The following is a 57,671-nucleotide window of genomic DNA, read 5'->3' as shown; positions in this document are numbered from 1 at the left end:
TCGTCAATGTCCATCACTTCGCGGGCGGTCATTTTAAGCCCCCCGCTGAAGTCATCAAAGCTGACCTGTCCGCTGACGATAAGTATGCGGTCTTTTTCCAGCAACTGCTGATATTTATCCAGAGCGTCGGTGAATAACATCACCTCCAGCCGCCCGGAACGGTCATCCAGCGTACAGATGCCGATACGATTGCCGCGCTTGGTGACCATAACCCTCGCGGCAATGACGAGCCCCGCAGCCGTGGTAATCTTACCACGTTCTGTCGGATGCATGTCTTTCAGCCGGTAGCCTCCGACATAGCGCTCAATTTCTTTAATGTACTGATTGATCGGGTGCCCGGTCAGGTACAGACCCAGGGTTTCGCGCTCGCCATCCAGCACCGTCTGTTCCGGCCACGGCTGACAGCTGGCATAGGACTGTTCGATCTGCTCCGGCTCTTCGGCCAGCACGCCGAACATATCAGCCTGACCAATGGCTTCGGCTTTTGAGTGCTGGTCGGCGGCCTTCAGGGCGTCGGCCAGCGAGTTCATCAGCGCCGCGCGATGCGGCCCGAGACGGTCAAACGCCCCGGACATAATCAGCTTTTCCAGCACCCGGCGGTTAAGCTTTTTGATATCGGTGCGGGCGCACAGGTCAAACAGCTCGCGGAAATAGCCGCCCTGATTACGAGCTTCGATGATGGCTTCAATCGGGCCTTCACCCACGCCTTTAATCGCGCCGATACCGTAAACGATCTCGCCATCGTCGTTGACGTGGAAATGGTACTGCCCGGAGTTGATGTCCGGCGGCAGGATTTTCAGCCCCATGCGCCAGCACTCGTCCACCAGCCCGACCACCTTCTCGGTGTTGTCCATATCGGCGGTCATTACCGCGGCCATAAACTCAGCCGGATAGTGCGCCTTCAGCCACAGCGTTTGATAGGAGACCAGCGCGTAGGCTGCGGAGTGTGACTTGTTGAACCCGTATCCGGCGAATTTTTCTACCAGATCGAAGATTTTCATCGCCAGTTCGCCGTCAACGCCGTTTTTCTTCGCCCCTTCTTCGAAGGTGCCGCGCTGCTTGGCCATCTCTTCCGGCTTTTTCTTACCCATCGCACGACGCAGCATGTCCGCGCCGCCCAGGGTGTAGCCAGAGAGCACCTGGGCAATCTGCATAACCTGTTCCTGATACAGGATGATGCCGTAGGTCGGCTCCAGTACCGGTTTCAGGCTTTCGTGCTGCCACTGCACATCCGGATAGGAGAGCTCTTCACGGCCGTGCTTACGGTCAATAAAGTTATCTACCATCCCTGACTGCAGCGGCCCCGGACGAAACAGCGCCACAAGGGCGATCATATCTTCGAAACAGTCAGGCTGCAGGCGCTTGATCAGATCTTTCATGCCGCGGGATTCAAGCTGGAAGACCGCCGTGGTCTCCGAGCGCTGCAGCATATCAAAGCTTTTCTTGTCATCGAGCGGGATCGCGGCGATATCAATCGGCTCCAGGCCCTGTTTGGCCCGGCGCGGGTTGATCATCTTCAGCGCCCAGTCGATGATGGTGAGCGTACGCAGGCCGAGGAAGTCAAACTTCACCAGACCCGCGTATTCCACGTCGTTCTTGTCGAACTGGGTGACCGGGTGCGAGCCGGTTTCGTCGCAGTAGAGCGGCGCAAAGTCGGTGATTTTAGTCGGGGCAATAACCACGCCACCGGCGTGTTTACCGGCGTTACGGGTGACCCCTTCCAGCTTGCGCGCCATGTCGATCAGCGCTTTGACCTCTTCATCCGCCTCGTAGATCTCCGGCAGCTGCGGTTCCGCTTCGAACGCTTTCGCCAGGGTCATGCCCGGATCGGGTGGCACCAGCTTCGAGATGCGATCGACAAAGCCGTACGGATGCCCCAGTACGCGGCCCACGTCGCGGATAACCGCTTTTGCCGCCATGGTACCAAAGGTAATGATCTGCGATACCGCGTCACGACCGTACATGTCCGCCACGTGTTCAATAACCTGGTCGCGTTTCTCCATACAGAAGTCAACGTCGAAGTCAGGCATCGAGACACGTTCCGGGTTCAGGAAGCGTTCGAACAGCAGGTCAAATTCCAGCGGATCGAGGTCGGTAATTTTCAGCGCATAGGCCACCAGCGAGCCGGCACCGGAACCACGGCCCGGTCCTACCGGCACGCCGTTATCCTTCGACCACTGGATAAACTCCATAACGATCAGGAAGTAGCCGGGGAACCCCATCTGGTTGATCACCTGGAGTTCAATATCCAGACGTTCATCATATTCCGGGCGCTTCTCGGCGCGAACGGCCGGATCCGGGAAGAGGAATTCAAGACGCTCTTCCAGACCCTCTTTCGATTTCATGACCAGGAAGTCTTCGGTGGTCATGTCGCCGGTCGGGAACTGCGGCAGGAAGTATTCGCCCAGACGGACGGTGACGTTACAGCGCTTCGCGATCTCTACGCTGTTCTCCAGCGCTTCCGGGATATCGGAAAACAGCTCGCACATCTCCTCTTCGCTGCGCATATATTGCTGCGGCGAATAGTTGCGCGGACGTTTCGGATCGTCGAGGGTAAAGCCATCGTGGATTGCGACGCGAATTTCATGGGCGTCAAAATCGTCGGCATTGATGAAGCGCACGTCGTTGGACGCCACAACGGGCAACCCTTGCTCCTCTGCAAGCGCCACCGCGGCGTGCAGATAGTTTTCTTCATCCGGACGGCCGGTGCGGATCAGCTCCAGATAGAAGCGATCCGGGAAGTACTCTTTATAAAAATCGACGCACTGCTCCACCAGCGCGGTGTTACCGCGCAGCAGGCATCTGCCGATGTCGCCCATCCGGCCACCGGAGATAAGCAGCAACCCTTCATTCAGCTCCGCCAGCCACTCGCGATCGATCCACGGGCCCTGCGGGCCGTAGCCGCGCTGATAGGCACGGGAGATCAGCAGCGTCAGGTTCTGGTAGCCGGTGTTATTCATCGCCAGGACGGTGATTTGCGTCATTTCATCGGCGAGCAGTTCGCTCTGAACGTGAAAATCGGCACCAATCACCGGTTTCATTCCTGCGCCATGCGCCGTTCCGTAGAACTTCACCAGACCGCACAGGTTAGTGAAGTCGGTGATCGCCAGCGCAGGCATGCCAAGCGCGGCCGCCTTTTTCACCAGCGGCCCGGTTTTCGCCAGCCCATCAATCATGGAATAGTCGCTGTGCACCCGCAGGTGTACGAAACGTGGTTCAGCCATCTTCAGATTCCGCGTTACTTATTGGCGTCTTGATTCAGGACATCAGTCCCAGTGCGCGTTTTACCGGTCCAAAACTGCGGCGGTGGTGCTCAGTTGCGCCGTGTTCTGCCAGTCTTTCCAGATGGAAAGGGGTAGGATACCCCTTATGCTGGGCAAAGCCATACAGGGGATAAGTGAGATCCAGCGCGGCCATTTCGGCATCGCGCGTGACTTTAGCGATGATCGAGGCGGCGCTGATTTCGGCTACCCGGCTGTCGCCCTTTACCACCGCCAACGACGGCATGGGCAGCGCCGGACAACGATTACCGTCAATCAGCACATACTCCGGCACCACGCTCAGCCCGGCTACGGCACGCTGCATCGCCAGCATAGTGGCATGCAGAATGTTCAGCTCGTCGATCTCATGCGGTTCCGCACGCCCAACGCTCCAGGACAGTGCTTTCTCTTTGATTTCATCGAATAACGCCAGGCGGCGCTTTTCGGATAATTTCTTCGAATCATTCAGACCGATTATCGGCCGGGCAGGATCGAGGATCACCGCGGCAGTCACTACTGCCCCCACCAGCGGGCCACGTCCTACTTCATCCACACCCGCCACCAGATGGGTGTGAGGGTAAACAAATTCCATCATTTCGCTAACTCCAGCACCGCGTCAGCTGCCTGCTCGTCGGCATTGCAGCGGATCTGCTGATGCAGTTCCCGGAATGTGTCATGCATTTCGTGGCTGGTTTTGCCGTCTGCCAGCAGCGGCAGCAGCGCAGCGGCTAAGGCCTGCGGCTCGCACTCATCCTGCAGCAGCTCTTTCACCAGCTCGCGGCGGGCAAGCAGGTTGGGCAGGGAGACGTAATCCGTTTTCACCAGCCGTTTTGCCAGCCAGAAGGTAAAGGGCTTCATACGATAGCCTACGACCATCGGGCATTTCGCCAGCATGCACTCCAGCGCAGCAGTGCCCGATGCCAGCAAGGCGGCATCGCTGGCCACCATCGCTTCACGACCTTTGCCATCTAAAAGATGAACATGCAAATCCGGGGCGACCTCTGCCTTAATGCGCTCAAACTGCTCGCGGCGTTTGGCATTTACCAGCGGCACGACCACTTCCAGGTCAGGGTAAGTCTGACGCAGGATTTGTGCGGTTTTCAGAAAATCAGCGCTGAGCATTTCCACTTCTGCACCCCGGCTCCCCGGCAGCAGGGCCAGACAGTGGGCGTCATGCGGAATGCCAAGCTGGTCACGTGCGGCATTTTTATCGGGATCAAGCGGCATGGCATCGGCCATGGTGTGACCGATAAAGCGGCACGGAACGTTGAATTTATCGTAAAACGCTTTTTCGAAAGGCAGGAAGGCCAGTACCAGATTCGTCGATCTGCCTATTTTGAAAACGCGTTTCTGTCGCCACGCCCAGACGGACGGACTGACATAGTGGATGGTTTTGATCCCCTGCTTTTTCAGATTACCTTCGAGGGTAATATTGAAATCAGGTGCATCAATACCCACAAACACATCGGGCTGAAGCTCGGTAAAACGACGCGTCAGATCGGCGCGGATATGCAGTAACCGGCGCAGGCGACCCAGCACCTCAACGATGCCCATCACCGCCAGCTCTTCCATTTCGTACCAGGCTTCACATCCTTCAGCCTGCATCAATGGACCGGCAACGCCGACAAAGCGCGCATTGGGAACGCGCGCTTTGAGCGCTCGAATCAGACCTGCACCAAGAATATCGCCGGAGGTTTCTCCGGCGACAAGGGCGATCGTAAGCGGGCGACTATCAACCATTAACGAATCAGACCACGAGTTGAGCGTGCGAAGAACTCCACGAACGCGTTCACCTCAGGATGCTGTTTCGCCAGTTCGGCAATTTCCGGCTTAGCCTCTTCCAGCGTTTTACCGTTACGGTACAACTGCTTGTAGGCGTTACGGATTGCCATAATCGCTTCACGGCTGAAACCGCGACGCTTAAGGCCTTCGATGTTAACGCCAAACGGCGTCGCATGGTTACCCTGCGCAATCACATACGGCGGGACGTCCTGCGCCACGCCGGAGCAGCCGCCGACCATCACGTGCGCACCAATGATGCAGAACTGATGGACTGCGGTCATGCCGCCAATGATGGCATGATCGTCAACTGATACGTGTCCCGCCAGCGTTGCATTGTTGGCGAGAATACAGCGGTTACCAACGGTACAGTCATGCGCGATGTGCGCGTTGACCATAAACAGGTTATCGCTGCCCACCTTCGTCAACTCACCACCCTGTACTGTGCCACGATGAATGGTGACGCTTTCGCGAATGCGGTTACGATCGCCAATTTCCACACGGGTTGGTTCGCCAGCATATTTCAGATCCTGGTTAACTTCACCGATGGAGGCGAACTGATAGATCACGTTGTCGCGGCCAATGGTCGTATGACCATTCACAACGACGTGAGATTTCAGTACGGTACCCTCACCAATTTCGACATGGGGTCCAACAATACAAAATGGACCAATGTGGACGTTAGCGCCGATAACGGCACCCTCTTCCACAATGGCGGTTGGATGAATAAAGGCGGTTTTATCAATCACGTATCAGGCCTCCCGGCTACGCGCACACATCATGGTAGCTTCGCAAACAACTTTGCCGTCAACCAGAGCTACGCCTTTGAAGCGAGTCAGGCCGCGACGCGTTTTTTCAAAAGTCACTTCCATGATCATCTGATCACCAGGCACAACCGGGCGCTTGAAGCGCGCTTCGTCGATACCTGCGAAGTAATACAGCTCACCCGGCTCCAGTTTACCAACGCTTTTAAACGCCAGAATACCGGTAGCCTGAGCCATCGCTTCCAGGATCAATACGCCCGGGAAGATAGGCTTCCCAGGGAAATGCCCCTGGAAGAATGGCTCGTTTACAGAAACATTTTTCACTGCGCGCAGAAAACGACCTTCTTCAAAATCCAGCACACGGTCTACCAGCAAAAACGGGTAGCGGTGCGGCAGAAGTTCTAAAATCTCTTCAATATGCAGAGTATGAGTGTCAGTAGTCAAAATACTCTTCCTGTCAAAATATCTGAATGGCAATAATAACACGGCCTGCCGGTTTATAAGAAAGCCGACAGGCCGGGAAGTGTGCGTTAAACGGGTGAACGCTTAGTCTTGTTGATCGATTTTGCGCTCAATGGCCTTGAGGCGCTTACTCATATCATCAATATTCATCACCAGGGCGGCAGTTTTACGCCACACCTTGTTAGGCTGCAACGGAATACCTGAGGAGTAGACACCCGGTTCGGTGATAGGACGCATAACCATGCCCATACCGGTAACCGTGACCTTGTCGCATATTTCCATATGCCCGTTAATTACGCTGGCACCGCCAATCATACAGTAACGGCCAATCTTCAGGCTGCCAGCCATAATAACGCCACCGGCAACCGCAGTATTGTCGCCAATCACAACGTTATGTGCAATCTGGCACTGGTTATCGATGATAACACCATTACCGATAATCGTATCATCAAGCGCACCACGGTCAATTGTCGTGCAGGCGCCGATTTCGACGCGATCACCGATGATCACCCGGCCAAGTTGCGGGATCTTAATCCAGTTACCACGATCGTTGGCATAACCGAAACCATCCGAACCGATGACGGTGCTGGACTGGATCAGGCAATTTTCGCCAATTTCGATCTCATGATAAACAGAGACATTGGCCCACAGGCGAGAGCCTGCACCAATTTTTGTTTTTTTACCGACGAAGCAACCGGCACCAATCACCACGTTATCGCCCAGCACCACGTCTGATTCGATAACCGCATTTGCACCAATTGATACGTTGTTACCCAGCTTCGCCGTCGGGTCAATCACCGCACTGGGTGCGATGTTTTGCGCCGGCTGCGGCGTGGTATCCAGAATTTGTGCCATACGGGCATACGTCAGGTAGGGGTTCTTCACTACCAGCGCAGCACCTGCGGCAAACGGCAAATCGTCCTGCGTCATGACGACAGCAGACGCCTGGCAAAGGGCCAGATGTTCACGGTACTTAGGGCTTACCATGAAGGTGATATTGCCTGCTTTAGCAGATTGCATGGACGCAACAGCGGTGATGACGATATCGCCATCACCGTGTAATTCTGCATCCAACTGCTGAGCTAAATCAGCGAGTCGAATTGAAGGCATTACTTATTTAACCTGTTTCAGGACATCGGCGGTGATGTCTTTAACATCGCTGCTGTTGAATGCAACGGCATTAGCATCAACAACCAGATCGATGCTCTGATCGGCAGCAACAGCTTTTACAGCGGACTGGATACGGGTAACCAGCTTGCCGCGTTCTTCGTTAGAACGACGCTGACGATCCTGCTCAAAAGCTTGCGCTTTCTGAGAGAAAGTCTGACGCTGAGCCATTACATCTTTTTCCAGCTTGCTGCGGTCGCTCGCTTTCATGGTAGAACCATCGCGTTGCAGACGCTGCATTTTGGATTGCAGATCGTTTTCCATACCCTGCAGTTCGCTTGCACGGCTTTTGAACTCGCCTTCCAGCTTGGCAGAAACACCGGTTTTCTGCGCAACCTGCTGGAACAAGTTACCCATATTGACGATTGCAATTTTGTCCGCTGCCTGAGCAGAAGTTGCCATCGCTAAACCGAGACCTGCAGCTAATAACCACTTTTTCACAATTAACTCCTTACCATCCCATTGGTACCCGAGGGTACCGTTCTTTGCGTGGCAAGGCGATCCTGCGATCGCCAGTTGTCAGCGCTACACTGCCAACGCATTCCGTTGCAACGGACAATTACCAGGTTTTACCAATGTTAAACTGGAACTGCTCCGCTTTGTCTCCCTCGTATTTCTTAAACGGCTGGGCGTAGGAGAAGACCAACGGCCCCAGCGGTGACATCCATTGTAGTGCGAGACCGGCAGACATACGAATATTGCTCGGATCGCTGTAGTCAGGAATGCCCGCAGCTCTCGTTTCAGCCGTATTCTGCCAGTTAGTATCCCATACGGTACCTGCATCCAGGAAGAACGAGGTACGTACGGAATTGGCATACTTATCGCTGATGAACGGCGTAGGAGTAATAAACTCCAGGCTGGCGACACCCATGGCGTTACCGCCCACTGCATCATCAGAGCTACATACTTCGCTAGAAGACGCCTTATCGCAGTTATCTTCGTCGTTGCCGCCGTAGTAGGCCGCTTTCGGACCAATGTTATTGGACTGGAAGCCACGTACGGTGCTGGAACCACCGGCGTAGAAGTTCTCATAGAATGGCAGTTCTTTGCCACCTAAGCCATCGCCGTAACCCCAACGCGTACGACCCAGAACCACCCATTTATGATCTTCGTCGATCGGGAAGTAGGACGCAGTATCCAGCGTAACCTTGTAGAACTCGTTATCCGAGCCCGGGATTGTCACTTTACCGTTCAGGTTGACGCGCGAACCTTCGGTCGGGAAGAAACCACGGTCGAGGCGGTTGTACGTCCAGCCATAGTTGAAGGTGAAGTCATCGGCGGCAAAGCCGTTGTCATCATTCGAGGTGCTGGCAGGCTCTCCGATAGAGTCCAGATAACGCCACATTGCCACCTGCGGCTGCATGTTGGACAGGTCGTTATGCACATAACCTAAGCCCGCACGCAGGGTGTTGTATTCGTTGATCGGGAATCCGAGCGTACCGTCTAAGCCGTAACTTTTGTTGGTATACGAAGACAGGTCCGCATCATCCGCTTTAAAGTCGTTATAGAAAATACGACCGCCCAGACTCACACCATCAACGGTGAAGTAAGGGTTTGTCACGGAGAGTTCAGAGTAAGTCTGGTAGTCGTTTTTGGTTCCGTTGATACCGACGGAGTAACCTGTACCTAACCAGTTATCCTGCTGTACGCCCACCTGGAAGCTGACGCCACTCTCTGTGCCGTAACCGACACCAAAGTTAAAGCTACCGGTGTTACGCTCTTTAACCTTGTAAACGACGTCGACCTGATCCGGTTTACCTGGAACACGCTGGGTGTCGGTATCAACCGTTTCGAAGTAGCCCAGACGGTTCAGACGCTCTTTACCCTGATCGACCAGGTCGCTGCCCAGCCAGGCCCCTTCCATCTGGCGCATTTCGCGGCGCAGTACGGCATCTTTGGAGGTATCGTTACCCTCAAAGCGGATCTTACGCACGTAGAAACGGTTGCCCGCATCGACGTTAACGTGGAGCTTAACGGTTTTATCCGTATCGTTGATTTCAGGCTGGGTCTGAACGCGCGGGTAAGCATAACCATAACGGCCGAGCAGCTTTTTAATGCCGTCTTCCATTTTGGTCACTTTCGAACCGCTATAGAGTTCACCCGGCTGCAATTTGGTCAGGCTTTCGATCTCAGCAGAGTGACCCGCCAGGTTGCCACTCACTTCAACACCTGAAAGCTTGTACTGATCGCCTTCGGTAATGTTGACCGTGATGTAGATACCCTTCTTGTCCGGCGTCAGGCTAACCTGAGTCGAGTCGATGTTGAAACGGGCATAACCACGGTCCAGATAGTAGCTGCGCAGGGTCTCGAGATCGCCCGCCAGTTTCTGTTTCTGGTATTTACGGTCGCCCACCACGTTCCACCACGGCACTTCGTCACGCAGCTGGAACGTTGAGATCAGTTCATCGGTGCTGAACGCGTGGTTACCCACGATGTTGATCTGCTGAATCTTCGCGGAAACACCTTCCTGGAAGACCAGTTTCAGATCGACACGGTTACGCGGCAGTGGCGTCACAACCGCTTTTACGCTCGCGCTGTATTTACCGACGCTGTAGTAGAAATCTTCCAGCCCTTTCTCGATATCAGACAGGGTGGTGCGATCCAGGGATTCGCCGACACGGACGCCAGAGGCCTCGAGGTTCTGCTTGAGCATATCGTCTTTCACCGACTTGTTGCCGGAGAAGGTGATGCTGGCAATTGTCGGACGCTCTTTTACCTGAACGAGCAGCGTATCACCATCGCGCAGAACGCGTACGTCCTCGAAGTTGCCGGTGGCAAACAGAGCGCGAATGGTATTACTAATGTCTTCATCATTAACCGTGTCGCCTGGGCGCACTGGCATACTGAGGAGGGCCGCACCAACGGCGACTCGCTGAAGGCCTTCGAAATGAATATCTCTCACTACGAACCCGTCAGCACCGTATACGGTCGCGCTGCTAAACAGCAGCGACGCTATGAGCAACTTTTTCATCGCCATCGTTATTATGCGTTCTTCCTAACACTCTCTTACAACCGAGAGAAATCATTGAAAAGTGCAAGCCCCATTAACAGCACCAGTAAAATCGAACCAATGCGATAACTAAAGTCTTGAACTCGCTCGGATACCGGCCCGCCTTTTAGCTTCTCTATCGCTAAAAACAGCAGATGACCCCCGTCTAAGACGGGAAGTGGGAACAGGTTGATTATCCCGAGGTTCACGCTAATGAGCGCCAAAAACATCAGATAGTAAATCACCCCGAACTCTGCTGACATCCCAGCCCCCTGAGCGATCGAGATCGGCCCACTGAGGTTGTTCAGTTTTACGTCACCGGTAATCAATTTACCCAGCATCTGCACGGTCAGCTTCATCAGTTGCCATGTTTTATCCGTGGCTTCAAGGATGGCGCTGAACGGCCCATACTGGCGTATTGTCTTGTACTCATCAGGCAGCGGGATCACTTTAGGCACCACGCCTGCGAACCCTTCAGCCTTACCGCCGCCCGGTTTGGTATCCGGAATCAACGTTAAGGAGAGCGGACTCCCCTGCCTTTCTATCTCCAGCGCCAGTGGCGTACCTGGGTTATCGCGCACCAGAGTAACAAAAGTCATCCATTGCGTTAAAGGCTGACCATCGACTTTAACGATCCTGTCGCCTGCTTGCAAACCTGCTTTACGCGCCGCTGAATCAGCCTGGACTTCTGCCAGCACCGGTTCAATCTGTGCGCCACGTGGCCGAATGCCTAATGCCGCAACGGGATCTTCTTTATCCGGCTCAAAGGTCCAGTGGCGTAAATCCAGAATTTTGTCCTGACGCTGGTCAGAACCGAAAGGCGACACGCTGACGGTCGTCTTCTCATCGCCAATTTTAGCCACCAGTTGCAACCGAACGGCATCCCAATCAGGGGTTTCGATACCATCAATTGCTTTAAGTTCCATGCCCGGATTAATTTGCGCGCTTGCCGCGATGGAGTTGGGCGTAATTTCACCAACAACCGGACGAACACCAGGGACACCGATGATAAACACCAGCCAGTAAGCAAAGATGGCGAAGATGAAGTTTGCAACCGGACCGGCAGCAATAATAGCGGCGCGCTGGCCAACCGTTTTGTTGTTGAACGCGTAGTGGCGCACTTCAGGCGCAACCGGCTCTACGCGTTCATCCAGCATTTTGACGTAGCCGCCTAAGGGGATAAGGGCAATAACAAATTCTGTGCCGTGGCGGTCGTTACGACGCCAGAGCGCTTTACCAAAGCCAATGGAAAAGCGCTCAACACGCACGCCACAGCGCCGAGCAACCCAGAAATGGCCAAATTCATGCACCGTGATTAGTACACCCAGTGCAACAATGAACGCCGCCAGATTCCAGAGAATGCTAAGCATAAAACCTTCCGTTAAATCGTCCCAAACACCAGTAAAAACAGGCAGGCAAACACGGGAACTGCTGCCGTCAGGCTGTCTATGCGATCCAGGATACCGCCGTGCCCTGGAATGAGATTGCCACTGTCTTTGATCCCTGCTTCACGCTTAAACATACTCTCGGTCAAATCACCCAGCACGGAAGCCAGCGCTGCAACGATTGAACAGACCAGTAATGTTGCCGGTGCGACCTCGAGGTTGGCCCATACACCATAACCCCAGGAGATAATCGCCGCCGTAAACAGACCGCCGATAAAGCCCTGCCAGGTTTTACCCGGGGAGACCTTCGGGGCCAGTTTATGTTTGCCAAACAGTTTACCAAACATATAGGCGCCAGAGTCAGCCCCCCAGACGAGAATCATGACATAGAGCAGCCATAACGCGCCGCTGTAAGGGTTGTCGTCGTAGTGCCAGGTACGGAGGGCAAGCATTCCCCAGAAGAAAGGAACGATGGTGAACAGCCCAAAACAGAGGCGCAACACTTTAGAGTTACGCCACAGCGAGGCAGAGCCCGGATAGAAAAGCACCAGCAGCAACGCTGCCAGCCACCATCCTAGCGAAAGCCAGAGCGAACCTGCAATGATCGGCTGATGAATATTGTGATGGTACTCTGGCAGCATAAAGAGCATCAGCGCCAGCATCAGGCCGCACAGCACCGCCAGCCATACCCGCTGGGAACGCGATGTAAAGCCGCTAAGCTGTCCCCATTCCCACGCCGCCAGCATGCAGACGACCAGTGTGACAATAGCAAATCCCACCGGAGGCAGTAAAAACAGCGCCGCGATGACAACAGGTATTAAAACAAACGCAGAAATCAGGCGATACTTCAGCAAAAGCTACCCCCATCAGGCGTTGTCGCCACCAGGCTCGGTACCACCGAAACGACGCTCTCGATTGGCAAAGGCATGCAGCGCACCTTCAAAGTCTTGTTCATCAAAATCGGGCCAAAGAACATCTGTAAAGTAAAGTTCGGCATAGGCAATTTGCCACAGCAAAAAGTTACTGATGCGATGTTCTCCCCCTGTCCTAATTACTAAATCCACGGGTGTCAGTTCACTCATGCAGATTTGCTTGCTCAGCGCCTCTTCATCAATCTGGTCCGGCCTTATGAGCCCTTCCTGAACCTGTTCAGCCAATTGCCGCACACCCTGGACAATATCCCAACGTCCGCCATAATTCGCCGCGATATTGAGCGTTAAGCCGGTGTTTTGCCCGGTTAATGCTTCCGCTTTACGAATACGTTCCTGCAGACGTGAGTTAAAACGACTGGTATCGCCGATAATCCGCAGGCGAACGTTGTGGCGGTGCAGGCTTTTTACTTCGCTGTCGAGCGCCCACACGAACAATTCCATCAACGCGCTAACTTCCTGCGCAGGTCGATTCCAGTTTTCACTGCTGAAAGCATAGAGCGTTAACGCGTCAATGCCGTTATTGGCGGCAAAAGAAACAGCGCGGCGCACAGATTTTGCCCCAGCTTTATGCCCAAAGGCTCGGATCTTCCCTTGTCTTTTCGCCCAGCGGCCATTGCCATCCATGATGATTGCTACATGACGACAGCCATGAGCTGGCAAGTTTTCGCTTATTGGTTGGTTCGCAGACAACATAACGCGTTTTTGGTCCCTGAAAGGATTTAACGGTACTCAGGAATACTGAAGCCTTTACGTAAAAAAGCCGTGTCATACCACGGCTTACCTGACCACGTAACGTCAACAACCCGCAATCAGGTGGCGCAGACTATATCACTGAAGCCCAACGCTAACAAATAGCATGACCACCTGCGGGTGGATTATCACCAGCTTGCGAGGTGCGTCACCGCTTTTTGCGCCGTGGCTCTGGCGTTCGCATCGACGGTCAATACGTCATCCACACTTTGCGGTTCGCGTAAATCCATCGCCTCAAGAACAGACAGGTTCAGCGCAGCGATATCCGTAAAGCGGATCCGATTATCGAGGAAAGCGGCGACAGCGATTTCGTTCGCCGCGTTGAGTGCGGTCGTTGCCGCCTGCCCCTGCTCGAAGGCTTCCATCGCCAGCTTCAGGCACGGATAGCGCTGATAATCAGGCGCGCTGAAGGTCAGCGCACTCAGTTTACAGAAATCGAGCGGCTTAACGCCTGAGAGCACGCGGTTTGGCCAGGCCATGGTATGGGCGATAGGCGTACGCATATCGGGTTCACCTAACTGTGCCATCACGCTGCCATCACGATAACGTACCATGGAGTGGATCACCGACTGCGGGTGAATCAACACTTCCATCTGCGCTGCCGAGGCGTTGAACAACCAGCGGGCTTCAATATATTCCAGACCTTTATTCATCATGGTGGCCGAATCAACGGAGATTTTACGCCCCATCGACCAGTTCGGGTGACGGCATGCCTGATCCGGGGTCATCGAGACCAGTTCAGACAGCGGTGTGTCACGGAACGGGCCACCAGACCCGGTAAGCAGGATAGAAGAGACGCCATTCTGCTCGAGATCAGCGTACCCCAGGTTCTCCTGAAACGGTTGCGGTAAACTCTGAAAAATCGCGTTATGTTCGCTATCTACCGGCAAAAGACGCGCGCCATTGCGCTTCACGGCATCCATAAACAGACGACCACAGGTCACAAGGGACTCTTTGTTTGCCAGCAAAACGGATTTTCCGGCATCGATGGCGGCAAGCGTCGGCAGCAGTCCCGCCGCACCCACGATAGCGGCCATTACCTGGTCGACGTCATCCAGCGCGGCCATTTCGCAGGCAGCCTTTGGCCCGCTTAACACCTCGGTGCGACTCCCCTTCTCCGCCAGCAACGCCTTAACCTGCCGGGCGCTCGCTTCATCATCCATCACCGCATAGCGCGGGGTAAACTCCAGACACTGTTCCACCATACGGTGAACATTTTTGCCTGCGACAAGGGCGGCCACCGCGTAGTGGTCTGGGTTATGGCGAACAACATCGAGAGTGCTGCAACCAATGGAGCCGGTCGAGCCAAGGAGAGTTAATTGCTTCATGAGATGCCCGGAATAGTGAACCAGAAAAGCAAAACGCCGCCAGCAAAGCCCAAAGGCCTTCTGTACGGCGTTTTATCAGATTACGACAGAAATCAGAACTGCATCAGCTCTGCTTCTTTTTCTGCCAGCGCCGCGTCAATTTTCTTGATAGCGGCATCAGTCAGTTTCTGAACGTCGTCCTGAGAACGGCGATCGTCGTCTTCGCTGATCTCTTTCTCTTTCAGCAGCGCCTTCACTTTATCGTTCGCGTCACGACGAACGTTACGCACGGAAACACGGCCCTGCTCGGCTTCGCCACGAACCACTTTGATCAGGTCTTTACGACGCTCTTCGGTCAGCGGTGGCAGCGGAACGCGAATATCGGTGCCTGCTGAGCTTGGGTTCAGACCCAGATCGGACGCCATGATCGCTTTCTCAACGGCCGGACCCATAGAGCGGTCAAACACGTTGATTTTCAGCGTACGGGTATCTTCAACCGTAACCTGCGCCAGCTGACGCAGCGGCGTTGGCGTACCGTAGTATTCCACGACGATGCCATCCAGCAGGCTTGGAGAAGCACGGCCAGTACGAATTTTGCTGATTTGGGTTTTGAACGCTTCTACACATTTGTCCATGCGTACTTCAGCATCTTTTCTGATGTCGTTAATCACGTTACGAATCCTTGAAAACTTGTCTCAGGCAGACTATCCGCCAGCACAGCTGCTACAGGTGTGCTAAGTATAGTCGCGTTTAATTCATGACAACGCCAAAGGCGCGTCCAGGTAAGATATCACTACAATGTAGAGCGGAATCTTACCTGTATTTATCGTCAACGGAAATTACTCCGTGATCAAAGTGCCTTCTTTTTCGCCCATAACAACGCGGCGCAGTGCGCCAGGCTTGTTCATGTTGAAGACACGAATCGGCAATTTGTGGTCGCGGGCCAGCGTAAAGGCGGCAAGATCCATCACTTTCAGCTCTTTATCCAGTACTTCGCTGTAGGTCAGCTGATCGTACATGGTTGCAGCAGGATCTTTTGCCGGATCGGCAGTAAACACGCCATCCACTTTGGTGGCTTTCAGTACCACATCGGCTTCGATTTCGATACCGCGCAGGCAGGCTGCGGAGTCGGTCGTAAAGAACGGATTACCCGTACCGGCGGAGAGGATCACCACGCGGTTATTGCGCAGCAGGCTGATCGCTTCGGCCCAGCTGTAGTTATCACATACGCCATTCAGCGGAATAGCGGACATCAGGCGCGCATTCACATAGGCACGATGCAGGGCATCACGCATTGCCAGGCCATTCATGACCGTTGCCAGCATACCCATGTGATCGCCCACAACGCGGTTCATGCCGGCTTTTGCCAGACCTGCGCCACGGAAAAGGTTACCACCGCCAATGACTACGCCAACCTGGATGCCCAGTTCAACCAGTTCTTTGATCTCCTGCGCCATGCGGTCAAGGATGCTTGCGTCAATACCGAAGCCTTCCGACCCCTGCAGCGCTTCGCCACTCAGCTTAAGCAGAATGCGTTTGTAAACGGGTTTTGCATTGGTAGCCATATTTCTTTCCTGGGACTGTCAACGATTAAGATGGGGGTTAATTCTGGCGACATGTTATATCGCAATTCAACACAGACTCTATAGGCGCCTGGCTGATTTACACAGACGTACACAAAAAGAAGCCGCCCTCAGGCGGCTTCTTTTCGCTGATTAAGACTGCTTGGACATTGCAGCAACTTCTGCTGCGAAGTCAGTCTCAACTTTCTCGATGCCTTCGCCCACTTCGAAGCGGATGAAGCCAGTTACGTCAGCGTTGTGCTCTTTCAGCAGCTGAGCAACAGTTTTGCTTGGATCCATAACGAATGGCTGGCCAGTCAGAGAAACTTCGCCGGTGAATTTCTTCATGCGGCCTTCAACCATTTTCTCTGCGATTTCTTTTGGCTTGCCAGACTGCATGGCGATGTCCAGCTGAACCTGGTACTCTTTTTCTACTACTTCAGCAGACACGTCTTCTGGCTTAACGAATTCTGGTTTGCTTGCAGCGATGTGCATTGCCAGCTGTTTAACCAGCTCTTCGTCAGCGCCTTTAGCAGCAACCAGAACACCGATACGTGCGCCGTGCTGGTATGAACCCAGAACATCGCCTTCCAGAGAAGAAACGCGACGGATGTTGATGTTCTCACCGATTTTAGCAACCAGAGCAACACGTTCTTCTTCGAACTGTGCTTTCAGAACTTCAACGTCAGTGATTTTGCCAGCAATAGCTGCGTCCAGAACTTTGTTAGCAAATGCCTGGAAACCGCCATCTTTAGCAACGAAGTCAGTCTGGCAGTTAACTTCCAGAATGATGCCGTAGGTGCCGTCGATCTTAGTGATGATCACGCCGTCAGCAGCAACGTTGCCTGCTTTTTTAGCTGCTTTGATCGCACCGGATTTACGCATGTTTTCGATTGCCAGCTCGATGTCGCCGTTCGCTTCAGTCAGCGCTTTTTTGCAATCCATCATGCCTGCGCCAGTACGCTCACGCAGCTCTTTTACCAGGGATGCGGTAATTTCAGCCATTCTTAAATCCTCGGGAGATGTGAACTGCCCGGCCAGCGGCCAAACAGTATAAATTGAAAAAAGGGGCCGATAATGGGCCCCTATTCATACACGGTACTAATAAGGGGTAGAACCTTATTATTCAGCTTCTACGAAGCTTTCTTCCGCCTGAGAAGCCAGATCCTGGGAACGGCCTTCACGAACGGTAGTAGCTACAGCGCTCAGGTACAGGCTAACAGCACGGATTGCATCGTCGTTACCCGGGATAACGAAGTCAACACCGTCCGGATCGGAGTTGGTATCAACGATTGCGAATACTGGGATACCCAGGTTGTTAGCTTCTTTGATTGCGATGTGCTCGTGGTCAGCATCGATTACGAACAGCGCGTCTGGCAGGCCGCCCATATCTTTGATACCGCCCAGGCTGTTTTCCAGCTTGTCCAGCTCACGAGTGCGCATCAGCGCTTCTTTTTTGGTCAGCTTTTCGAAAGTACCGTCCTGAGACTGGGTTTCCAGATCTTTCAGGCGCTTGATAGACTGACGAACGGTTTTCCAGTTAGTCAGCATACCGCCCAGCCAGCGATGGTTCACGAAGAACTGGTCGCAGCTGTTAGCAGCTTCTTTCACAGCTTCGCTTGCAGCGCGCTTAGTACCAACGAACAGAATCTTACCTTTACGGGAAGAGATCTTGTTCAGCTCAGCCAGGGCTTCGTTGAACATTGGTACAGTTTTCTCAAGGTTGATGATGTGAACTTTGTTACGTGCGCCGAAGATGAAAGGCTTCATTTTCGGGTTCCAGTAACGGGTCTGGTGACCGAAGTGAACACCAGCCTTGAGCATGTCGCGCATGGAAACAGTTGCCATGTTTTAAAACCTCTATTTAAAAGTTGGGGTTATGCCTCCACGTATCCCATATTACCGACCCCAAAGGGCACCCCGGAATATGTGCCGATACGTGTGTGTTGTTACACAAAGTGAGATTTGTCGCTCCCGTCCATCCTGTGTATCTGAAATGGATCGGAAGTCCGGCGCGCTTTATACCACAAAACGCTACCCGAAACCAACAATTGTTGGCCGTGTGTGCGGTAAAGGAATCTCAATTTGGCAGCATGTGCGCCAGACTGATACCATTGACAACACTTAGACTAGTATTGTCGAAAAAAACGACACTGATGGACAGATTACATGGCTATCTCTATTAAGACACCTGAAGAAATTGAAAAGATGCGCGTCGCCGGTCGTCTGGCCGCTGAAGTGCTGGAAATGATCGAGCCATTCGTTAAGCCTGGCGTCAGCACCGGCGAGCTGGATCGTATCTGTAACGACTATATCGTGAACGAGCAGCACGCGGTTTCCGCCTGCCTCGGCTATCACGGCTTCCCGAAATCCGTTTGCATCTCTATTAATGAAGTAGTCTGCCACGGCATTCCGGATGACGAAAAACTGCTGAAAGATGGCGACATCGTTAACATCGACGTGACCGTCATTAAAGATGAATACCACGGTGACACCTCTAAGATGTTCATCGTCGGTAAACCGACCATTCTGGGTGAGCGTCTGTGCAAAGTGACCCAGGAGAGCCTCTACCTGGCGCTGAAGATGGTTAAACCCGGCATTCGCCTGCGTACCCTTGGTGCGGCTATCCAGAAATTCGTTGAAGCCCAGGGCTTCTCTGTGGTGCGCGAATACTGCGGTCACGGCATTGGCCGTGTCTTCCACGAAGAGCCACAGGTTCTGCACTATGATGCCGATGACGGCGGCGTGGTGCTGCAGGCGGGCATGACCTTTACCATCGAGCCGATGGTCAACTCAGGTGATTACCGCATCCGTACCATGAAAGACGGCTGGACGGTGAAAACCAAAGACCGGAGCTTGTCTGCCCAGTACGAGCATACTATTGTGGTGACAGACAACGGCTGCGAAATTCTGACGTTACGCAAGGATGACACCATCCCGGCGATACTCTCGCAAGACGCATGATAAGAAGCCGGCAAATGCCGGCTTTTTTAATGGCTATCGTTTTTTCTTATGGGTGGCGCGCAATGAGTAACCTTTTACCCGAACAGTATGCCAATACGGCACTCCCCACCCTGCCTGGCCAGCCGGATAACCCCGGCGTCTGGCCCACGGCCGAGCTGACCTGCGCGGGCATCAAAGCGCATATCGACATTTTTCAGCGCTGGCTGGGTGACGCCTTTGACAGCGGGATCTCCGCCGAAGCGCTGATTGAAGCCCGCACGGAATTTATTGACCAGCTTCTGCAGCGTTTATGGATTGATTACGGTTTTGGTCAGTTAGGCGACGTGGCGCTGGTGGCCGTCGGCGGCTATGGCCGTGGCGAACTGCACCCGCTGTCGGATATCGACCTGCTGATCCTGAGTCGCAAAAAGCTGCCTGACGAACAGGCGCAAAAAATCGGCGAGCTGCTGACCCTGCTGTGGGACGTCAAGCTGGAGGTCGGCCACAGCGTGCGCACTCTGGAAGAGTGTCTGCTGGAGGGGCTGTCCGATCTCACCGTCGCCACTAACCTGATTGAATCACGCCTGCTGATCGGCGACGTCGCGCTGTTCCTCGAGCTGCAAAAGCACATCTTCAGCGACGGCTTCTGGCCGTCGGAGAAGTTCTTCGCCGCGAAGGTCGATGAGCAGCAGGTGCGCCACCAGCGCTACCACGGCACCAGCTACAACCTGGAGCCCGATATAAAAAGCAGCCCGGGCGGCCTGCGCGATATCCATACCCTGCAGTGGGTGGCCCGCCGCCATTTCGGCGCCACCTCGCTGGATGAGATGGTCGGCTTTGGTTTCCTCACCGAAGCGGAGCGCACCGAGCTGAATGAGTGTCTGCATCTGCTGTGGCGCATCCGTTTTGCGTTGCATCTGGAAGTGACCCGCTACGACAACCGCCTGCTGTTCGACCGTCAGTTAAGCGTCGCCCAGCGCCTGCACTACAGCGGTGAAGGCAACGAACCGGTTGAGCAGATGATGAAAGATTTCTTCCGCGTCACCCGCCGCGTGGGTGAGCTGAATCAGATGCTGTTACAGCTGTTTGATGAGGCCATCCTCGCCCTGACCGCCGATGAAAAACCGCGCCCGATTGATGATGAATTCCAGCTGCGCGGCGCGCTGATCGACCTGCGCGACGAGACGCTGTTTATCCGCAAACCGGAAGCGATCCTGCGGATGTTCTACGCCATGGTGCGTAACAGCTCCATTACCGGGATCTACTCCACCACCCTGCGCCATCTGCGCCACGCCCGCCGCCATCTTACTCAGCCGCTGTGCTACATCCCCGAGGCGCGCTCGCTGTTTCTGAGCATGCTGCGTCATCCGGGCGCGGTAAGACGCGGGCTGCTGCCGATGCACCGTCACAGCGTGCTCTGGGCCTATATGCCGCAGTGGTCGCATATTGTCGGTCAGATGCAGTTTGACCTTTTCCATGCCTATACCGTTGATGAACACACCATCCGCGTGATGCTGAAGCTGGAAAGTTTTGCTCAGGAGGAGGTGCGCAGCCGCCACCCGCTCTGCGTTGAGCTCTGGCCTCGCCTGACCAACCCGGAGCTGATCCTGATTGCCGCCCTGTTCCACGACATCGCCAAAGGGCGCGGCGGCGACCATTCGATCCTCGGCGCGGAAGACGTCCTGAAATTCGCCGAGCTACACGGGCTTAATTCACGTGAAACGCAGCTGGTGGCCTGGCTGGTTCGTCACCATCTGCTGATGTCCGTGACCGCCCAGCGTCGTGATATTCAGGATCCGGAAGTGATCAAGCAGTTCGCCGAAGCGGTGCAGACGGAGAACCGCCTGCGTTTCCTGGTCTGCCTGACGGTAGCCGACATCTGCGCCACCAACGAAACGCTGTGGAACAGCTGGAAGCAGAGCCTGCTGCGCGAGCTCTATTTCGCTACCGAAAAACAGCTGCGTCGCGGAATGCAGAGCACGCCGGACATGCGTGAGCGCGTGCGCCATCACCAGATGCAGGCTCTGGCGCTGTTGCGAATGGAGAATATTAAAGAGGAGGCGCTGCATCTGATTTGGGCCCGCTGTCGCGCCAACTATTTTGTCCGCCACAGTCCAAACCAGCTGGCCTGGCACGCGCGCCATCTGCTGCAGCATGACCTGACGAAGCCGCTGATCCTGCTGAGCCCGCAGGCGACCCGTGGTGGAACCGAGATCTTCATCTGGAGCCCCGACCGCCCTTACCTCTTCGCGGCGGTGTGTGCGGAACTCGACAGACGTAACCTTAGCGTGCACGACGCGCAGATCTTCACGACCCGCGACGGCATGGCGATGGATACCTTTATTGTACTGGAGCCGGACGGCAGCCCGCTGTCGGCCGACCGACACGAGCCCATTCGCTACGGACTAGAGCAGGCGATTACCCAGCGCAGCTGGCAGCCACCGCAGCCGCGTCGACAGCCGGCAAAACTGCGCCACTTTACCGTCGATACCGAGGTCAATTTCCTGCCGACCCATACCGACCGTAAATCGTTCCTGGAGCTGATCGCGCTCGACCAGCCAGGGCTCCTCGCCCGGGTCGGGCAGGTTTTTGCCGATCTGGGAATTTCGCTGCACGGCGCCAGAATTACAACCATTGGCGAGCGAGTAGAAGATTTATTTATAATCGCCACCGCCGACCGTCGTGGGCTTAATAATGCCCTGCAACAGGAAGTGCAACAACGGTTGACAGCAGCCCTCAATCCAAACGATAAAGGGTGATGTTTTTTTTTACCTGGAAAGAGTTGAACTATGCAGCAGTTACAGAACGTTATTGAGTCCGCTTTTGAGCGTCGCGCCGACATTACGCCGGCAAATGTAGACACCGTGACCCGTGAGGCGGTAAATCAGGTTATTTCTCTGCTTGATTCCGGCGCACTGCGTGTAGCGGAAAAAATCGACGGTCAGTGGGTCACTCATCAGTGGCTGAAGAAAGCGGTACTGCTCTCTTTCCGTATTAACGATAACCAGGTTATCGACGGTGCGGAAAGCCGCTACTTCGATAAAGTACCCATGAAATTCGCTGATTACGACGAAGCGCGTTTCCAGAAAGAAGGTTTCCGCGTGGTGCCACCGGCAGCTGTTCGTCAGGGTGCATTCATTGCCCGTAACACCGTGCTGATGCCATCTTACGTGAACATCGGTGCTTACGTTGACGAAGGTACCATGGTGGATACCTGGGCGACCGTAGGTTCCTGCGCGCAGATCGGCAAAAACGTCCACCTCTCCGGCGGCGTGGGTATCGGTGGTGTTCTTGAGCCGCTGCAGGCGAACCCAACCATCATCGAAGACAACTGCTTCATCGGCGCACGTTCCGAAGTGGTTGAAGGCGTGATCGTCGAAGAAGGCTCCGTGATCTCCATGGGCGTCTACATCGGCCAGAGCACCCGTATTTACGATCGTGAAACCGGTGAAGTGCATTACGGTCGCGTACCGGCGGGTTCCGTGGTGGTTTCCGGCAACCTGCCATCAAAAGATGGCAAATACAGCCTGTACTGTGCGGTAATCGTCAAAAAAGTCGATGCGAAAACCCGCGGCAAAGTGGGCATCAACGAACTGCTGCGTACCATCGATTAATCGGGTATAACAAAAAGCGGGGGCAACCCCGCTTTTTTTATATCTGAGGGTGGCGAAAATAGATTTTTTCGTGAATTATTCATGGGTTATGTTGAGATCAAGGGTACCGCTATGTACGATAATCTGAAAAGTCTGGGCATTACTAATCCTGATGAAATTGACCGTTACAGCCTCCGTCAGGAAGCCAATAACGATATCCTGAAAATCTATTTCCACAAGGATAAGGGCGAGTTCTTCGCCAAGAGCGTAAAGTTTAAGTACCCGCGCCAGCGTAAAACTGTCGTTGCCGATGGCATCGGTCAGGGTTACAAAGAGGTGCAGGAGATCAGCCCGAATCTGCGCTATGTGATTGATGAACTGGATCAGATTTGCCAGCGCGATCGCACTGAAGTGGATCTGAAACGTAAGATCCTTGATGACCTGCGTCATCTGGAAAGCGTCGTTGCCCACAAGATCACGGAAATCGAAGCGGATCTTGAGAAGCTGACCCGTAATAAGTAATTCCCGGTGCGGCATGATGCCCTCACCCCGGCCCTCTCCCACCGGGAGAGGGTGCAAACACTAAAAACGGCAACCTTGGGTTGCCGTTTTGCTTTTACCTTGGCCGGGTTAGGCGCAGCCGCCACCCGGCAAACAACGTCACCGCTGCTCGTCCAACTGCAACGCTACATACAGCAACAGCCGGTCGTCAAAATTCCCCAGATCCAGCCCCGTCAGCTCCGAAATGCGGTTCAGGCGGTACTCCAGCGTATTACGGTGGATAAAGAGCGCCTTCGACGTGGCCAGCGGCTGCACGTTATGACGGAACCACGCCTGCAGCGTGCGCCGCAGCAGGCCGTTGTTATCCATTGCCTTCAGCCGCACCAGCGGGCGCGCCAGTTCGTTGGCCTGCCAGCCGCCGCGCAGGCTGTCGAGCAGCACCGGCAGCATCAAATCCTGGTAAAAATAGCTGCGGTTTTCCGGCATACGCTGCTTGCCAACCATCATAGTCGTGCGGGCCGTACGCCACGAACGGGCAATGCTCCCCGGCCCGGTAAAGTAGTTGCCTAGCGCCACGCGAAAACGCAGCTGGCCGTTCTCTTTCATCCGCGCAATCAGCTGTTCCACGCGCCGACGATGATCTTCCGCATCCCAGCGGCCGAACTGGTTCAACGCCGGTTTCAGCACCACCATCTCGGTTAACGAGACGATCGCCACCAGGTTATTACGCTCCGGCGTGGCCAGCGCGTTCTGCAGCTGCTGCAACTCCACCATGGCACTGTCGACGCCCAGCTGGCCGCTGTCGACCTCGATCACCGCCACCACGCGGGGCTGATTGAGATCGATGCCCAGACGTTGCGCCCACTCTGTTAATGCCGGGGTATGCTCTTCCGCCTGGATCAGGTTCATCACCAGCTCTTCACGCAGGCGGCTGTCCTGCGCCAGCAAGTGCATCAGGCGGGACTGCTCCAGCATCATCTCTGCGGTCATGCAGACCAGCTCACCGTATTTGCGCAGGGATTCCGGCTCACCGGTCAGGCCAATAACCCCGACGATTTCCCCCTCCAGACGCAGCGGCAGGTTGATCCCCTGGCGCACGCCGTGAAGATGTCGCGCCACCGCGTCATCAATATCCACCACGCGCCCCTGGGAGAGCACCAGCAGCGCACCTTCGTGCAATTCCCCAATACGCTCGCGATCGCCGCTGCCAATGATCCGGCCGCGAGCGTCCATCACGTTGATATTGGTGTCAATGATGCGCATCGTTCGCGCCACGATATCCTGCGCCATTTTGGTATCAAGATGCCAGCCAGCCATGTCGCCCTCCTCTGAGCAGAGCTCAAGCATAAGGAAGATTAATCAGGGCCGCATTGTGCGAATGCACAAACTCACAGGGAGAAGTATGGACTTGTGGAAGGGTTCACAGAAAGGAAAGTAAAAGCCCCTGTTTCCAGGCAGAAACAGGGGCTGAACGGGTTACTGCATCAGCAGATAGAGAGAGGTGTCGCCACGCTGGATATTCAGCGCCAGCACCGACGGTTTGCTGTCGAGAATTTTGCGCAGTTCAGCGATGTTCTTAACCGGCTGCTGGTTAGCGCCGATAATCACATCCCCTTTCTTCAGGCCGATACGGGCAGCCGGGCTATTGGCTTTAACGTTGTCCACCGACACGCCTTTATCCTGGCCCTTGTTGCTCATATCCGCACCTTCGATACCGCTGAAGATGGTTCCGGCATCCACCTGGTTCTGGCTGCTCTGCTGCAGTTCCAGATTTACGGTTACCGGTTTACCTTCACGCAGCAGACCCAGGCTCACTTTGCTGCCGACCGGCATAGAGCCCACTTCAGCACGCAGTGCCGCGAAGCTGCTCACCGGTTTGCCGTTCAGGGTGGTGATCACGTCCCCGGCTTTGATCCCCGCTTTTGCCGCAGAGGAGTTTGGCATCACCTGGCTGACAAAGGCACCGCGCTGGGCATCAACCTTCATGGCTTTCGCCAGCTCGGAGTTCAGCTCGGTACCCAAAATTCCCAGCTCGCCGCGTTTAACCTGGCCAAACTCGACCATCTGCGCCGTCAGGTTTTTCACCATGTTGCTTGGGATGGCGAAGCCAATGCCGATGTTACCGCCGTCCGGGGCGAGGATCGCGGTGTTAATCCCGATCAGCTCGCCGTTGAGGTTCACCAGCGCGCCACCGGAGTTACCACGGTTAATCGCCGCATCCGTCTGGATAAAGTTTTCGTAGTTTTCCGCATTCAGACCGCTACGACCAAGGGCAGAAACGATACCGGAGGTCACCGTCTCACCCAGACCGAACGGGTTACCGATCGCCACGGTATAGTCGCCCACGCGCAGCGCGTCAGAGTCGGCGAGCTTAATCGCGGTCAGGTTTTTTGGATCCTGGATCTGAATCAGGGCAATATCAGAGCGCGGATCTTTCCCGACCATCTTGGCGTCGAGCTTACGCCCGTCGCTCAGCTGCACCTTAATGCTGGTGGCGTTATCCACCACGTGGTTGTTGGTGACAACATAGCCTTTGGCCGCATCAATGATCACGCCAGAACCCAGCGCCATAAATTTCTGCTGCTGGCCGCCGCCGTTGCCGCCGCCATCGCCCCCCTGACAGAATGGTGAGCTCTGGAACGGTGAACCGTCCTGGCAGAACGGCGAGTTATCGCCGAAGAACTGCTGGAAGTTACGTGGCATGCGTGGCGTGTTGACGGTGGTGCTGCCCTCGACATTGATACTGACCACCGATGGCATCACTTTTTCCAGCATCGGCGCCAGGCTTGGCATCTGCTGCGCAGTGGCTGCCGACGATCCGGTCTCCGCTGCGCTAGCAGACAGAGGAGACAACGCTAATCCTAAACTCAGAGCCAGTGCACTCATTGCTAAAGTGGTTTTTTTCATGTTTCTTAATCTCGATTTACAGGTCACGCACAATTGCTGTGTATATCAGATTCGTTTTGCTGCGCTTAGTTCCGGTATTAAGTTTCTGGAAAAAGTAAAAATTTATTGGCCGTCTTTACAAAACTCACCTTTATTCCACCGCCATCAACTTGCGGTATTCATCCCATGCATACAAGTCCGTCATTCCACTGATATAGTCCTGGATCAGGCGGCAGCGATAATAAAACTCCAGCACCGGCCAGTCCGTCTGCTGACGGTCTAATTTACCGATCGATTCCACATACGCCAGCCGGTGACGTGTTGAAAGTTTATGAAATAGCCGGGTTTCAATGGGAAAACGGCGTACCCGTTCTTTTTCTACCAGCTCGCTAAAGTCGTCCACGGATAATTGCAGCAGCGGACGGTAGATCTCCAGCAGGCCGGTTATTACCCGATAGCCCTGTAATTCCAGCTGCTCAACATCCGGATGACTGAACACATGCCGCATGGCGACATTCTTATACAGTTCAAGAAGTTGGCTGAATCCGCTGTCGTCTTCCAGCAGCGCATGGTTAAATTCACCGCGGTAAATCTGCTCGATGTTGTCTATAAAACGTTCAGCCGCATAGGGCACCAGTTTATTCAGGGTGTTGACGCGTAAATACATAAAGAACTGATCTTCAGTACTCCGACTCAGGGTGTTAGAGCGCGATTTCTCCCAGGCGTTTTCGACAACCTGCGAAAATAAAGACCCTTTTTCGTGGTTGCCCCAGGCATCATAAAGATGCTGATAAAGCCCCTCGACGCTGAATATTCTTTTTTCGACCGCATCTTCCAGATCGGCAACGCAATAGGAGATATCATCCGCCGCTTCCATAATCCAGGTTAATGGAAAACGACCATACTGCGGCAGGGAGAGTTCCTGACGAAGGCGCTCGATATAGCTTTCTTCAGAAAAATAATACCCCGGCTTTTTCATCAAATAATTGTGCGTCGCGGGGGGATCGCCCTGCCACCAGGCGGGACGGGTATATTTCAGAATGCACCCCACCTGCGCCCAGGTGAGGTTCATGCGCATCAGGGAGTGCACCAGCCGGATGCCCTGCGCGTTGCCCTCAAAATGACACAAATCCTGACGCACCTTGCGACGCAGCACGTTCAGCGCCTCTTCGCCCTCGCGCAGCCGCAGATCCTGCACCAGGCAACGATCGTCGCTCAGCGGCTGGCTGGCCGCATCGGCGGGATAAAGACGCTGGCGGAACCAGTCATTGATCGCCGCTTCACCAAAATGACCAAAAGGCGGATTGCCGATATCGTGCATCAGGCACGCCATCTCAACGATGCTTTCAAACGGCCCGGTCAGCTCGTCCAGTCCGTAGGTTTGCAGCAGGCGCTGCTCTTTCAGCCTGCTTAAAATCTCTTTTGCGATATAGCGGCCAACCTGCTGCACCTCCAGCGAGTGGGTGAGCCGGGTGCGCACGGCCGCGTTGCGTTCGAGTGGAAAGACCTGGGTTTTTTGCTGCAACCGACGGATTGCCGGAGAGTTAATGATGCGCCCGCGATCGCTTTCGAAGATCCGCAGGATCTCATGTTCGCTCTTGTTCCCCTGTGGGGAGCGGTAGCGACGGTGCCAGTTAATTTTGGTGCGAAAATCGATTGGTGCCATGTGCTCCCCCGCGTGAGAATGCGTTTCCCCTTAACCGCATGATAGACTATGCATCTTAACAAGGCACATCGCGAGTAAATCTATGAAAATCGGTATTATTGGAGCAATGGAAGAAGAAGTTACGCTGCTGCGTGACAAAATTGAGAACCGTCAGACCCTCTCTCTGGGCGGCTGTGAGATTTACACCGGCACGCTGAACGGTACTGAAGTTGCTCTGCTGAAATCAGGTATCGGTAAAGTTTCTGCCGCGCTGGGCGCGACCCTGCTGCTGGAACGCTGCAAGCCAGATCTGATCATTAACACCGGCTCTGCGGGCGGTCTCGCGCCAACCCTGAAAGTGGGCGACATCGTGGTTTCTGATGAAGCACGCTACCACGACGCCGATGTGACCGCCTTTGGTTACGAGTACGGCCAGCTGCCGGGCTGCCCGGCGGGCTTTAAAGCGGATGACAAACTGGTTGCCGCCGCAGAAAGCTGCATCGCCGAGCTGAACCTCAACGCCGTACGTGGCCTGATTGTCAGCGGTGATGCGTTTATTAACGGCTCCGTGAACCTGGCGAAAATCCGTCACAACTTCCCGCAGGCGATTGCCGTGGAAATGGAAGCCACCGCTATCGCTCACGTTTGTCATAACTTCAGCGTGCCTTTCGTGGTGGTTCGCGCCATCTCCGACGTGGCCGATCAGCAGTCTCACCTGAGCTTCGACGAGTTCCTCGTGGTTGCCGCCAAACAGTCCAGCCTGATGGTTGAGACGCTGGTACAGAAACTGGCGCGTGGCTAAGCCGCTCATCCGGGCGCTTGTTGCGCTGTTTCTGCTGACACCGGCGTGGCTTCTGGCCGCGCCGCGTGTTATTACCCTCTCTCCCGCCAATACCGAACTGGCGTTTGCCGCCGGGATCGTCCCCGTCGGGGTCAGCAGCTTTTCCGACTACCCTCCCGAAGCGGCTAAAATTGAACAGGTCGCCACCTGGCAAGGCATGAACGTTGAACGCATTGTCGCGCTTAAGCCCGATCTGGTGCTGGCCTGGCGCGGCGGCAATGCCGAACGACAGGTAAATCAGCTGGCCTCGCTGGGAATAAAAGTGCAATGGATCGATGCCACCAGCATTGAGCAGGTTGCGCAGGCCCTTCGCGATCTGGCCCCCTGGAGCCCGGAACCACAAAAAGCGCAACAGGCCGCGCAGCAGATGCTGACGGAGTATGCCGCCCTGAAGGCCACCTACGGCGCACTGCCGAAAAAGCGGGTGTTTATCCAGTTTGGCCAGCAACCCCTGTTCACTACCAGCAAAGGCTCTTTGCAACATCAGGTACTGGAACTCTGTGGTGGAGAAAATATCTTTGCTGCCAGCCGGGTGCCCTGGCCTCAGGTGAGCCGCGAGCAGGTTCTGGCGCGCCAGCCGCAGGCCATTGTTGTAGCCGGTTCCGCAGGCGATATTCCCAAAATAGAGCAGTACTGGAAAAGTCAGTTAAAAATACCGGTAATTGCCCTTAAGAGTGACTGGTTTGAGCGCGCGAGCCCGCGTATTATCCTCGCCGCAAAACAACTCTGCTCTGCGCTGTCGCAGAGCCACTAATTTTCTCGAGGATTACGATGCTCGTTTACTGGCTGGATATTCTTGGCACAGCCGTTTTTGCGATCTCCGGCGTTCTGCTGGCCGGTAAATTACGCATGGACCCGTTTGGCGTCCTGGTGTTGGGCGTGGTCACCGCCGTTGGTGGGGGAACCATCCGCGATATGGCCCTCGATCATGGCCCGGTATTCTGGGTCAAGGATCCCACCGACCTGGTGGTGGCGATGGTCACCTGCATGTTAACCATTATCCTGGTCCGCCAGCCGCGCCGCCTGCCGAAATGGCTGCTGCCGGTGCTGGATGCGGTGGGTCTCGCGGTGTTTGTCGGGATTGGGGTCAACAAGGCGTTTATGGCCGGAACCGGCCCGATGGTGGCGATCTGTATGGGGGTGGTCACCGGCGTGGGCGGCGGGATTATCCGCGATATTCTGGCGCGCGAAGTGCCGATGATCCTGCGAACGGAAATCTACGCCACGGCCTGTATTCTGGGCGGGATCGTCCACGCCACGGCCTGGTACACCTTTAATATTCCGCTGGAACAGGCGGCGATGCTGGGAATGGCGGTCACGCTGGCCATCAGGCTGGCGGCAATCCGCTGGCACCTGAAACTACCGACCTTCGCGCTGGACGAAAACGGGCGGTAATAAAAGCAAAACGGGAACCTCAAGGTTCCCGTTTTTAGTGTTTGCTCCCTCGGACTACAGGAGAGGGCACCCGGGCGCACCATCAGATGCTGAACGAAGAACCACACCCGCAGGTGCTTGTCGCGTTCGGGTTGGTGACCACAAAGCGCGAACCTTCCAGACCTTCGGTGTAATCAACAGAGCCACCCACCAGATACTGTAGGCTCATCGGGTCAACGACCAGCGCGACGCCCTGCTTCTCAATGGTCATGTCACCATCGTTAACCTGATCGTCAAAGGTGAATCCATACTGAAAGCCGCTGCAGCCGCCGCCGGTAATGTACACACGCAGTTTCAGCTCCGGGTTGTCTTCATCGGAAATCAGGTCTTTTACTTTTTTGGCTGCTGCTTCGGTAAACTGCAACGGCAGCGCTACGTCATCACTCATCTTATGCTCCCATGAATACTGCTAGTGGGTAAAAATCACCCAATTCTTGTTGTCATTATCTAATACCCTGGTAATTCATTCAAGTATTCTGCTTCGCCAGGGTACGGGCAAGAATGGTGGAGTATAGCGGTTTTCCGCCGAGGAACTGGGCTAATAGTGTGGCCCCCAGGCAGGTAATGATCATTGGCAAAATGAGCTGGTAATTGTCGGTCATCTCCAGCACCAGCACGATCCCGGTGAGCGGCGCGCGCAGCGACGCCGCCAGCAGCGCCCCCATTCCGGCGACGGCAAAGGTGCCAGCCTCAAGATGATATGCCGGGAAACCAGCGGCTGCAGCCATGCCAAAGGCCGTGCCCAGCAACGTGCCCAACGCCAGCATGGGGGCAAAAATGCCGCCGGGCGCGCCGGAGGAGAAGCAGAGTACGGTGGTGATGACCCTGGAGATGAACATAAACAGCAGCAGGCCGATGCTGAAGTTACCCGCAGCTGCAATGGGGATCAGCCCAAAGCCACCGCCTGCCGCGTTGGGTTCAATAAAGCCCAGCACACCGCACACGCCCCCCAGCAGGCCGCCCACCAGCACCCATCTGGTGGTGTTACCGCCGTGGATCCGCTGGAACATATCCTGTGCGCGAATAATAAGGGCATTAAACAGCGGGCCGACAATGCCAAAAATCATGCCAAGGACCAGATAGAGCCACAGCGTATTGACCGGCGCGTTGGTTAACTTACCGACCTCAATCACCGCCCCTTCGCCATTGAATAACCGAAAGACAATGCTCGACATAATCACGCCGGTAAAGACCGCTTTAATCGAGATCAGGTTATAGCGAAACTGCGCGCGCATCTCTTCGATGATAAACAGGATCCCCGCCAGCGGGGCATTGAACGCGGCGGAAAGGCCCGCGGCGGCACCGGTTGCCAGCAGCGTATGGCGTGCTTCAGCGCTGCGCATCCTGAACAGATCGCTGACCATACGGCCCACATTGCCGCCCAGCTGTACGGTCGGTCCTTCGCGCCCGAGTACCATCCCCGCTCCCAGCGTGCCCATCCCACCGATAAACTTAACCGGAAGGACGCGCCACCAGCGGACCGGGCGCAGCTCTTCGAGCGCCCCTTCTATCTCAGGGATCCCCGAGCCGCCCGCTTCCGGAGCGAATTTACGCACCAGAAAATACCCCACCATCGCGAACAGTGCTGATAAACCAAAGGCCAGGATCCACACCAGCCATTCACGATCTGCGTAACCCGCCACGGTGCCAATACGCCAGTTAAGGACGCCATTGACGGCCTTTTCGAACGCGACGCCCACCAGCCCCGCCAGCGTGCCAACAACCGCCGCGCCCAGTAAAATCGCCAGCGGTGTCTTGTCGCGGTTGAGCAGCCGACGGATGCTGATACGGTGTTGCGCACGCGCAAACTGTTGTTCTTCAAATGAGGGAGAATCTGCTTTCATTGCCTGTAATTTTTCGTCATACAAATCGCCGCAGGGAGTTTACCAGAGACCGCCCGGCCGTCTCTGGAAAATTACTTAACAATTGTTAATGGATTAATGGGGCAAAAATTTCATAACCTTCCACGAATAACTTAGAATAGTGGGCTTAATCATTTTATACGAGCCAGGAACCACGCCATGAGCAAGTCTGAAAACCTCTACAGTGCAGCCCGCGAGCTTATCCCTGGCGGTGTTAACTCCCCGGTCCGTGCCTTTACCGGCGTGGGCGGTACACCGCTGTTTATCGAACGTGCCGATGGCGCATATCTGTATGACGTGGATGGCAAAGCCTATATCGACTATGTCGGCTCATGGGGCCCGATGGTTTTAGGGCATAACCACCCGGCTATCCGTAATGCGGTGATCGAAGCGGCGGAGCGCGGCTTAAGCTTCGGCGCGCCGACCGAAATGGAAGTCAAAATGGCGGAGCTGGTGACTGAACTGGTGCCGACCATGGATATGGTACGTATGGTGAACTCCGGTACCGAAGCGACCATGAGCGCCATCCGTCTGGCGCGCGGCTTTACCGGCCGCGACAAAATCATCAAATTCGAAGGCTGCTACCACGGTCATGCCGACTGCCTGCTGGTGAAAGCCGGTTCCGGCGCGCTGACCCTCGGCCAGCCGAACTCCCCGGGCGTTCCGGCGGACTTCGCGAAGCACACCCTGACCTGCACCTATAACGATCTGGATTCCGTGCGTGCCGCCTTTGAGCAGTATCCACAGGAGATCGCCTGCATCATCGTTGAGCCGGTAGCGGGCAACATGAACTGCATTCCACCGCAGCCGGGCTTCCTGCAGGGCCTGCGTGCGCTGTGCGACGAGTTCGGCGCGCTGCTGATCATCGACGAAGTAATGACCGGCTTCCGCGTTGCACTGGCGGGCGCCCAGTCTTATTACGACGTGGTGCCTGATCTGACCTGTCTGGGCAAAATCATCGGCGGCGGTATGCCGGTGGGCGCCTTTGGCGGCCGCAGAGAGGTGATGGACGCGCTGGCCCCTACCGGTCCGGTTTACCAGGCAGGCACCTTGTCCGGTAACCCGATTGCCATGGCCGCCGGTTTCGCCTGTCTGACCGAAGTTGCCCAGCCGGGTATCCATACCACCCTGACCGAGCGCACCACCCAGCTGGCAAATGGCCTGCTGGACGCAGCCGAAGACGCGGGTATTCCGCTGGTGGTGAACCACGTCGGCGGCATGTTCGGCATCTTCTTCACCGAAGCCAAAACCGTAACCTGCTATCAGGATGTAGTGCAGTGCGACGTTGAACGCTTCAAGCGTTTCTTCCATCTGATGCTGGACGAGGGCGTTTACCTGGCACCGTCGGCGTTTGAGGCGGGCTTTATGTCAGTCGCGCACAGCGAAGAAGATATCAACAACACCATCGACGCGGCGCGTCGGGTGTTTGCGAAGCTTTGAGTTGTGATATGCCGGGTGGCGGCTTCGCCTTACCCGGCCTACGGTTCGAGGGTTTTGTAGGCCGGGTAAGGCGGAGCCGCCACCCGGCTTTTTTATCGGCTCTGTTTCCGCAGAAGATAGATAAAGTACGGCGCGCCGATAAAGGTGGATAACAGCCCTGCCGGGATCTGGTACGGGAACAGCACCATCCGTCCGCACCAGTCGGCTATCACCAGCATGATCCCCCCGATTAACGCCGACATCACAATGTGTGGCATCGTCCGACGGAAGCCCATCATCCGCGCGATATGCGGCGCCATCAGTCCGATAAAACTCAGCGGACCGATGGTCAGGGTCGCCGTTGCGGTCAGCGCCGCCGCCAGCAGCAGCAGGCCGATGCGCGAGGTGTTCAGCGCCATGCCCACCGAGCGGGCGGTATCGCCACCCAGCGGCAGCACCGTCAGCCAGCGACGGCATAACGGCACCAGCGCCAGCAGGACGATCATGGCTATCCCGGTGCTCACTACCTGCTCGGTCGTCGCGTTGTAGGTTGAACCCGAGATCCAGGTCAGGATCTGCGCCATGCGCGGATCGCCGCTGGCCTGCAACATCATCAGCAGCATGGTGAAGGCGGTGCTCAGCGCCATCCCCGCCAGCAGCATCCGGTGCGGCGAGAAGCCCCCGCGTCCGGCGGAGACGAGGATAATCAGCAGCGTCGCCGCAGCGCCAAGGCTGCCCGCAGGCATCAGCCAGCCGAAAGCATTGCCCGGCACAAAGAAGAGCATCAGCACCACGCCGAACGCCGCCCCGGAGCTGATCCCCAGCACTTCCGGGCTCGCCATCGGGTTACCGGTCAGGCGCTGAATGATGCAGCCCGCCACCGCCAGCATCACCCCGGCCATCAGGGCGGCAAAAATACGCGGTGTGCGCCACGGCAGAAGTTCATCGAGCATCGCCCCGCTCGCCCAGTGCCAGCCCTGCGCATCGCGGCCAAACGCCATCGCCGTTATCACCGCCAGCAACAGCACCGCGCCGCCCACCAGGGCAAACCACACCACGTGATGACGTTCGGCCTGCACTTTGTCACCCGCGTTCATCGCCGGGGCGCTCATGCTTCGCAAACGCGGCAGCAGCCACAGCAGCAGCGGCGCGCCAATCAGGGCGGTCACGGAACCGGTAGAGACTTCCATCCACACCCGGGTCAGCCAGAGGATCACCTGGTCAGAGAGCCAGAGGATCAGCGCCCCAATCAGCGGAGCCAACATCAGCCGGGAGAGCAAACGCCGCGCACCGAGCATTTTCGCCAGCAGCGGCGCGAAGAGGCCGATAAAGCCGATAATGCCCACGGCGTTCACCAGCAGGGCGCTGATGACAATCGCCAGGGTCAGCGCCGCCAGACGCGCCAGCGACAGCGCCAGCCCGAGGTTGCGCGCCACGCCATCGTCCAGCCCCATCAGAGTCAGCGGGCGCAGCAGCAGCAGGGTCAGCAGCACGCCGCCCAGCAGCTGCGGCCACAGGCGCTGGACGATACTCCAGTCGGTCTGCGTCAGGGTTCCGGTGCTCCAGAGGAACATGCTTTGCAGCTGGTCGTGATGGAAAATGACTAAAAGCTGGTTCACCGCCCCGCAGTAGAGACTCACCACCAGCCCGGCGAGGATCAGGGTGACCGGCGAGAGGCGTTTGCCCCAGGCCACGCCAAAGACGATCGCGCCTACCACGCAGGCGCCCACCAGGGCGGCGAACTGCGGTGCCAGCGCGCCCGGCAGCGTCCACAGGGTGATGATGGTCATCCCCAGTTGAGCGCCGGTTGCCACACCCAGGGTGGTCGGCTCCGCCAGCGGATTACGCAGCACCTGCTGGAACAGCACGCCCACCAGCCCAAGCCCTGCCCCCACCAGCAGCGAGATCGCCAGCCGTGGCAGCAGGCTGTAGTGGAACAGCATCTGTTGAATATTATCGATATCGGGGGCGACCAGCGCGGCGCCCCACTGCGTGCGCGGCAGGGCCAGATTGAGGTTCCACCAGGTTAAACCCAGCGCAACGGCCAGCAGCATCACTATGAATAGCGCCGGGTAAAGGGCGATCCGGGATCTCATGCCTGGCCTCCCAGCGCGTTGTCCAGCGTGCGGGCAAAGTGCATGGCCGACAGCGTCGCGCCGTAGAACCACACCGCCGGTACGCGCTTGACGCGCTGCTGGCGAACAAACGGCATCGCCTGCCACAGCGGCGTCGCCATCAGGGTCTGCATTTCGCGTTCATTGCCGTGATCGAAGCAGAGCACATCCACATCCTTAAACGCCGCCAGACGATCGATGCCAACGGCGGTACTACCCCAGAAGGTCATCTCCCCTTCCCAGGCGTTTTTAATTCCATAGCGATCCAGCACTTCCTGGAACAGGCAGTTATTGCCAAACACCAGCATATGGCGGGCATCGAGCAGAGTGACCATCAGCAGCGGGCGATCGCCGCGACCGGCAAAGCGCGGTTTGTAGCTGTCTATCACGCTGTCGAAGTGATCCAGATGCGAACGGGCCGCGCTTTCCAGATTCAGCAGCTGGGCCATCTCGCTTAACGATTTACGGGCATTGGTCAGCGGCTTTTTCCCGTCGCTGAAGGCAAAACCCCGTCCCGGCGCAATCCGCGCCAGCTTCTCTTCTGACGGACCATACCCGGCCGACCAGACCAGGTAAGAGGGTTTCATCTGGGTGAGCAGTTCGAGGTTGGGCTCGGTACGCAGGCCGATGTCGATAACCGACTCCGGCAGCCGCGGCTCGTTCACCCACAGGGTGTAGTTGGGAATATCGGCCACGCCATAGGGGGTAACGCCCAGCGCCAGCAGCAGCTCAACCGGGAGCCACTCGAGGGCCACAATGCGCTGTGGATCGATGGCGGCAGCCTGCGCGGCGTTCATTTTCCACAGCAGCGGCGAAAGGGCCATGGCCGTCAGCAGGCGGCGACGGCTAATCATAAAATCAGGCATCAATAGACAAAGCTCACCGGTGCCGCTCCGGCCGGATGCGGCAGAATACCCATTGGAATTCCGTAAATGGTTTCCAGCGTCTCGCTCTGCATCAGCTCATCCGGCGTGCCACGGGCGATCATCTCTCCGCCCCGCAGCGCCACCAGATAATCGCAGTAGCGCGCCGCCATGTTGATGTCATGCAGCACCGCAATCACGGTCAGGCCGCGCTGCTGGCTTAAGCGATGCACCAGCGCCAGCACGTCCACCTGATGGGCGATATCGAGGGCGGATGTGGGCTCATCCAGGAGTAAACAACGGCTGTCCTGCGCCACCAGCATGGCGATCCACGCCCGCTGGCGCTCGCCGCCGGACAGGCTATCCACCAGACGATGGGCCAGCGGTTTTAAGCCCACCAGCGCAATTGCCTCTTCCACTTTCTCGCGGTCGGCCACGCCAAAACGGCCCAGCGCGCCATGCCACGGATAGCGGCCAATCGCCACCAGTTCGCGGACGGTCATCCCTTCCGCCTGCGGCAGCTGCTGCGGCAGATAGGCCACCTTGCGGGCAAAGGCTTTGCTGTTCCAGCTCTCCAGCGGCTGTCCATCGAGCAGGATATCGCCTTCGGACGGCGGCTGATGGCGGCCCAGCATTTTCAGTAAGGTGGATTTGCCGGAGCCGTTATGACCGATAAGGCCGGTCACCTGGCCTGCGGGAAAGGTCAGCGAAAGCGGATGCAGCAGCGTACGTCCAGGAACGCGAAAGGAGACGCCATCAAGGGCAAAGGTGGTATCGGATTGCGGGTTGTTTTCCTGCATGTCAGCCAACTTAAGTAAAGAAAAGGGCACGAAAAACGTGCCCAAATTTAGAGATTAGAAGCGGAAGGTCGCAGTCGCGACAACCTGACGTTCAGCACCCCAGAAGCAGCCATAGGTGTTGAAGCAGCTGGCGACGTATTCACGATCCAGCAGGTTGTTCACGTGCAGCGCCACGTTCGAGCCCGCCATACCAACGCGCGCCAGGTCGTAACGCACCAGGGCATCCATCACCGCGTAGCTGCCGACCTTGAAGGAGTTCGCCGGATCGCCATAGCTGGAGCTGGAGAAGCGACCGCCGGTACCCAGCGTCAGGCCAGAGAGCGCGCCATCATAGAAGGTGTAGTCACCCCACAGGGAGGCCATGTGCTCAGGCACCTGTGCCGGCGTGTTGCCTTTGTAGTTGGTGTCGGTGGTGTACTCAACGTCGGTATAGGTATAGGAACCTACCACATTGACGCTGGCAGACAGCGCCGCTTTGGCTTCAATTTCCACACCGCGGGCGCGGATCTCGCCACCTTCAACCGAGAAGAACGAGCCCGCAGGATCGGCCATCAGGTTGTTGGTTTTGGTCAGCTGGTACAGCGCACCGGTCAGCACGATCGGACGATCGCTCGGTACATACTTTACGCCCACTTCGTACTGCTTGCCTTTTGAAGGGGCAAACGGCTTACCTTGTGCGTCGCTCTGGGAGGACGGCTCGAAGGATTCGCTGTAGCTGAAGTACGGGGTAACGCCGTTATCGAACAGGTAGTTAACGCCGCCACGCCAGGTAAACTGGTTGTCATCACGTGATGCCGTGGTGCTCGTGACGCGGTTGAGGGAGTCCTGCTCAGCCCAGTCATAACGGCCGCCCAGGGTAACCAGCACTTTATCCCACTGCGCCTGATCCTGAACGTAGAGACCGGTCTGTTTCTGCTTGTTCAGTACCTGATAGGCGCCTGACGGGCCAGGATGTGAACCGAAATCGAAGTCGCTACGATCAAGGTTATAGATATCAGATGGAGCTACGGAACCGGCATAGCCAAACCACGAGTCGATGTCATTACGCATGCGCATGAAATCAACGCCAGTCAGCAGAGTATGATCGAGAGAGCCCGTCGCGAACTTGCTCTGCAACTGCGTATCAACAGTGAAGTTTTCCAGCTTCTCGTTATCAATTACATACTGACGAGTCAGCGTGTGTCCCCACTGCGATTGAGGAACGCTCGCGCAAGGGCTGGATGCCGGGTTACTCGAATAGAGTGGATCGGAACACATGCCGTAGCCGTAGACGCTGTTTTGCGAGGTTTTATTCTGCGCAAAACGCAGGTTCTGACGCACGGTGAAGGTGTCGTTAAACTCGTGATCGAAGCTATACCCGACCATCTTCTGGTTACGGGAGTAGGTGTTGTTTTTTGCACCTTCGTTGAAGTCGGTCGACAGGCGATCGCCGTTTGGCAGCGGATCAACGGTACCCTCTTTCGGCAGCCAGCCGTAATAACCGGTCTCCGGCTCGTTCTGGAAATAGGAGAGGAAGGTGAAATTCGTTTTATCATCCGGACGCCAGGAGAAGGACGGCGCAATGGTGTAACGCTGCTCGCCCTTACCTTCCTGCTGCGAATTATTGGAACGCGCCAGTCCGGTCAGACGATAGGAGTAAACGCCGTCGTCATCCAGCGCGTCGCTGAAGTCAAAACCGGTCTGGAACAGGCTGTCAGTACCTACCTTGAACTGAACCTCTTTCAGCGGCTCGGTCAGCGGACGTTTGCTGACCATGTTCAGCAGGCCACCCGGGCTGCTTTTACCGTACAGAACGGAGGTCGGCCCGCGCATCACTTCCGCGCGTTCGATCATATAAGGGTCAATTACCGCGTCGTTGTAGAAGTTGCCCTGCATCTTCATACCGTCGAGGTAGTTGTTCTGGCTTTGGCCATCGGCCGCAAAGCCACGAATAATCAGGTAGTCATAAGTGTTAGACGCCCCACGCGTGCCGACGGCCACCCCAGGGGTGTAGCTCAGGGCTTCTTTTACCGAGCGTGGCTGGTGCAGGGCCATCTCTTCCGCGGTGACCACGGAGACCGACTGCGGAACCTTCTCAATGGAGGTATCCGTCTTAGTGCCGGTAGCAGACTGACGTGCTGCGATGGTCGCCGCCGGACCCCAGGCGCTCTCCTGTGGAGCAGGCGCTGCGGTAACGGTGATAGTTTCTTCTTTTTTAGGGGTTTCTGCAGCCTGAGCGTAAGCAGACATGCCGCTAACCGCTGTGGCTACAACAACTGCGATTTTACGCAGCGAAGATTGCATTGGCTGAGCAGTTTTAGAATGCGCCATTGGTATGTCTCTGATGAAAGCGTGAATGATAACGTAAACGAGAATTATTATTATGACCGCAGCATATTATGCGAAACATTCACGGCATAGCAAGTGATATGCCCCCCTACAGGAATTGAGGGTATAAGAATTAAACAATGGAAAATACAGGGTTAATAAACGGGGATGTTACTGTTGGTGGGATGTTTAATTGAGGTGAAAATTCCCTCTCCCGCAGGAGAGGGAAACAGTATTAATTACCGCCGAACATATCCTTGATCCAGCCGGCGACGCCGTCGCTGTCCTTCTTCTCATTCTGCTGCTGCGGCTGCTGCTGCTGCTGTTGCGGCTGTTGCTGCTGCTGAGGAGAAGACTGCTCAAACGGATTGCCCGTTGGCTGCGGCGCTGGCGCCTGGCACAGGGAGTCCGGATTGGTGGTCCAGACCGGCACGCTACGCATCCCGCCGCCACACACGAAGTTGCCCGACTGATCTACGCCCATATCCACGATATCTTCCGGTGGCGTCAGGGTCAGCGGAACCGGCGACTGGTTAGCCAGATAGCGCTGGTAAATCGACATCGCCCCGCTGGCACCGTACAGCTTCGTCGGCTGGTTGTTGTCGCGCCCTACCCAGGTGATCACCACTTCACGCCCGTCGATGCCCGCAAACCAGGTATCGACGTTGTTGTTGGTGGTCCCGGTTTTACCCGCCAGATGCAGGCCAGGATACTTCGCGCCAAGCTGACGCCCGGTGCCGCGCTGCACAACCTGCTGCATGGTCCAGAGCGTCATATAGGCCGCCTGCGCCGGTACAGCACGCTCCGCCTGTGGGAAGCTCTGGTACAGAGGGGTGCCGTCTTCTGCGATCACGGAACGCAGCGCAGAGAGCTGGGCACGGTTGCCGCCGCTGGCGATGGTCTGGAACGCCTGCGCCACTTCGATTGGCGTCAGGTTCAGGGCCCCCAGCAGCATGGCCGGAACCGGATGCAGCTGATCTTTCGGCACGCCCAGCTTCAGCCAGGTATCGGTGACCGCTGGCAGACCCAGCGCCATCCCGAGGTTAACCGTCGGCACGTTCATGGAACGCGTCAGGGCATCCACCAGCATCACCTGTCCGCTGTACTGCTTATCGTCGTTCTGCGGCGACCACACCTGGCCATTCGGCTGGCGCAGGGCAATCGGGGCATCGGCGATCCAGGTGTTCAGACGATACTGGTTCGGCTGGCTCAGGGCGGTGAGATAGGTCGCCGGTTTTGCCAGGGAGCCGATCGAACGGCGTGCCTGCATCGCGCGGTTGTAGCCCGCGAACTGCGGCTCCGCCCCGCCGACCATCGCCCGCACTTCGCCGGTGGTACGATCTACCACCACCATCGCGGTCTCCAGATCGCTCAGCTTGCGCTGTTTTTTCAGCGCCGGAATGCCTTCCACCGCCGCCTTCTCTGCGGCATCCTGCGCCACGGAGTCAAAGGTGGTGAAGATCTTCACGCCGGAGAGATCTTTAACTTTATCGCCCAGTTTGGTCTGCAGCTCCTGACGCACCATCTGCATAAAGGCAGGCTGCGGGGAGATCACGCCGCCGCGCGGCTGCACGCCTAACGGACGCGCGCTGAGCATGTCGTACAGCTCCTGGTCGATAACCTGCTGCTGTTGCAGCAGACGCAGCACCAGATTACGCCGCTCCAGCGCCAGTTTCGGATTGCGCCACGGGTTGTAGATGGACGCGCCCTTCACCATGCCCACCAGCAGCGCCTGCTGATCGAGGCTCAGCTCTTCCACCGGACGACCAAAGTAGTAGAGGCTCGCCAGCGGGAAGCCGCGGATCTCATTGTCGCCGCTCTGACCGAGGTAGACCTCGTTCATATACAGCTCAAGAATGCGGTCTTTGCTGTAGCGGGCATCCATCAGCACGGCCATGTACGCTTCGTTGGCCTTACGCCAGTAGGAGCGCTCGCTGGAGAGGAACAGGTTCTTCACCAGCTGCTGGGTCAGGGTACTTGCTCCCTGCACCGTCCGTCCGGCGGTCAGGTTCGCCAGCACCGCACGGCCAATGGAGTACAGGCTGACGCCGTCGTGCTCATAGAAGTGACGGTCTTCGGTCGCCAGCAGGGTATCCACCAGCAGATCCGGGAAGCCGTTACGCGCGACAAACAGGCGCTGCTCGCCGTTTGGCGAGGAGAGCATGGTGATCAGCCGCGGATCGAGACGGAAGAAACCGAACTGACGGTTGTTCTCCATGTTCTCGATGGTTTCCAGACGATCGCCGTCGAAGGTCAGACGCGCGCGCACCTGCCCCTCTTTGCTGTCCGGGAAGTCAAACGGACGGCGGATCATCTCAATGCTTTTCGCCTGCACCGTAAACTCGCCGGGACGGGTCATCTTCGTCACCTGGCGGTACTGGGTCGCCTCCAGCAGCTTGACCATCTCGTTCTTGCTGATGGACATATCCGGCTCAAGGTTAACCATCCGGCCATAGACCGCCGCAGGCAGCTGCCAGACTTTCCCGTCGATACGGCTGCGGATCTTCTGATCCAGATAGACGCCATAGATCGCCAGCAGGACGACGAAAACAATAAACAGCTTCAGCAGCAGCCAGAACCAGCCGCGCTTGCCACGAGGTTTACCCTTTTTGCCTTTCCCTTTACGTGGCGCAGGTGCGTCATCGTCATACTCATTGTCGACATCATCGTCGTACTCCTCATCTCTGAGGCGTCGACGCCCTGCCTTTTCTTTTGCCGGACGTGCAGGTCTTCCTTTACGTCCAATGGGCTCGCGGTCATTCCCCGCCATGCTTTCTCTCCGCAACTATCAGGCGCAAAGGCCCGATTCTCAGTTCTTCCCCCTGATGGAGGAAGAAGAAATCTCTCAAAATAAACCGTGTTTCTCCCTCTCCCTGTGGGAGAGGGCATCGCCGGGTGGCGCTGCGCTTACCCGGCCTACAAATACTACGAATACTTCTTCGTGCGCCGGGTGGGCGCAGTATTTGCCGGATCGTCCGGCCAGACATGTTTGGGATAACGCCCTTTCATCTCTTTTTGCACCTCGCGATAGCTCCCGGCCCAGAAAGCACCCAAATCGCGGGTGATCTGCAGCGGACGCTGGGCCGGTGACAGTAGCTCCAGCACCAGCGGCACCCGCCCCTGGGCAATGGCAGGCGTGGTCGCCTCGCCAAACATCTCCTGCATCCGTACCGCCAGCGCCGGAGGATTATCTTCATGATAACGAATGGCTATCCGGCTGCCGGTCGGCACAGTGTAATGCCCCGGAAGCTCGGTATCCAGACGTTGACGTAACGACCAGTCGGTTAAGTTCTGTAACGCCGCCTTCACATCCAGCGCTTTCAGCGCGCGCAGGGAGTGTACGCCACTCATTTGCGGCAGTAACCAGTTTTCCAGATCTGCCAGCAGCGAGGCATCGTCCACCGCGGGCCAGTCGTACTCCGGCAGCCACCTGGCCGCACAGTGTAAACGGATCCGGAACTGCTCCGCCTCCGGGGTCCAGTTCAGCACGCTGAGCCCTCTGTCGCGGATGCCGTTGAGCATCGCCTGATGCAGCTCCTCTTCCGAGGGCTTCGCCAGCGGTCTGACGTTCACCGTCAGGCGGCTAATCTGCGTGCGCCGCAGCGCCTTCAGGGTGCCCTGCGCCTCATCCCACTCCACGGTGTCGGACTGCTCCACCAGATCGGGGCAAGCACCGATCAGGGCATCGATATCCACGGCCAGGCCCAACAAAATGCGCGCGTCCGGCGACTGGCTGCCCTGCAGCAGCAGCGGGGCAATCAGCCACTCGTGACGGGTCATGGCGTCGTCGCTCTGCAGCATCGCCCCCATGCCGTTTGCCAGCTGGTAGCGGCCATCCAACCCGCGACGCCGGGCGATGCGGTCGGGAAACGCCTTCGCCAGCAGCGCGGGCACCCGGTCGCTGTCCGGCGCCCCGCCCCGGCTGTTCAGTCGCGAACTCAGCTGCCGGGCGCGCTGCTGCCACTCCGGCTGATTGCGGGAGAAGGCCTGGGCCAGATCGCTGCTGGCCCCGCGCGGCGGCTGTTCAAGGATAGCGGCCAGTTTTGCCGCCGTCGCAATATCATCCTCATCCGACGCGCTGGCCAGCATCGCCGCCAGCCGCGGATCGTTGCCGAGCTTCGCCATCTTCTGACCAAAGGCGGTAAGCTGCTCCCCGGCCAGCGCCCCAAGCTGGGTTAACAAACGACGGGCCGCCGCAAGGTTAGTCGCTGGCGGCAGATCCAGCCAGTTTAACTGCGACGGATCCCGGCAGCCCCACTGCAGCAGCTCCATCAGCAGGCCGCTGAGATCGCTTTGCATGATTTCAGCTGTACCCTGCGCCGCAGCGCGCTCAGCCTGCTCAAACGGCGTGAGATGCAGGCAGATGCCCGGCTCCAGTCGCCCGGCACGCCCGGCGCGCTGGGTCATCGACGCCTGGCTGACGCGCTGGGTCAGCAGGCGGGTCAGGCCGGTGCGAGGGTCGAAATTCGCCACCCGCTCCTGGGCGGAGTCCATCACCAGCCGGATGCCTTCGATGGTCAGGCTGGTTTCGGCGATATTGGTCGCCAGCACCACTTTGCGCTGTCCTGCCGGGGCGGGCAGGATCGCTTTACGCTGCTCGGCAAGCGACAGCGCGCCGTACAGCGGGCAGAGCACCACGTCATCGCCCACGCGACGCGCCAGCTGCTCCTGCACGCGCTGGATCTCAATCACGCCCGGTAAAAACAGCAGCAGCGAGCCCGGCTCCTGACGCAGCAGCTCGGCGGTCGCCACTGCCACCGCCTCGTCAAAGCGCAGCTGGGACGACAGCGACTGATAGCGGCGCTCCACCGGGAAGGTGCGGCCCTCAGAGATAAGGGTCGGCGCGTCCGGCAGCAGGCGCTGGAGCCGCTCGTTATCCAGCGTCGCGGACATGATCAGCAGCTTAAGATCGTCGCGCAGCCCCTGCTGAACGTCCAGCAGCAGCGCCAGGGCAAGATCCGCCTGCAGGCTGCGCTCGTGGAATTCATCGAGGATCACCAGCCCCACGCCGGTCAGCTCGGGATCGTGCTGCAGCATGCGGGTGAGGATCCCTTCGGTGACCACCTCCAGCCGGGTGTTCTCCCCGACGCAGGTTTCGGCCCGCATCCGGTAGCCAACCGTCTCCCCGGGCTTTTCGCCCAGCAGCTCCGCCAGACGCTGCGCCACGTTACGGGCCGCGATCCGGCGCGGTTCAAGCAGGATGATTTTGCCGTTGACCGACCCCCCGGCCAGAATTTGCAGCGGCAGCCACGTCGACTTCCCCGCACCGGTTGGCGCGTTCAGCAGAACCTGGGGGGCGTGTTGTAACGCGAGAAGGAGATCGGGAAGGACAGCAGCGACCGGCAACAAGGACACGAATGGCTCCAGAGGGTTAACTTTAGACGGCGTACATTGTAGCATCGCCACAATTCATTACCGAGTACCCCGTATGTCCGAGTCAAAAAGGTTGTTCTTTGCCATTGAAATGCCTGCCCCGATCCAGCGGCAGATCGTCCGCTGGCGCGCCGACCATTTTGCACCGGAAGCGGGCCGCCCGGTGGCTGCCGCCAACCTGCACCTGACGCTGGCGTTTTTAGGGGATGTCAGCCCTGAAAAGCAGCAGGCGCTGGCGGCGATGGCCGGACGCATCCGCCAGCCGGGATTTACCCTGACCCTGGACGATGCCGGACAGTGGTTGCGCTCCCGCGTGGTGTGGCTGGGAACCCGCCAGCCGCCGCGGGGGCTATTGCAGCTGGCCAACATGCTGCGGGCCCAGGCGGCGCGCAGTGGCTGCTATCAGAGCCCGCAGCCCTTTCATCCGCATATCACGTTACTGCGCGACGCCAGCCACGCCGTCGCCATTCCGCCGCCGGGCTTTCAGTGGACGTTTCCGGTGAAGGAATTTGTCCTCTATGAGAGCCGTTTTGCCGGCGGGCGCACGCGCTATACGCCGCTTCAGCGCTGGACGCTGACCGAATAACAAGGAATCTGCATGCAGTTTACCCCTGCCCTACAACCCGCCACGCTGGTGCAACGCTATAAACGTTTTCTGGCCGACGTGATAACGCCGGAAGGCGTTGCCCTGACCCTGCACTGCCCCAATACTGGGGCGATGACCGGCTGCGCCACGCCGGGCGACACGGTGTGGTACTCCACCTCCACCAATATCAAGCGCAAATACCCGTACACCTGGGAAATAACCCAGACCGCCGACGGAGAATATATTTGCGTGAATACGCTGCGGGCAAACCAGTTGGTCAAAGAAGCGATTAGTCTGGATTTAATTCCTGAGCTGTGCGGCTATAAGACCCTAAAAAGCGAAGTGAAATATGGCAGCGAAAGCAGCAGAATTGACTTTATGTTGCAGGCAGACGATCGCCCCGAGTGCTATATTGAAGTGAAATCAGTGACGTTAGCTGAAAAGGACAATGGCTATTTTCCGGACGCGGTGACGCTGCGAGGGCAGAAGCACCTCCGGGAGCTCATAAGTGTAGCGGCGGCGGGCAAACGCGCCGTGCTGTTGTTTGCGGTTTTACATAGCGCAATTGCACGCTTTTCACCTGCCCGCCATATTGACCCTAAGTACGCGCAACTGTTGAATGAGGCACAAAAGCAGGGGGTGGAGGTTTTGGCTTATAAAGCGGAACTTTCTGCCGATAATATGACTCTGAGATCCGCTCTTCCCGTCTCGTTATAAAGGGGGCTGAGCGTTGGCTAATAAGTATTCTGGTCGTGTGCGCAAATACGCTTTTCCTCACAGGCTTGTCAAGTGTTACGTTTAGATAATTGCCATCTGGAAAAGCATCTGCTATTTATAGCGGCCTGATTTTTCCCCCAACACGGGGATCGATAGTGCGTGTTAAGGAGAAGCAACATGCAAGAAGGGCAAAACCGTAAAACATCGTCCCTGAGTATTCTCGCCATCGCTGGGGTGGAGCCGTATCAAGAGAAGCCGGGCGAAGAGTATATGAACGAAGCCCAGCTGTCGCACTTCAAGCGAATTCTTGAAGCATGGCGTAATCAACTCAGGGATGAAGTCGATCGCACCGTTACACATATGCAGGACGAAGCGGCTAACTTCCCGGATCCGGTAGACCGTGCCGCCCAGGAAGAGGAGTTCAGCCTCGAACTGCGTAACCGTGACCGCGAACGCAAACTGATTAAGAAGATTGAGAAGACGCTGAAAAAAGTCGAAGACGAAGATTTCGGCTTCTGCGAGTCCTGCGGTGTCGAAATCGGCATTCGTCGTCTGGAAGCCCGTCCAACAGCCGACCTGTGCATCGACTGCAAAACGCTGGCAGAAATCCGCGAAAAACAGATGGCCGGTTAATTCCAGCCCTGTCATAACGCTATCACAGGCGGGAGTCCTCTCCCGCCTGATTACTTTCTGCGCTGTATAATTATGCCTGCTGACTATATTGGGCGCTTCGCGCCATCCCCTTCTGGCGAACTGCATTTTGGCTCGCTCATTGCCGCGCTTGGCAGCTATCTGCAAGCCCGTTCCCGACAGGGTATCTGGCGTGTGCGAATTGAAGATATCGACCCTCCTCGTGAAGTTCCCGGTGCAGCAGAGACTATTCTGCGTCAGCTGGAACATTACGGCCTGCACTGGGACGGTGACGTGCTGTGGCAGTCCCAACGGCACGACGCCTATCGCGAACGCCTTGCCTGGCTGCACGCCCAGGGTCTCTCGTATTACTGCACCTGTACCCGCGCCCGCATTCAGAGCGTCGGGGGCGTCTATGACGGCCACTGCCGCACGCTGCATCACGGCCCGGAAAACGCGGCGGTGAGAGTGGTGCAGGAGCATCCGGTGACCCGCTTTACCGATCGCCTACAGGGTGAACTCCACGCCGATGCGCGCCTGGCGGGAGAGGATTTTATTATCCACCGGCGGGACGGGCTGTTTGCCTATAACCTGGCGGTCGTGGTGGATGACCATTTCCAGGGGGTGACCGAAATTGTTCGCGGGGCGGATCTGATTGAACCTACCGTGCGGCAGATTTCGCTCTACCAGCTGTTTGGCTGGCCGGTTCCTGACTATATTCATCTGCCGCTGGTGGTGAATGAAAAAGGGATGAAACTCTCGAAACAGAATCATGCCCCCGCATTACCGACCGGCGATCCTCGCCCTGTTCTTATCAATGCTTTACAATTTCTAAACCAGGATGTAACAAATGAGTGGCAGGATCTGCGCACCGACGAATTGCTGGAAAAAGCGGTCTCCCGCTGGTCGCTAAATAGCGTGCCGAAAATCCAGCATTCTCAAATGCGTCTCGCTGAGCTATGATTAGCCGCTATTTTTTGTCCTGAATTCTGAAACACACACTACCGAGGTGTACTATTTTTACCCGAGTCGCTAATTTTTGCCGTAAGGTGCTGAGCCGCGATGAGAGCATGGCGGACGACGTCATTGTTCAAAATACGATGTCGGTTATTCCGCGCGAGCAGCATGCTATTTCCCGCAAAGATATCAGTGAAAACGCCCTGAAGGTCCTTTATCGTCTGAATAAAGCTGGCTATGAGGCGTATCTCGTTGGTGGCGGGGTGCGTGACTTACTGTTAGGCAAAAAGCCAAAAGATTTTGACGTGACCACCAGCGCCACGCCTGAGCAGGTGCGCAAATTATTCCGCAACTGCCGCCTGGTTGGCCGCCGCTTCCGTCTTGCCCACGTCATGTTTGGGCCTGAGATCATCGAAGTGGCCACCTTCCGTGGTCATCACGAAGGCACCCCATCAGACCGTACGACCTCTCAACAGGGTCAGAACGGCATGCTGCTGCGTGACAACATCTTTGGTTCTATCGAAGAAGATGCCCAGCGTCGCGATTTCACCATCAACAGCCTTTATTACAGTGTGGCTGACTTTACCGTCCGCGATTTCGTCGGTGGCGTACCGGATCTGAAAGCCGGCGTGATCCGCCTGATCGGCAACCCGGAGACGCGCTACCGTGAAGATCCGGTGCGTATGCTGCGTGCCGTGCGGTTCGCCGCCAAGCTGGATATGCGCATCAGCCCTGAGACCGCCGAGCCGATCCCGCGTCTGGCGACGCTGATCAACGATGTGCCTCCGGCGCGTCTGTTTGAAGAGGCGCTGAAGCTGCTGCAGGCGGGCCACGGCTTTGCCACCTACCAGCTGCTACGCGAATACAGCCTGTTCCAGCCCCTGTTCCCAACCATTACGCGCAACTTCACCGAACAAGGTGACAGCGCGATGGAACGTATCATTGACCAGGTGCTGAAGAATACCGATAACCGCATTCAGAACGATATGCGCGTTAATCCGGCGTTCCTCTTTGCGGCGATGTTCTGGTATCCGCTGCTGGAAACGGCGCAGAAGATTGCCCAGGAAAGCGGCCTTGCCTACTACGATGCCTTCGCGCTGGCCGCCAACGACGTGCTCGATGAAGCCTGCCGTTCGCTGGCGATCCCGAAACGCATTACCACGCTGGTACGTGATATCTGGCAGCTTCAGCTGCGGATGTCCCGTCGTCAGGGTAAACGCGCCTGGAAGTTAATGGAGCATCCAAAATTCCGCGCCGCTTACGATCTGATGGCCCTGCGTGCCGAAGCCGAAAACAACCGCGAGCTGCAGCTTCTGGTGCAGTGGTGGGGTGAATTCCAGGTTTCCGCCCCGCCGGCGCAGAAAGACATGCTCACCGACCTCGATGAAGAGCCAGCCCCGCGTCGTCGTCACCGTCGTCCACGCAAGCGCGCCCCACGTCGCGAAGGCGCGGCATGACGCTTGCGTATATTGCCATCGGCAGCAATCTGGCCTCTCCGCTGGAGCAGGTTAATGCTGCCGTCCAGGCGCTGGGCGACATCCCGCAGTCCCGCGTTGTCGCCCTCTCCGCATTTTATCGCACCCCTCCGCTGGGCCCGCAGGATCAGCCCGACTACCTGAACGCCGCCATCGCGCTGGAAACGAACCTTAGCGCCGACGCGCTGCTGGACAACACCCAGCGCATCGAGCTGCAGCAGGGGCGCGTACGTAAGGAAGAGCGCTGGGGACCGCGTACTCTGGATCTCGACATCATGCTGTTTGGCGATGCGTTGATTAACACCGAACGCCTGATTGTGCCGCATTACGACATGAAAAATCGCGGCTTTATGCTCTGGCCGCTGTTTGAAATTGCCCCCGATCTGCTCTTCCCCGACGGTGAAAGCCTCCGCGCCCTGCTGGCGCAGCTGAACGCCGAAAAACCTGCCCGCTGGTAACAGCAAATTTCTGTTTATTAACCACGAAATATTTGTGGTTAATCGGTTGCCTAAAATCATTGTTCCCTCGAATGTTACTGTTAGAATGCGCACAGATTCGCTTTGGGCTATCAGGAAACAGTATGAAACCAACCACCATCGCCACCTTGCAGAAATGCAAGCAGGACAAGCAGCGCTTCGCCACCATTACGGCCTATGACTACAGCTTCGCAAAACTCTTTGCCGAAGAGGGTATCAACGTCATGCTGGTCGGCGACTCGTTAGGGATGACGGTCCAGGGACATGACTCCACCCTGCCAGTGACGGTAGACGATATTGCTTATCACACCCGGGCGGTGCGCCGCGGGGCACCGGCCTGCCTGCTGCTCGCCGATCTGCCGTTTATGGCCTACGCCACGCCGGAGCAGGCGTTTGAAAGTGCCGCCACCGTAATGCGCGCCGGGGCCAACATGGTCAAAGTGGAAGGCGGCGCCTGGCTGGTTGACACCGTCCGCATGCTGACCGAGCGCGCGGTGCCGGTTTGCGGTCATCTGGGATTAACCCCGCAGTCGGTCAATATCTTTGGCGGCTACAAGGTGCAGGGGCGCGGTGACGCTGCCCAGACGCTGTTTGATGATGCGCTGGCCTTAGAAGCCGCAGGCGCACAGCTGCTGGTGCTGGAGTGCGTGCCGGTGGCGCTGGCGAAACGCATCACCGAGGCGCTCTCTATTCCGGTGATCGGCATTGGTGCCGGTAACGTCACCGACGGCCAGATCCTGGTGATGCACGATGCGTTTGGTATTACCGGCGGGCACATCCCGAAATTTGCGAAGAATTTCCTTATCGACGCAGGCGACATGCGCGGCGCAGTCAGGCAGTATATTGCCGACGTTGAATCGGGTGTTTACCCGGGTGAAGAACACAGTTTCCAGTAAGGAGTCTTGTTGTGCTAATCATTGAAACCCTGCCGCTGCTGCGCCAGCATATTCGCCGCCTGCGCCAGGAAGGTAAACGTATCGCGCTGGTGCCTACCATGGGCAACCTGCATGACGGTCATATGAAGCTGGTGGACGAAGCCAAAGCCCGCGCCGATGTGGTGGTGGTGAGTATTTTCGTCAACCCGATGCAGTTTGACCGCGCCGACGACCTGGCCCGCTACCCGCGCACGCTGCAGGAAGATTGCGAGAAGCTGAAAAAGCATCAGGTTGATTTCGTCTTCTCCCCGGCCCCGAATGATGTCTATCCGAAGGGCACCGAAGAGACCACCTTTGTGGATGTGCCGGGCATCTCCACCATGCTCGAAGGGGCCAGCCGACCGGGTCATTTCCGCGGCGTCTCTACCATCGTCAGCAAGCTGTTTAACCTGGTGCAGCCGGATATCGCCTGCTTCGGTGAGAAAGACTTCCAGCAGCTGGCGCTGATCCGCAAGATGGTGGCCGACATGGGCTACGACATTGACATCGTTGGCGTGCCCATCGTGCGCGCCAAAGACGGCCTGGCGCTGAGCTCGCGCAACGGCTATCTGACGCCAGACCAGCGCAAAATCGCGCCGGGCCTGTACAAAGTGATGAGTGCCATGGTCGAAAAGCTGCAGCAGAAAGCGCTCAGCAGCGAAGAGATTATCGCCATTGCCGAACAAGAGCTGAATGAAAAAGGTTTCCGGGCTGATGATATTCAGATCCGCGATGCCGATACGCTGCTGGAACTGTCTGCCACCAGCAAACGCGCGGTGATCCTGGTTGCTGCGTGGCTCGGTCAGGCGCGCCTGATCGACAATACTGTCGTTGAACTGGCTCAGTAACTATTGAGCTGCTAGATAGCTAACGGATTAGTTTCCCTCCCCACTTGCGGGCAAGTGGGTTACGAAGAAGAGTAAAGGTAACATCATGATTCGCAAAATGCTGCAAGGTAAGCTTCACCGTGTGAAGGTCACTCAGGCCGATCTGCACTATGAAGGCTCCTGCGCGATCGATCAGGATTTTCTCGACGCGGCGGGTATTCTTGAAAACGAAGCCATTGATATCTGGAATGTGAGCAACGGCAATCGTTTCTCAACCTATGCTATCGCGGCAGAACGGGGCTCTAAAATCATCTCCGTGAACGGTGCGGCAGCGCACTGTGCCAACGTGGGTGACATCGTCATCATCGCAAGCTTTGTCATGATGTCCGACGAAGAGGCCCGCCGCTGGCAGCCGAAAGTCGCCTACTTCGAAGGCGACAACGAGATGAAACGCACCGCGAAAGCGATCCCTGTCCAGGTTGCCTGATCCTACCCCCGCGGCTGATTGCTGATCAGCCGCGACATGGTCTCTAAAGAATCCGTTCTGAGAACGTACAAGCGCTTCAGTAAGAACGGATTATCTCCCGGTTTCACCTTCCCTTTTACCGTCGTCACCGCCAGGTGGAAACCGGCATCATTCGCCGCTTTCACCGCGATATCGTTGTAGCCGCCAAACGGGTACGAGAGGTAGAGCACGTGCGGGTTAAACTGCGCCAGCGCCCGACGGGAGTGTTTGAAATCCATCAGGATATTGTGATAGCTGCGGCTCAGCAGGATCGGATGGCGATTCGCATCCACCCGGTGCAGGAAATGGGTGTGCGACTGCACGTCAAACACATCCTGGATCTCCCGCAGCTCGGAAATGCTCATAAACTGCAGCGACTTCGGATCCCATTTCAAAGGATGGGCTTTGATCCGCGAGGAGATAATAAACGCCGTGGCGTGAAAGCCGTATTGCTTCAGGATCGGCCAGGCATAGCGGCTGACCGATTTCAGGCCGTCGTCAAAGGTGATCACCACCGCCCGGGCCGGCAGGTTCATCTTATTGCGTACGTAGCCTTCGAGCTGATACAGGGTCAGCGTGGCGTACCCCTGGTCACGTAGCCAGGCCATCTGGTTGTTGAAGGCGCGGACGCTGGTGGTGGTTGAGGTATGGCGGAAACGGGTGTTCTCTTCGTCACGCAGAATATGGTGATAGGTCAGCACCGGCAGGCCGTTATCCTCCTGCGCATCCAGGCTGCTGACCCAGGCCAGGCGGTTGGCGATGCGGATCTGATACCAGGTCTGATTCAGGCGATCCTTGAGCTTGTTGAGGATCGGATAACGCAGATTGTCCGCCAGGGTGCCGAACGGGGCGCTGCCTGCGCTGGGCGCGTTGTAGACCGGAGTATCCTTCCAGGTGATCAAGTTCTGGTTGCTGAGCGGCTTGTTCAGATCGCCAAGGCTATCCTCCACCCGCTGTTTCCCCTGCACCTCGCCCAGATGCCCTTTGTCGATAAAGCCGGTGCCAAAGCCAAAGCGAAACTCATAGTAATCCGCCGACGTAGGAACGACCGCCACGATCTGCCCGGCACGCACGTTGCCCACCGTCACGACGTTGTTGCCCACCTGCGCCCAGATAGCCGCATCTTCGGTGGTTTGCATATAGCGGGCCGGAGCCCCTTGCTGGCTTAACAGACTGGCAGATGCGCCGCCGGAGATCAGCAGCAGAAGCAGGAAAAGGATGCGCGCGGACATAGTTGAAAGTTATTCAGGACGAAAATCGGACGCCATTGTAACAAAAGCGTCAGCAATACCAATGCTTAATATTTCTCCAGCCCGTGGAGCAGGACAAAGGGCGGGTTTTTCTGCTGCTGATGCCACAGGCTGCTGACGTCCGGCGCGCCGCGGGCCACGATGGTGTCGCGAAAGCCGCTGCTGTCGGTCATTTCACGCAGGGGATACATCATCTCCAGCAGCGGCAAGCTGATGCCGGAGATCACTTCGCAGTTCTCATGCTTGTGGCTCAGTAACGCTGCCGCGCGATACGGCGCCGCGCCGGAGATATCGGTCAGAAAGATCACCCCGTCACCGCTGTCGACCTGATGCTGGGCATCGCACAGCATGCGGCTGAGCATATTACTGCTGAGGCCACGCCAGAAATTCACCACCTGGCACTGCGCCAGCGGCCCAAAGCGGACGGCGAGTTGATCCGCCATCTGCTGCGCATGTTCATCATGACACGTTATTACCCAACCCAGCATCGTCACCTCTCATCAGAAAGGGGTAGTTTAGCGGCAGGGTGAAGATTCGGGGGTGACTGTGGTCAATAAAGCAGCCCGGCAGCAGAACGCCGCCGGGCCTGAGGATTAGCTGCGCAGTCCGCGTCCGCGCTGGATCAGGTTCCAGCACAGCAGGTAGAAGGCAACGATAAAGATCACCAGCACGCCAACGGTGGTCGCCAGCGGCACGTCGGAAATCCCGAGGAAGCCAAAGCGGAAGCCGCTGATCATATAGACGATCGGGTTCAGGTGTGACAGCCCCTGCCAGAACGGCGGCAGCAGCGTCAGGGAGTAGAACACCCCGCCGAGATAGGTCAGCGGCGTCAGGACGAAGGTCGGGATCAGGCTGATGTCGTCAAAGGTTTTGGCGAACACCGCGTTCAGCAGGCCCGCCAGCGAGAACAGTACCGCTGTCAGCAGCAGCGTCAGGCCGACAAACAGCCAGGAGTGAACCTGGAACGGCACGAAGAACAGCGAAATGGCCGTGACCAGCACGCCAACGCAAAGCCCGCGCGCCACCCCGCCGCCGACGTAACCGGCGATGATAACGTGCGTAGGCACCGGGGCCACCAGCAGCTCCTCAATGTTGCGCTGGAACTTGGCGCTGAAGAACGACGATGCCACGTTGGCGTAAGCGTTGGTGATCACCGCCATCATGATCAGGCCCGGCACGATAAACTGCATGTAGGTGAAGCCGTGCATCTCACCGATCCGCGAGCCGATCAGGTTGCCGAAGATAATAAAGTAGAGGGTCATGGTGATCACCGGCGGCACCAGGGTCTGGATCCAGATGCGCATAAAACGGTTGATCTCTTTGGCCCAGATACTTTTCAGCGCCACCCAGTAAAGCTGCATCATGCGCGATCTCCTTGTTTCTCATGGACCAGCGAGACGAACAGCTCTTCCAGTCGGTTTGCTTTGTTACGCATACTTAATACCTGAATCCCCTGCTGGCTCAGCTGGCTGAAGACGCTGTTGATCCCCTGCTCGCGCAGCACTTCCACTTCCAGCGTTGAGGTATCCACCAGGCGGTACTGATAGCCTTCCAGCTTCGGCAGCGGGCTTTTCGCCGCCAGATCGAGAATAAAGGTTTCTGATTTCAGCTTGGAGAGCAGCGCTTTCATCGAGGTGTTTTCCACCAGCTCGCCGTGCTGAATGATGCCGATGTTACGACAAAGCATCTCAGCCTCTTCCAGATAGTGGGTGGTGAGGATGATCGTGGTGCCTTTGTCGTTCAAATCCTTCAAAAAACCCCACATCGAGCGGCGAAGTTCAATATCCACCCCGGCGGTAGGCTCATCCAGAATCAGCAATTTTGGCTCATGCATCAGGGCGCGGGCAATCATCAGACGACGCTTCATGCCGCCGGATAACATCCGCGCACGTTCGTTGCGCTTTTCCCACAGATCGAGCTGTTTAAGGTATTTTTCGCTGCGCTCGACCGCCTCTTTACGTTCCACGCCGTAGTAGCCCGCCTGGTTGACCACAATCTGCTGAACGGTCTCAAACGGATTGAAGTTAAACTCCTGCGGTACCAGCCCCAGCTGGCGTTTGGCGTTGACCACGTCTTTCTCCAGGTCGTAGCCAAACACGCTTACCCGGCCGGAGGTTTTATTCACCAGCGAGCTGATAATCCCAATGGTGGTCGATTTACCTGCCCCGTTAGGCCCCAGAAGCGCATAAAAATCACCGGCTTCTACTTTGAGATCTATGCCGCGCAGCGCCTGGACGCCCCCCGGATAGGTTTTTTTAAGTTGCTCAAGCTCAAGTGCAATCGCCATGAATTAAACTTACCTATAGTTCTGACACACGTTGTGTGGTTTCATTAAAAGTCGGGTTACCCTATAGTAGCGCAACGCAATCACTCGGTTACAGGCCGTTAGCCTCCATGAATGACATAGATACACTCATCAGCAATAACGCACTATGGTCAAAGATGCTGCTGGAAGAAGATTCCGGATTTTTTGAGAAACTGTCTAAAGCGCAGAAACCCCGCTTTCTCTGGATTGGATGCTCTGACAGCCGCGTGCCGGCTGAACGTCTGACCGGCCTCGAACCTGGCGAACTGTTCGTCCACCGCAACGTTGCAAACCTGGTGATCCACACCGACCTGAACTGCCTGTCGGTGGTGCAGTATGCCGTTGATGTTCTTGAAGTGGAACACATCATTATTTGCGGTCACTACGGCTGCGGCGGCGTCCAGGCAGCGGTTGAAAACACGGAACTGGGCCTTATCGACAACTGGCTGCTGCACATTCGTGATATCTGGTTCAAACATAGCTCACTGCTGGGGCAAATGCCGCAGGAGCGTCGCCTGGATACCCTGTGCGAACTGAACGTGATGGAACAGGTCTACAACCTGGGCCACTCCACTATTATGCGCTCAGCCTGGAAACGCGGGCAGAAAGTGACGATCCACGGCTGGGCCTACGGTATTCATGATGGCCTGCTGCGGGATCTGGACGTAACCGCCACCAACCGGGAAACCCTGGAGCAGCGCTACCGTCAGGGCCTGTCCAACCTCACCCAGAAGCACGATAACCACAAATAAAAAAGCCGGGTGGCGGCTTCGCCTTACCCGGCCTACAACGGCACGTCCCGTAGGCCCGGTAAGCGGAGCGCCATCGGGCAATACCCACCTTATTCGTCCAGCAGCACCACTTTGCCGACATACGGCAGATGGCGATAGCGCTGGGCGTAGTCAATGCCGTAACCCACCACGAATTCATCCGGGATCGAGAAACCAACAAACTCCACGGGAACGTTCACTTCACGACGGGTCGGTTTGTCCAGCAGGGTGCAAATCGCCAGCGATTTAGGGCCACGCAGGCTGAGAATTTCGCGTACTTTTGACAGGGTGTTACCGGAATCGATGATGTCTTCCACGATCAGGACATCTTTACCGCGAATGTCTTCATCCAGGTCTTTGAGAATTTTCACATCACGGGTGGTCGACATGCCGCTGCCATAGCTGGAGGCGGTCATAAAATCGACTTCATGGGACACCTGCACTTCGCGGCAGAGATCGGCCATAAACATGAAGGAACCGCGTAACAGACCCACCAGCACCATTTCGCTGCCGCTGTCTTTGTAGTGTTCGGTGATCTGACGACCGAGTTCGGCGATACGCGCTTTGATCTCCGCTTCCGGGATCATCACTTCAACAGTATGTTTCATTTTACTAACCGTATGATTTTATAACGAATTTCTCAATGCCGATGGATTCGCGTCCGGCATCGCTTCATAAGCCCTGAAGTATACCAGCAAATGAATCCTCCTGGCGCATCAGTTCATAAAAGCCAGATTTGTGATTCCGATCACACTTGTTAAAGCCTATAATTAATTGCTACTAAATAATTAACAAACTTATAGAGTGTCTTTTATGGCGGAAACAAAAATCCAACATTCACGTTTACTCGTGAGGCTAACAGCGCTGTTCGCTGCATTCTGCGGACTGTATCTGTTAATCGGCGGGGTGTGGCTGGTGGCCATTGGTGGCTCCTGGTACTACCCGGTTGCAGGCATCGTCATGCTTGGCGTGACGTTCCTTCTATGGCGCAGTAAACAATCGGCACTGTGGCTCTACGCTGCTCTGCTGCTGGCTACGATGATTTGGGGCGTATGGGAAGTCGGCTTTGACTTCTGGGCCCTGACGCCGCGTAGCGATATTCTGGTCTTCTTCGGTATCTGGCTGATCCTGCCCTTCGTCTGGCGTCGCCTGCTGGTGCGCTCCAGCGGTGCGGTTGCCGCGCTGGTGGTGGCATTGCTGATCACCGGCGGAATGCTGACCTGGGCGGGCTTTAACGATCCGCAGGAAGTGAAAGGTACCCTGAATGCGGATTCAACCCCTGCGGCGGCGATCTCTGAGGTAGCCGATGCCGACTGGCCTG

The 57,671-nt window shown here is 56.7% G+C and carries 51 protein-coding genes (2 of these 51 only partly in view); 19 read left to right on the top strand and 32 right to left on the bottom strand.

The features are described 5' to 3' along the window. From dnaE to rpsB, 16 genes are all read right to left on the bottom strand, one after another. Positions 1-3,224 carry the 5' portion of a DNA polymerase III subunit alpha gene (gene dnaE, locus FFB58_RS16655; RefSeq protein WP_138370468.1) on the bottom strand. The gene continues 259 nt to the left of window position 1, outside the view, so only the first 3,224 of its 3,483 coding nucleotides appear in the window; the start codon lies at positions 3,222-3,224; its stop codon lies beyond the left edge, outside the window. Positions 3,225-3,258: 34 nt separating this feature from the next. Then, entirely contained in the window at positions 3,259-3,855 is a 597-nt protein-coding gene (rnhB, locus tag FFB58_RS16650) for a ribonuclease HII (RefSeq protein WP_039030300.1), read from the bottom strand. After that, positions 3,852-5,000, bottom strand: coding sequence for a lipid-A-disaccharide synthase (gene lpxB, locus FFB58_RS16645; RefSeq protein WP_039030301.1), 1,149 nt, complete (start codon positions 4,998-5,000; stop codon positions 3,852-3,854). Before lpxB ends, rnhB begins: the two co-directional genes overlap by 4 nt. Then, positions 5,000-5,788 (bottom strand): acyl-ACP--UDP-N-acetylglucosamine O-acyltransferase, encoded by a 789-nt coding sequence (gene lpxA, locus FFB58_RS16640; protein ID WP_032616625.1) that lies wholly within the window; start codon positions 5,786-5,788, stop codon positions 5,000-5,002. The genes lpxB and lpxA overlap by 1 nt, the downstream gene beginning before the upstream one ends. Positions 5,789-5,791: 3 nt before the next feature. After that, the gene (gene fabZ / locus FFB58_RS16635; RefSeq protein WP_007373234.1) at positions 5,792-6,247 is read right to left on the bottom strand and encodes a 3-hydroxyacyl-ACP dehydratase FabZ; all 456 of its coding nucleotides are present in this window, start codon (positions 6,245-6,247) and stop codon (positions 5,792-5,794) included. 102 nt (positions 6,248-6,349) lie between these two features. Next, the gene (gene lpxD, locus FFB58_RS16630) at positions 6,350-7,375 is read right to left on the bottom strand and encodes a UDP-3-O-(3-hydroxymyristoyl)glucosamine N-acyltransferase (RefSeq protein WP_039030302.1); all 1,026 of its coding nucleotides are present in this window, start codon (positions 7,373-7,375) and stop codon (positions 6,350-6,352) included. 3 nt (positions 7,376-7,378) lie between these two features. Further along, complete coding sequence (skp, locus tag FFB58_RS16625; protein WP_039030303.1) at positions 7,379-7,873, bottom strand: molecular chaperone Skp; 495 nt, start codon at positions 7,871-7,873, stop codon at positions 7,379-7,381. Between the two features lie 118 nt (positions 7,874-7,991). After that, the gene (gene bamA, locus FFB58_RS16620; protein WP_138370467.1) at positions 7,992-10,409 is read right to left on the bottom strand and encodes an outer membrane protein assembly factor BamA; all 2,418 of its coding nucleotides are present in this window, start codon (positions 10,407-10,409) and stop codon (positions 7,992-7,994) included. A gap of 29 nt (positions 10,410-10,438) precedes the next feature. Further along, positions 10,439-11,791: a sigma E protease regulator RseP gene (gene rseP, locus FFB58_RS16615; RefSeq protein ID WP_039030305.1), complete on the bottom strand. Its 1,353-nt coding sequence runs from the start codon at positions 11,789-11,791 to the stop codon at positions 10,439-10,441. Between the two features lie 11 nt (positions 11,792-11,802). Beyond that, a complete protein-coding gene (gene cdsA / locus FFB58_RS16610; RefSeq protein WP_039030306.1) occupies positions 11,803-12,660 on the bottom strand; it encodes a phosphatidate cytidylyltransferase in 858 nt (285 codons plus the stop codon). Between the two features lie 12 nt (positions 12,661-12,672). Continuing rightward, a complete protein-coding gene (gene ispU, locus FFB58_RS16605; protein WP_039030307.1) occupies positions 12,673-13,431 on the bottom strand; it encodes a (2E,6E)-farnesyl-diphosphate-specific ditrans,polycis-undecaprenyl-diphosphate synthase in 759 nt (252 codons plus the stop codon). A 185-nt stretch (positions 13,432-13,616) separates the two neighbouring features. Continuing rightward, positions 13,617-14,816 (bottom strand): 1-deoxy-D-xylulose-5-phosphate reductoisomerase, encoded by a 1,200-nt coding sequence (gene ispC / locus FFB58_RS16600; RefSeq protein ID WP_138370466.1) that lies wholly within the window; start codon positions 14,814-14,816, stop codon positions 13,617-13,619. Positions 14,817-14,908: 92 nt separating this feature from the next. Then, on the bottom strand, positions 14,909-15,466 hold the full coding sequence (frr, locus tag FFB58_RS16595) for a ribosome recycling factor (protein ID WP_039030309.1): 558 nt from the start codon (positions 15,464-15,466) through the stop codon (positions 14,909-14,911). A gap of 168 nt (positions 15,467-15,634) precedes the next feature. Next, positions 15,635-16,360 (bottom strand): UMP kinase, encoded by a 726-nt coding sequence (gene pyrH, locus FFB58_RS16590; RefSeq protein ID WP_032616613.1) that lies wholly within the window; start codon positions 16,358-16,360, stop codon positions 15,635-15,637. Between the two features lie 150 nt (positions 16,361-16,510). After that, the gene (gene tsf / locus FFB58_RS16585) at positions 16,511-17,362 is read right to left on the bottom strand and encodes a translation elongation factor Ts (RefSeq protein ID WP_039030310.1); all 852 of its coding nucleotides are present in this window, start codon (positions 17,360-17,362) and stop codon (positions 16,511-16,513) included. Between the two features lie 117 nt (positions 17,363-17,479). After that, positions 17,480-18,205, bottom strand: coding sequence for a 30S ribosomal protein S2 (gene rpsB, locus FFB58_RS16580; protein WP_103178332.1), 726 nt, complete (start codon positions 18,203-18,205; stop codon positions 17,480-17,482). Positions 18,206-18,526: 321 nt separating this feature from the next. Here rpsB and map point away from each other — a divergent pair, with 321 nt between their 5' ends. From map to FFB58_RS16560, 4 genes are all read left to right on the top strand, one after another. Further along, positions 18,527-19,321, top strand: coding sequence for a type I methionyl aminopeptidase (map, locus tag FFB58_RS16575; RefSeq protein ID WP_138370465.1), 795 nt, complete (start codon positions 18,527-18,529; stop codon positions 19,319-19,321). Positions 19,322-19,383: 62 nt separating this feature from the next. Beyond that, complete coding sequence (gene glnD, locus FFB58_RS16570; RefSeq protein WP_039030623.1) at positions 19,384-22,059, top strand: bifunctional uridylyltransferase/uridylyl-removing protein GlnD; 2,676 nt, start codon at positions 19,384-19,386, stop codon at positions 22,057-22,059. Between the two features lie 30 nt (positions 22,060-22,089). Further along, positions 22,090-22,914 carry a 2,3,4,5-tetrahydropyridine-2,6-dicarboxylate N-succinyltransferase gene (gene dapD / locus FFB58_RS16565; protein WP_039030312.1) on the top strand — a complete coding sequence of 275 codons (825 nt, stop codon included), beginning with the start codon at positions 22,090-22,092 and terminating at the stop codon, positions 22,912-22,914. A 111-nt stretch (positions 22,915-23,025) separates the two neighbouring features. Continuing rightward, positions 23,026-23,415, top strand: a complete 390-nt coding sequence (locus FFB58_RS16560; protein ID WP_032616607.1) for a DUF3461 family protein — start codon at positions 23,026-23,028, stop codon at positions 23,413-23,415. Between the two features lie 138 nt (positions 23,416-23,553). Here FFB58_RS16560 and cdaR read toward each other — a convergent pair whose 3' ends face one another. The 3 genes from cdaR to dgt all read right to left on the bottom strand — a co-directional run bounded on the left by cdaR (position 23,554) and on the right by dgt (position 27,946). Further along, positions 23,554-24,711, bottom strand: coding sequence for a DNA-binding transcriptional regulator CdaR (gene cdaR / locus FFB58_RS16555; RefSeq protein WP_039030313.1), 1,158 nt, complete (start codon positions 24,709-24,711; stop codon positions 23,554-23,556). Positions 24,712-24,870: 159 nt separating this feature from the next. Continuing rightward, positions 24,871-26,301 (bottom strand): serine endoprotease DegP, encoded by a 1,431-nt coding sequence (gene degP, locus FFB58_RS16550; RefSeq protein WP_039030314.1) that lies wholly within the window; start codon positions 26,299-26,301, stop codon positions 24,871-24,873. A 130-nt stretch (positions 26,302-26,431) separates the two neighbouring features. After that, positions 26,432-27,946 (bottom strand): dGTPase, encoded by a 1,515-nt coding sequence (gene dgt, locus FFB58_RS16545; RefSeq protein WP_039030315.1) that lies wholly within the window; start codon positions 27,944-27,946, stop codon positions 26,432-26,434. Between the two features lie 82 nt (positions 27,947-28,028). Here dgt and mtnN point away from each other — a divergent pair, with 82 nt between their 5' ends. Genes mtnN through FFB58_RS16530 form a run of 3 tightly spaced genes read left to right on the top strand, consistent with a single transcriptional unit; the run spans position 28,029 to position 30,161 of the window. After that, a complete protein-coding gene (mtnN, locus tag FFB58_RS16540; protein WP_039030316.1) occupies positions 28,029-28,727 on the top strand; it encodes a 5'-methylthioadenosine/S-adenosylhomocysteine nucleosidase in 699 nt (232 codons plus the stop codon). After that, positions 28,720-29,520, top strand: a complete 801-nt coding sequence (gene btuF / locus FFB58_RS16535) for a vitamin B12 ABC transporter substrate-binding protein BtuF (protein WP_138370464.1) — start codon at positions 28,720-28,722, stop codon at positions 29,518-29,520. Before mtnN ends, btuF begins: the two co-directional genes overlap by 8 nt. 17 nt (positions 29,521-29,537) lie before the next feature. Further along, the gene (locus FFB58_RS16530; RefSeq protein ID WP_138370463.1) at positions 29,538-30,161 is read left to right on the top strand and encodes a TRIC cation channel family protein; all 624 of its coding nucleotides are present in this window, start codon (positions 29,538-29,540) and stop codon (positions 30,159-30,161) included. A gap of 82 nt (positions 30,162-30,243) precedes the next feature. Here FFB58_RS16530 and erpA read toward each other — a convergent pair whose 3' ends face one another. Together erpA and clcA are read right to left on the bottom strand one after the other, a co-directional pair. Beyond that, positions 30,244-30,588, bottom strand: coding sequence for an iron-sulfur cluster insertion protein ErpA (gene erpA / locus FFB58_RS16525; protein ID WP_039030319.1), 345 nt, complete (start codon positions 30,586-30,588; stop codon positions 30,244-30,246). 79 nt (positions 30,589-30,667) lie between these two features. Beyond that, on the bottom strand, positions 30,668-32,044 hold the full coding sequence (gene clcA / locus FFB58_RS16520; RefSeq protein ID WP_138370462.1) for a H(+)/Cl(-) exchange transporter ClcA: 1,377 nt from the start codon (positions 32,042-32,044) through the stop codon (positions 30,668-30,670). A 177-nt stretch (positions 32,045-32,221) separates the two neighbouring features. Here clcA and hemL point away from each other — a divergent pair, with 177 nt between their 5' ends. After that, complete coding sequence (gene hemL, locus FFB58_RS16515; RefSeq protein ID WP_039030321.1) at positions 32,222-33,502, top strand: glutamate-1-semialdehyde 2,1-aminomutase; 1,281 nt, start codon at positions 32,222-32,224, stop codon at positions 33,500-33,502. 92 nt (positions 33,503-33,594) lie between these two features. Here the strand turns inward: hemL and fhuB are convergent, their stop codons facing one another. The 6 genes from fhuB to hrpB all read right to left on the bottom strand — a co-directional run bounded on the left by fhuB (position 33,595) and on the right by hrpB (position 44,920). Continuing rightward, entirely contained in the window at positions 33,595-35,577 is a 1,983-nt protein-coding gene (gene fhuB / locus FFB58_RS16510; protein ID WP_138370461.1) for a Fe(3+)-hydroxamate ABC transporter permease FhuB, read from the bottom strand. Next, the gene (gene fhuD, locus FFB58_RS16505) at positions 35,574-36,464 is read right to left on the bottom strand and encodes a Fe(3+)-hydroxamate ABC transporter substrate-binding protein FhuD (protein WP_138370460.1); all 891 of its coding nucleotides are present in this window, start codon (positions 36,462-36,464) and stop codon (positions 35,574-35,576) included. Before fhuD ends, fhuB begins: the two co-directional genes overlap by 4 nt. After that, positions 36,461-37,258 carry a Fe3+-hydroxamate ABC transporter ATP-binding protein FhuC gene (fhuC, locus tag FFB58_RS16500; RefSeq protein WP_138370459.1) on the bottom strand — a complete coding sequence of 266 codons (798 nt, stop codon included), beginning with the start codon at positions 37,256-37,258 and terminating at the stop codon, positions 36,461-36,463. Before fhuC ends, fhuD begins: the two co-directional genes overlap by 4 nt. A 54-nt stretch (positions 37,259-37,312) precedes the next feature. Beyond that, positions 37,313-39,568, bottom strand: coding sequence for a ferrichrome porin FhuA (gene fhuA / locus FFB58_RS16495; RefSeq protein ID WP_039030325.1), 2,256 nt, complete (start codon positions 39,566-39,568; stop codon positions 37,313-37,315). Between the two features lie 232 nt (positions 39,569-39,800). Further along, on the bottom strand, positions 39,801-42,335 hold the full coding sequence (mrcB, locus tag FFB58_RS16490; protein WP_138370458.1) for a bifunctional glycosyl transferase/transpeptidase: 2,535 nt from the start codon (positions 42,333-42,335) through the stop codon (positions 39,801-39,803). 155 nt (positions 42,336-42,490) lie between these two features. After that, positions 42,491-44,920 carry an ATP-dependent helicase HrpB gene (gene hrpB / locus FFB58_RS16485; RefSeq protein WP_138370457.1) on the bottom strand — a complete coding sequence of 810 codons (2,430 nt, stop codon included), beginning with the start codon at positions 44,918-44,920 and terminating at the stop codon, positions 42,491-42,493. Between the two features lie 73 nt (positions 44,921-44,993). On the opposite strand from hrpB, the gene thpR reads away from it, so the two are divergent. From thpR to panD, 9 genes are all read left to right on the top strand, one after another. Further along, complete coding sequence (thpR, locus tag FFB58_RS16480) at positions 44,994-45,524, top strand: RNA 2',3'-cyclic phosphodiesterase (protein ID WP_138370456.1); 531 nt, start codon at positions 44,994-44,996, stop codon at positions 45,522-45,524. Between the two features lie 12 nt (positions 45,525-45,536). Beyond that, positions 45,537-46,241 (top strand): DNA/RNA nuclease SfsA, encoded by a 705-nt coding sequence (gene sfsA, locus FFB58_RS16475; RefSeq protein ID WP_138370455.1) that lies wholly within the window; start codon positions 45,537-45,539, stop codon positions 46,239-46,241. Between the two features lie 177 nt (positions 46,242-46,418). Further along, on the top strand, positions 46,419-46,874 hold the full coding sequence (gene dksA, locus FFB58_RS16470; protein ID WP_012016093.1) for an RNA polymerase-binding protein DksA: 456 nt from the start codon (positions 46,419-46,421) through the stop codon (positions 46,872-46,874). A gap of 72 nt (positions 46,875-46,946) precedes the next feature. Beyond that, positions 46,947-47,834: a tRNA glutamyl-Q(34) synthetase GluQRS gene (gene gluQRS, locus FFB58_RS16465; RefSeq protein ID WP_138370454.1), complete on the top strand. Its 888-nt coding sequence runs from the start codon at positions 46,947-46,949 to the stop codon at positions 47,832-47,834. Between the two features lie 53 nt (positions 47,835-47,887). Continuing rightward, entirely contained in the window at positions 47,888-49,285 is a 1,398-nt protein-coding gene (gene pcnB / locus FFB58_RS16460) for a polynucleotide adenylyltransferase PcnB (RefSeq protein WP_205735744.1), read from the top strand. Beyond that, the gene (gene folK, locus FFB58_RS16455) at positions 49,282-49,761 is read left to right on the top strand and encodes a 2-amino-4-hydroxy-6-hydroxymethyldihydropteridine diphosphokinase (RefSeq protein ID WP_138370453.1); all 480 of its coding nucleotides are present in this window, start codon (positions 49,282-49,284) and stop codon (positions 49,759-49,761) included. The genes pcnB and folK overlap by 4 nt, the downstream gene beginning before the upstream one ends. Positions 49,762-49,883: 122 nt before the next feature. Further along, entirely contained in the window at positions 49,884-50,675 is a 792-nt protein-coding gene (gene panB / locus FFB58_RS16450) for a 3-methyl-2-oxobutanoate hydroxymethyltransferase (RefSeq protein WP_039030332.1), read from the top strand. A gap of 11 nt (positions 50,676-50,686) precedes the next feature. Continuing rightward, positions 50,687-51,541, top strand: a complete 855-nt coding sequence (panC, locus tag FFB58_RS16445) for a pantoate--beta-alanine ligase (RefSeq protein ID WP_138370452.1) — start codon at positions 50,687-50,689, stop codon at positions 51,539-51,541. A gap of 85 nt (positions 51,542-51,626) precedes the next feature. Next, positions 51,627-52,007 (top strand): aspartate 1-decarboxylase, encoded by a 381-nt coding sequence (gene panD, locus FFB58_RS16440; RefSeq protein WP_039030334.1) that lies wholly within the window; start codon positions 51,627-51,629, stop codon positions 52,005-52,007. Between the two features lie 2 nt (positions 52,008-52,009). Here the strand turns inward: panD and FFB58_RS16435 are convergent, their stop codons facing one another. The 4 genes from FFB58_RS16435 to FFB58_RS16420 all read right to left on the bottom strand — a co-directional run bounded on the left by FFB58_RS16435 (position 52,010) and on the right by FFB58_RS16420 (position 55,562). Then, positions 52,010-53,257, bottom strand: a complete 1,248-nt coding sequence (locus FFB58_RS16435) for a polysaccharide deacetylase family protein (RefSeq protein ID WP_138370451.1) — start codon at positions 53,255-53,257, stop codon at positions 52,010-52,012. Positions 53,258-53,322: 65 nt separating this feature from the next. Next, positions 53,323-53,763: a PTS sugar transporter subunit IIA gene (locus FFB58_RS16430; RefSeq protein ID WP_138370450.1), complete on the bottom strand. Its 441-nt coding sequence runs from the start codon at positions 53,761-53,763 to the stop codon at positions 53,323-53,325. Between the two features lie 105 nt (positions 53,764-53,868). Next, a complete protein-coding gene (locus FFB58_RS16425) occupies positions 53,869-54,639 on the bottom strand; it encodes an ABC transporter permease (RefSeq protein WP_032616576.1) in 771 nt (256 codons plus the stop codon). After that, positions 54,636-55,562 carry an ABC transporter ATP-binding protein gene (locus FFB58_RS16420; RefSeq protein ID WP_039030337.1) on the bottom strand — a complete coding sequence of 309 codons (927 nt, stop codon included), beginning with the start codon at positions 55,560-55,562 and terminating at the stop codon, positions 54,636-54,638. The genes FFB58_RS16425 and FFB58_RS16420 overlap by 4 nt, the downstream gene beginning before the upstream one ends. 107 nt (positions 55,563-55,669) lie before the next feature. Here FFB58_RS16420 and can point away from each other — a divergent pair, with 107 nt between their 5' ends. Further along, positions 55,670-56,332: a carbonate dehydratase gene (gene can, locus FFB58_RS16415; RefSeq protein WP_039030338.1), complete on the top strand. Its 663-nt coding sequence runs from the start codon at positions 55,670-55,672 to the stop codon at positions 56,330-56,332. 89 nt (positions 56,333-56,421) lie between these two features. Here the strand turns inward: can and hpt are convergent, their stop codons facing one another. After that, a complete protein-coding gene (hpt, locus tag FFB58_RS16410) occupies positions 56,422-56,958 on the bottom strand; it encodes a hypoxanthine phosphoribosyltransferase (RefSeq protein WP_138370449.1) in 537 nt (178 codons plus the stop codon). Positions 56,959-57,163: 205 nt separating this feature from the next. Here hpt and FFB58_RS16405 point away from each other — a divergent pair, with 205 nt between their 5' ends. Further along, positions 57,164-57,671: the 5' end (the start) of a glucose/quinate/shikimate family membrane-bound PQQ-dependent dehydrogenase gene (locus tag FFB58_RS16405; protein WP_138370448.1), read on the top strand. It continues 1,883 nt past the right edge of the window; only the first 508 of its 2,391 coding nucleotides appear in the window; its start codon is at positions 57,164-57,166; its stop codon lies beyond the right edge, outside the window.

The organism is Enterobacter sp. MF024, from assembly GCF_005843915.1.
Lineage (GTDB): Bacteria > Pseudomonadota > Gammaproteobacteria > Enterobacterales > Enterobacteriaceae > Enterobacter > Enterobacter barmai.
This window is presented reverse-complemented; position numbering and strand designations above follow the sequence as displayed.

What these genes read in the sequence shown, in the direction of transcription:
- dgt (WP_039030315.1), bottom strand. Translation starts at nt 27,946, where the DNA reads ATGGCACCAATCGATTTTCGCACCAAAATTAACTGGCACCGTCGCTAC.
- FFB58_RS16560 (WP_032616607.1), top strand. Translation starts at nt 23,026, where the DNA reads ATGTACGATAATCTGAAAAGTCTGGGCATTACTAATCCTGATGAAATT.
- gluQRS (WP_138370454.1), top strand. Translation starts at nt 46,947, where the DNA reads ATGCCTGCTGACTATATTGGGCGCTTCGCGCCATCCCCTTCTGGCGAA.
- ispC (WP_138370466.1), bottom strand. Translation starts at nt 14,816, where the DNA reads ATGAAGCAATTAACTCTCCTTGGCTCGACCGGCTCCATTGGTTGCAGC.
- lpxD (WP_039030302.1), bottom strand. Translation starts at nt 7,375, where the DNA reads ATGCCTTCAATTCGACTCGCTGATTTAGCTCAGCAGTTGGATGCAGAA.
- hemL (WP_039030321.1), top strand. Translation starts at nt 32,222, where the DNA reads ATGAGCAAGTCTGAAAACCTCTACAGTGCAGCCCGCGAGCTTATCCCT.
- dksA (WP_012016093.1), top strand. Translation starts at nt 46,419, where the DNA reads ATGCAAGAAGGGCAAAACCGTAAAACATCGTCCCTGAGTATTCTCGCC.
- map (WP_138370465.1), top strand. Translation starts at nt 18,527, where the DNA reads ATGGCTATCTCTATTAAGACACCTGAAGAAATTGAAAAGATGCGCGTC.
- FFB58_RS16420 (WP_039030337.1), bottom strand. Translation starts at nt 55,562, where the DNA reads ATGGCGATTGCACTTGAGCTTGAGCAACTTAAAAAAACCTATCCGGGG.
- ispU (WP_039030307.1), bottom strand. Translation starts at nt 13,431, where the DNA reads ATGTTGTCTGCGAACCAACCAATAAGCGAAAACTTGCCAGCTCATGGC.
- glnD (WP_039030623.1), top strand. Translation starts at nt 19,384, where the DNA reads ATGAGTAACCTTTTACCCGAACAGTATGCCAATACGGCACTCCCCACC.
- rseP (WP_039030305.1), bottom strand. Translation starts at nt 11,791, where the DNA reads ATGCTTAGCATTCTCTGGAATCTGGCGGCGTTCATTGTTGCACTGGGT.
- bamA (WP_138370467.1), bottom strand. Translation starts at nt 10,409, where the DNA reads ATGGCGATGAAAAAGTTGCTCATAGCGTCGCTGCTGTTTAGCAGCGCG.
- pyrH (WP_032616613.1), bottom strand. Translation starts at nt 16,360, where the DNA reads ATGGCTACCAATGCAAAACCCGTTTACAAACGCATTCTGCTTAAGCTG.
- tsf (WP_039030310.1), bottom strand. Translation starts at nt 17,362, where the DNA reads ATGGCTGAAATTACCGCATCCCTGGTAAAAGAGCTGCGTGAGCGTACT.
- lpxB (WP_039030301.1), bottom strand. Translation starts at nt 5,000, where the DNA reads ATGGTTGATAGTCGCCCGCTTACGATCGCCCTTGTCGCCGGAGAAACC.
- hpt (WP_138370449.1), bottom strand. Translation starts at nt 56,958, where the DNA reads ATGAAACATACTGTTGAAGTGATGATCCCGGAAGCGGAGATCAAAGCG.
- erpA (WP_039030319.1), bottom strand. Translation starts at nt 30,588, where the DNA reads ATGAGTGATGACGTAGCGCTGCCGTTGCAGTTTACCGAAGCAGCAGCC.
- fhuA (WP_039030325.1), bottom strand. Translation starts at nt 39,568, where the DNA reads ATGGCGCATTCTAAAACTGCTCAGCCAATGCAATCTTCGCTGCGTAAA.
- fhuB (WP_138370461.1), bottom strand. Translation starts at nt 35,577, where the DNA reads ATGAGATCCCGGATCGCCCTTTACCCGGCGCTATTCATAGTGATGCTG.
- degP (WP_039030314.1), bottom strand. Translation starts at nt 26,301, where the DNA reads ATGAAAAAAACCACTTTAGCAATGAGTGCACTGGCTCTGAGTTTAGGA.
- FFB58_RS16435 (WP_138370451.1), bottom strand. Translation starts at nt 53,257, where the DNA reads ATGTCCGCGCGCATCCTTTTCCTGCTTCTGCTGCTGATCTCCGGCGGC.
- thpR (WP_138370456.1), top strand. Translation starts at nt 44,994, where the DNA reads ATGTCCGAGTCAAAAAGGTTGTTCTTTGCCATTGAAATGCCTGCCCCG.
- FFB58_RS16425 (WP_032616576.1), bottom strand. Translation starts at nt 54,639, where the DNA reads ATGATGCAGCTTTACTGGGTGGCGCTGAAAAGTATCTGGGCCAAAGAG.
- cdaR (WP_039030313.1), bottom strand. Translation starts at nt 24,711, where the DNA reads ATGGCTGGCTGGCATCTTGATACCAAAATGGCGCAGGATATCGTGGCG.
- FFB58_RS16530 (WP_138370463.1), top strand. Translation starts at nt 29,538, where the DNA reads ATGCTCGTTTACTGGCTGGATATTCTTGGCACAGCCGTTTTTGCGATC.
- folK (WP_138370453.1), top strand. Translation starts at nt 49,282, where the DNA reads ATGACGCTTGCGTATATTGCCATCGGCAGCAATCTGGCCTCTCCGCTG.
- FFB58_RS16430 (WP_138370450.1), bottom strand. Translation starts at nt 53,763, where the DNA reads ATGCTGGGTTGGGTAATAACGTGTCATGATGAACATGCGCAGCAGATG.
- can (WP_039030338.1), top strand. Translation starts at nt 55,670, where the DNA reads ATGAATGACATAGATACACTCATCAGCAATAACGCACTATGGTCAAAG.
- clcA (WP_138370462.1), bottom strand. Translation starts at nt 32,044, where the DNA reads ATGAAAGCAGATTCTCCCTCATTTGAAGAACAACAGTTTGCGCGTGCG.
- panB (WP_039030332.1), top strand. Translation starts at nt 49,884, where the DNA reads ATGAAACCAACCACCATCGCCACCTTGCAGAAATGCAAGCAGGACAAG.
- mrcB (WP_138370458.1), bottom strand. Translation starts at nt 42,335, where the DNA reads ATGGCGGGGAATGACCGCGAGCCCATTGGACGTAAAGGAAGACCTGCA.
- fhuC (WP_138370459.1), bottom strand. Translation starts at nt 37,258, where the DNA reads ATGCAGGAAAACAACCCGCAATCCGATACCACCTTTGCCCTTGATGGC.
- sfsA (WP_138370455.1), top strand. Translation starts at nt 45,537, where the DNA reads ATGCAGTTTACCCCTGCCCTACAACCCGCCACGCTGGTGCAACGCTAT.
- rnhB (WP_039030300.1), bottom strand. Translation starts at nt 3,855, where the DNA reads ATGATGGAATTTGTTTACCCTCACACCCATCTGGTGGCGGGTGTGGAT.
- panD (WP_039030334.1), top strand. Translation starts at nt 51,627, where the DNA reads ATGATTCGCAAAATGCTGCAAGGTAAGCTTCACCGTGTGAAGGTCACT.
- rpsB (WP_103178332.1), bottom strand. Translation starts at nt 18,205, where the DNA reads ATGGCAACTGTTTCCATGCGCGACATGCTCAAGGCTGGTGTTCACTTC.
- mtnN (WP_039030316.1), top strand. Translation starts at nt 28,029, where the DNA reads ATGAAAATCGGTATTATTGGAGCAATGGAAGAAGAAGTTACGCTGCTG.
- dapD (WP_039030312.1), top strand. Translation starts at nt 22,090, where the DNA reads ATGCAGCAGTTACAGAACGTTATTGAGTCCGCTTTTGAGCGTCGCGCC.